Annotated in this window: 51 protein-coding genes and 1 other RNA gene (2 of these 52 cut by a window edge); 29 read left to right on the plus strand and 23 right to left on the minus strand. The window is 70.0% G+C overall.

All coding sequences use genetic code 11. From position 1 onward, the window contains the following. The 4 genes in view from BM252_RS13545 to BM252_RS13560 are tightly spaced (at most 38 nt apart) and all read left to right on the plus strand, a layout consistent with a single transcriptional unit that may run on beyond the window. On the plus strand, positions 1–86 hold the 3' end of the coding sequence (locus tag BM252_RS13545; RefSeq protein WP_093388182.1) for a sulfotransferase domain-containing protein. 1393 nt of this gene lie to the left of the window's left edge; only the last 86 of its 1479 coding nucleotides appear in the window; its start codon lies beyond the left edge, outside the window; the stop codon is at positions 84–86. Between the two features lie 12 nt (positions 87–98). Beyond that, positions 99–788 carry a D-glycero-alpha-D-manno-heptose-1,7-bisphosphate 7-phosphatase gene (locus BM252_RS13550; RefSeq protein ID WP_093388184.1) on the plus strand — a complete coding sequence of 230 codons (690 nt, stop codon included), beginning with the start codon at positions 99–101 and terminating at the stop codon, positions 786–788. A 38-nt stretch (positions 789–826) separates the two neighbouring features. Further along, complete coding sequence (locus BM252_RS13555; RefSeq protein ID WP_093388185.1) at positions 827–1765, plus strand: NAD-dependent epimerase/dehydratase family protein; 939 nt, start codon at positions 827–829, stop codon at positions 1763–1765. Beyond that, a complete protein-coding gene (locus tag BM252_RS13560; protein ID WP_093388187.1) occupies positions 1758–2489 on the plus strand; it encodes a sugar phosphate nucleotidyltransferase in 732 nt (243 codons plus the stop codon). Before BM252_RS13555 ends, BM252_RS13560 begins: the two co-directional genes overlap by 8 nt. Here the strand turns inward: BM252_RS13560 and BM252_RS13565 are convergent. The 7 genes from BM252_RS13565 to nhaR form a co-directional block, all read right to left on the minus strand. After that, positions 2486–3688: a glycosyltransferase gene (locus BM252_RS13565; protein ID WP_093388188.1), complete on the minus strand. Its 1203-nt coding sequence runs from the start codon at positions 3686–3688 to the stop codon at positions 2486–2488. The two genes, BM252_RS13560 and BM252_RS13565, sit on opposite strands and share 4 nt — an antisense overlap. Positions 3689–3692: 4 nt before the next feature. Then, a complete protein-coding gene (locus tag BM252_RS13570) occupies positions 3693–4337 on the minus strand; it encodes a class I SAM-dependent methyltransferase (RefSeq protein ID WP_093388190.1) in 645 nt (214 codons plus the stop codon). Continuing rightward, positions 4334–6790: a glycosyltransferase family 2 protein gene (locus BM252_RS13575; RefSeq protein ID WP_093388191.1), complete on the minus strand. Its 2457-nt coding sequence runs from the start codon at positions 6788–6790 to the stop codon at positions 4334–4336. The genes BM252_RS13570 and BM252_RS13575 overlap by 4 nt, the downstream gene beginning before the upstream one ends. After that, positions 6787–8805: a glycosyltransferase family 2 protein gene (locus BM252_RS13580; RefSeq protein ID WP_093388193.1), complete on the minus strand. Its 2019-nt coding sequence runs from the start codon at positions 8803–8805 to the stop codon at positions 6787–6789. Before BM252_RS13580 ends, BM252_RS13575 begins: the two co-directional genes overlap by 4 nt. 2 nt (positions 8806–8807) lie before the next feature. Further along, positions 8808–9845, minus strand: coding sequence for a DUF4214 domain-containing protein (locus BM252_RS13585; protein WP_093388194.1), 1038 nt, complete (start codon positions 9843–9845; stop codon positions 8808–8810). A 60-nt stretch (positions 9846–9905) separates the two neighbouring features. After that, positions 9906–10829, minus strand: coding sequence for a hypothetical protein (locus tag BM252_RS13590; RefSeq protein ID WP_093388196.1), 924 nt, complete (start codon positions 10827–10829; stop codon positions 9906–9908). A gap of 169 nt (positions 10830–10998) precedes the next feature. Next, positions 10999–11907 carry a transcriptional activator NhaR gene (nhaR, locus tag BM252_RS13595; RefSeq protein WP_093388197.1) on the minus strand — a complete coding sequence of 303 codons (909 nt, stop codon included), beginning with the start codon at positions 11905–11907 and terminating at the stop codon, positions 10999–11001. A 103-nt stretch (positions 11908–12010) separates the two neighbouring features. Here nhaR and BM252_RS13600 point away from each other — a divergent pair, with 103 nt between their 5' ends. The 4 genes from BM252_RS13600 to BM252_RS13615 all read left to right on the plus strand — a co-directional run bounded on the left by BM252_RS13600 (position 12011) and on the right by BM252_RS13615 (position 15212). Then, entirely contained in the window at positions 12011–13060 is a 1050-nt protein-coding gene (locus BM252_RS13600; RefSeq protein WP_093388198.1) for a DUF475 domain-containing protein, read from the plus strand. 119 nt (positions 13061–13179) lie between these two features. Continuing rightward, positions 13180–13755, plus strand: a complete 576-nt coding sequence (locus tag BM252_RS13605; RefSeq protein ID WP_093388200.1) for a TerD family protein — start codon at positions 13180–13182, stop codon at positions 13753–13755. A 91-nt stretch (positions 13756–13846) separates the two neighbouring features. Continuing rightward, positions 13847–14545 carry a TIGR00266 family protein gene (locus tag BM252_RS13610; protein ID WP_093388201.1) on the plus strand — a complete coding sequence of 233 codons (699 nt, stop codon included), beginning with the start codon at positions 13847–13849 and terminating at the stop codon, positions 14543–14545. A gap of 85 nt (positions 14546–14630) precedes the next feature. Continuing rightward, complete coding sequence (locus BM252_RS13615; RefSeq protein ID WP_093388203.1) at positions 14631–15212, plus strand: TerD family protein; 582 nt, start codon at positions 14631–14633, stop codon at positions 15210–15212. A gap of 106 nt (positions 15213–15318) precedes the next feature. Here BM252_RS13615 and BM252_RS13620 read toward each other — a convergent pair whose 3' ends face one another. Further along, complete coding sequence (locus tag BM252_RS13620; RefSeq protein ID WP_093388204.1) at positions 15319–16533, minus strand: MFS transporter; 1215 nt, start codon at positions 16531–16533, stop codon at positions 15319–15321. Positions 16534–16663: 130 nt separating this feature from the next. On the opposite strand from BM252_RS13620, the gene BM252_RS13625 reads away from it, so the two are divergent. Next, a complete protein-coding gene (locus tag BM252_RS13625) occupies positions 16664–17494 on the plus strand; it encodes an HDOD domain-containing protein (RefSeq protein ID WP_093388206.1) in 831 nt (276 codons plus the stop codon). 20 nt (positions 17495–17514) lie between these two features. Here the strand turns inward: BM252_RS13625 and BM252_RS13630 are convergent, their stop codons facing one another. The 4 genes from BM252_RS13630 to BM252_RS13645 all read right to left on the minus strand — a co-directional run bounded on the left by BM252_RS13630 (position 17515) and on the right by BM252_RS13645 (position 22481). Continuing rightward, positions 17515–19998, minus strand: a complete 2484-nt coding sequence (locus BM252_RS13630) for a type II CAAX endopeptidase family protein (protein WP_093388207.1) — start codon at positions 19996–19998, stop codon at positions 17515–17517. Then, positions 19995–20732: an ABC transporter ATP-binding protein gene (locus BM252_RS13635; RefSeq protein ID WP_093388209.1), complete on the minus strand. Its 738-nt coding sequence runs from the start codon at positions 20730–20732 to the stop codon at positions 19995–19997. The genes BM252_RS13630 and BM252_RS13635 overlap by 4 nt, the downstream gene beginning before the upstream one ends. Positions 20733–20925: 193 nt before the next feature. Then, positions 20926–21603 carry a signal peptidase I gene (lepB, locus tag BM252_RS13640; RefSeq protein WP_093388210.1) on the minus strand — a complete coding sequence of 226 codons (678 nt, stop codon included), beginning with the start codon at positions 21601–21603 and terminating at the stop codon, positions 20926–20928. A gap of 134 nt (positions 21604–21737) precedes the next feature. After that, positions 21738–22481 (minus strand): ArsR/SmtB family transcription factor, encoded by a 744-nt coding sequence (locus BM252_RS13645; protein ID WP_093388319.1) that lies wholly within the window; start codon positions 22479–22481, stop codon positions 21738–21740. A 76-nt stretch (positions 22482–22557) separates the two neighbouring features. Here BM252_RS13645 and BM252_RS13650 point away from each other — a divergent pair, with 76 nt between their 5' ends. Then, positions 22558–23721: a cytochrome P450 family protein gene (locus tag BM252_RS13650; protein WP_093388212.1), complete on the plus strand. Its 1164-nt coding sequence runs from the start codon at positions 22558–22560 to the stop codon at positions 23719–23721. Then, on the plus strand, positions 23718–24062 hold the full coding sequence (locus BM252_RS13655; protein WP_093388213.1) for an antibiotic biosynthesis monooxygenase family protein: 345 nt from the start codon (positions 23718–23720) through the stop codon (positions 24060–24062). Before BM252_RS13650 ends, BM252_RS13655 begins: the two co-directional genes overlap by 4 nt. A 24-nt stretch (positions 24063–24086) precedes the next feature. Here the strand turns inward: BM252_RS13655 and BM252_RS13660 are convergent, their stop codons facing one another. Further along, positions 24087–24548 carry a hypothetical protein gene (locus BM252_RS13660; RefSeq protein WP_093388215.1) on the minus strand — a complete coding sequence of 154 codons (462 nt, stop codon included), beginning with the start codon at positions 24546–24548 and terminating at the stop codon, positions 24087–24089. Between the two features lie 138 nt (positions 24549–24686). Here BM252_RS13660 and BM252_RS13665 point away from each other — a divergent pair, with 138 nt between their 5' ends. After that, entirely contained in the window at positions 24687–24953 is a 267-nt protein-coding gene (locus tag BM252_RS13665; protein ID WP_093388216.1) for a hypothetical protein, read from the plus strand. Positions 24954–25014: 61 nt separating this feature from the next. Here the strand turns inward: BM252_RS13665 and BM252_RS13670 are convergent, their stop codons facing one another. From BM252_RS13670 to BM252_RS13695, 6 genes are all read right to left on the minus strand, one after another. Beyond that, a complete protein-coding gene (locus BM252_RS13670; RefSeq protein ID WP_093388218.1) occupies positions 25015–25704 on the minus strand; it encodes a DUF6901 family protein in 690 nt (229 codons plus the stop codon). 227 nt (positions 25705–25931) lie between these two features. Continuing rightward, positions 25932–26831 carry an RNA polymerase sigma factor RpoH gene (gene rpoH / locus BM252_RS13675; protein ID WP_174900522.1) on the minus strand — a complete coding sequence of 300 codons (900 nt, stop codon included), beginning with the start codon at positions 26829–26831 and terminating at the stop codon, positions 25932–25934. Positions 26832–27322: 491 nt separating this feature from the next. Beyond that, complete coding sequence (gene ftsX / locus BM252_RS13680) at positions 27323–28243, minus strand: permease-like cell division protein FtsX (RefSeq protein WP_093388221.1); 921 nt, start codon at positions 28241–28243, stop codon at positions 27323–27325. Continuing rightward, the gene (locus tag BM252_RS13685) at positions 28240–28902 is read right to left on the minus strand and encodes a cell division ATP-binding protein FtsE (RefSeq protein WP_093388222.1); all 663 of its coding nucleotides are present in this window, start codon (positions 28900–28902) and stop codon (positions 28240–28242) included. The genes ftsX and BM252_RS13685 overlap by 4 nt, the downstream gene beginning before the upstream one ends. 7 nt (positions 28903–28909) lie before the next feature. Continuing rightward, the gene (gene ftsY, locus BM252_RS13690; RefSeq protein WP_093388224.1) at positions 28910–29935 is read right to left on the minus strand and encodes a signal recognition particle-docking protein FtsY; all 1026 of its coding nucleotides are present in this window, start codon (positions 29933–29935) and stop codon (positions 28910–28912) included. 135 nt (positions 29936–30070) lie between these two features. Continuing rightward, on the minus strand, positions 30071–31024 hold the full coding sequence (locus tag BM252_RS13695) for a MerR family transcriptional regulator (RefSeq protein ID WP_093388225.1): 954 nt from the start codon (positions 31022–31024) through the stop codon (positions 30071–30073). Between the two features lie 278 nt (positions 31025–31302). Between BM252_RS13695 and BM252_RS13700 the strand changes: the two genes are divergently transcribed. The 8 genes from BM252_RS13700 to BM252_RS13735 are packed head-to-tail and all read left to right on the plus strand — an operon-like array spanning position 31303 to position 38356. After that, entirely contained in the window at positions 31303–32583 is a 1281-nt protein-coding gene (locus tag BM252_RS13700) for an NAD(P)/FAD-dependent oxidoreductase (RefSeq protein ID WP_093388227.1), read from the plus strand. Continuing rightward, entirely contained in the window at positions 32573–33433 is an 861-nt protein-coding gene (locus tag BM252_RS13705) for a DUF1365 domain-containing protein (RefSeq protein WP_093388228.1), read from the plus strand. Before BM252_RS13700 ends, BM252_RS13705 begins: the two co-directional genes overlap by 11 nt. Continuing rightward, entirely contained in the window at positions 33430–34692 is a 1263-nt protein-coding gene (locus tag BM252_RS13710; protein WP_093388230.1) for an SAM-dependent methyltransferase, read from the plus strand. The genes BM252_RS13705 and BM252_RS13710 overlap by 4 nt, the downstream gene beginning before the upstream one ends. After that, complete coding sequence (locus BM252_RS13715) at positions 34689–35273, plus strand: chalcone isomerase family protein (protein WP_093388231.1); 585 nt, start codon at positions 34689–34691, stop codon at positions 35271–35273. The genes BM252_RS13710 and BM252_RS13715 overlap by 4 nt, the downstream gene beginning before the upstream one ends. Then, positions 35270–36511 carry an MFS transporter gene (locus BM252_RS13720; protein WP_093388232.1) on the plus strand — a complete coding sequence of 414 codons (1242 nt, stop codon included), beginning with the start codon at positions 35270–35272 and terminating at the stop codon, positions 36509–36511. The genes BM252_RS13715 and BM252_RS13720 overlap by 4 nt, the downstream gene beginning before the upstream one ends. A 50-nt stretch (positions 36512–36561) precedes the next feature. Further along, entirely contained in the window at positions 36562–37122 is a 561-nt protein-coding gene (locus BM252_RS13725; RefSeq protein ID WP_093388233.1) for a DUF3833 domain-containing protein, read from the plus strand. Beyond that, on the plus strand, positions 37119–37886 hold the full coding sequence (locus tag BM252_RS13730) for an SDR family NAD(P)-dependent oxidoreductase (protein WP_093388234.1): 768 nt from the start codon (positions 37119–37121) through the stop codon (positions 37884–37886). Before BM252_RS13725 ends, BM252_RS13730 begins: the two co-directional genes overlap by 4 nt. Continuing rightward, entirely contained in the window at positions 37883–38356 is a 474-nt protein-coding gene (locus tag BM252_RS13735) for a nuclear transport factor 2 family protein (protein ID WP_093388235.1), read from the plus strand. The genes BM252_RS13730 and BM252_RS13735 overlap by 4 nt, the downstream gene beginning before the upstream one ends. Before the next feature lie 15 nt (positions 38357–38371). Here the strand turns inward: BM252_RS13735 and BM252_RS13740 are convergent, their stop codons facing one another. Then, a complete protein-coding gene (locus BM252_RS13740; RefSeq protein WP_093388236.1) occupies positions 38372–39286 on the minus strand; it encodes an AEC family transporter in 915 nt (304 codons plus the stop codon). 6 nt (positions 39287–39292) lie between these two features. Then, on the minus strand, positions 39293–40282 hold the full coding sequence (locus BM252_RS13745; protein WP_093388237.1) for a TauD/TfdA family dioxygenase: 990 nt from the start codon (positions 40280–40282) through the stop codon (positions 39293–39295). 516 nt (positions 40283–40798) lie between these two features. Between BM252_RS13745 and BM252_RS13750 the strand changes: the two genes are divergently transcribed. The 3 genes from BM252_RS13750 (at position 40799) to BM252_RS13760 (ending at position 45046) form a co-directional block, all read left to right on the plus strand. After that, positions 40799–42457 (plus strand): methyl-accepting chemotaxis protein, encoded by a 1659-nt coding sequence (locus tag BM252_RS13750; RefSeq protein WP_093388238.1) that lies wholly within the window; start codon positions 40799–40801, stop codon positions 42455–42457. An 810-nt stretch (positions 42458–43267) separates the two neighbouring features. Then, positions 43268–44302 (plus strand): porin, encoded by a 1035-nt coding sequence (locus BM252_RS13755; protein WP_093388239.1) that lies wholly within the window; start codon positions 43268–43270, stop codon positions 44300–44302. Between the two features lie 144 nt (positions 44303–44446). Continuing rightward, on the plus strand, positions 44447–45046 hold the full coding sequence (locus BM252_RS13760) for a hypothetical protein (protein WP_245774243.1): 600 nt from the start codon (positions 44447–44449) through the stop codon (positions 45044–45046). Positions 45047–45199: 153 nt separating this feature from the next. On the opposite strand, the gene BM252_RS13765 is transcribed toward BM252_RS13760, so the two are convergent. Continuing rightward, the gene (locus BM252_RS13765) at positions 45200–46903 is read right to left on the minus strand and encodes a thiamine pyrophosphate-binding protein (protein WP_093388240.1); all 1704 of its coding nucleotides are present in this window, start codon (positions 46901–46903) and stop codon (positions 45200–45202) included. Positions 46904–47091: 188 nt separating this feature from the next. On the opposite strand from BM252_RS13765, the gene rnpB reads away from it, so the two are divergent. Together rnpB and glpK are read left to right on the plus strand one after the other, a co-directional pair. Then, positions 47092–47436, plus strand: an RNA gene (rnpB, locus tag BM252_RS13770) — RNase P RNA component class A. Positions 47437–47509: 73 nt separating this feature from the next. After that, entirely contained in the window at positions 47510–49015 is a 1506-nt protein-coding gene (glpK, locus tag BM252_RS13775) for a glycerol kinase GlpK (protein ID WP_093388241.1), read from the plus strand. Between the two features lie 33 nt (positions 49016–49048). On the opposite strand, the gene BM252_RS13780 is transcribed toward glpK, so the two are convergent. Continuing rightward, on the minus strand, positions 49049–51931 hold the full coding sequence (locus tag BM252_RS13780) for a bifunctional diguanylate cyclase/phosphodiesterase (RefSeq protein ID WP_093388242.1): 2883 nt from the start codon (positions 51929–51931) through the stop codon (positions 49049–49051). A 380-nt stretch (positions 51932–52311) separates the two neighbouring features. Here BM252_RS13780 and BM252_RS13785 point away from each other — a divergent pair, with 380 nt between their 5' ends. The 4 genes from BM252_RS13785 to mraZ all read left to right on the plus strand — a co-directional run. Then, positions 52312–53079: a PAS domain-containing protein gene (locus tag BM252_RS13785; protein WP_409567901.1), complete on the plus strand. Its 768-nt coding sequence runs from the start codon at positions 52312–52314 to the stop codon at positions 53077–53079. Between the two features lie 325 nt (positions 53080–53404). Further along, the gene (locus tag BM252_RS13790; protein ID WP_093388243.1) at positions 53405–55708 is read left to right on the plus strand and encodes a M9 family metallopeptidase; all 2304 of its coding nucleotides are present in this window, start codon (positions 53405–53407) and stop codon (positions 55706–55708) included. Positions 55709–55897: 189 nt separating this feature from the next. Next, positions 55898–56155, plus strand: coding sequence for a hypothetical protein (locus BM252_RS30115; protein ID WP_139236487.1), 258 nt, complete (start codon positions 55898–55900; stop codon positions 56153–56155). A gap of 265 nt (positions 56156–56420) precedes the next feature. Beyond that, positions 56421–56490: the 5' portion of a division/cell wall cluster transcriptional repressor MraZ gene (gene mraZ, locus BM252_RS13795; protein WP_093388244.1), read on the plus strand. The gene runs 359 nt beyond the window's last position; 70 of the gene's 429 nt are visible here — the first part of the coding sequence; it begins with the start codon at positions 56421–56423; its stop codon lies off the right edge, out of view.

Here is a 56490-nt window from a genome sequence, read left to right on the forward strand (position 1 = left end):
GGCTCGACCGCCCCGCCCAGGCCCGCCTGACGGTGGCCGGCCTGGCGCTCGAGCCGGGCTGGCCGGCCTTCCTGCCGGCCGACTGAGGGGACGGCCGCGTGCGCCCGCCAATCCCGTCGGCCCCGGCCGCCGCCGCGCCGCTTCGGCCGCGCGCCGACGGCATCTGGTTCGAGCTGTTCGGCGCCGCGCCGCGCGCCGGCCGGCCGGCCCTGTTCGTCGACCGCGACGGCGTGCTGGTCGAGGACTGCCACTACCTGCGGCGCGCCGAGGACGTGGCGCTGCTGGACGGCGCGGCGGCGGCGCTGGCCGAGGCCAACCGGCTCGACATGCCGGTCATCGTGGTCACCAACCAGGCCGGCGTCGGCCGCGGCTACTACGACTGGCCGGCCTTCGCGGCGGTCAACCGGCGCATGCTGGACGGGCTGGCGGCCGGCGGCGCGCGGGTCGACGCGGTGGTGGCCTGCCCGTTCCACGCCGACGGCGTCGGCCGCTACCGCCAGGCCGGGCACCCGATGCGCAAGCCGCGCCCGGGCATGCTGCTGCTGGCCGGGCGGGCGCTGGCGGTCGACTTCGCCGCCTCGCTGGTGGTCGGCGACCAGCTGTCGGACCTGCGGGCCGGCCAGGCCGCCGGCCTGCGCCGGGGCGTCCACGTGTTGAGCGGGCACGGCGCGCAGGGCAGGGCGGCGGCGGCGCGTTTCGCCAGCGCCGCCTTCGCGGTCGAACTGGTCGGCGGCATCGGCGACGCCGCCGTGCTGAGGGCCTTGCAACAACAGGGCGGCGCCGGGTGAGGGCCGCGATCCATCGCAGCGATCTTAGGGGGAACGACATGGGGCAGCATATTCTGGTCACCGGCGGCGCCGGCTATCTCGGTTCCATCATGGTGCCGGCCTTGTTGGAGGCCGGCCACCAGGTGACCGTGCTCGACAACTTCATGTACCGGCAGAACACGCTGGCGCAGTGCTGCATCGAGCCGCGCTTCAACGTGGTGCGCGGCGACATCCGCAACAGCGCCGTGCTCAAGCCGCTGCTGGCCCGGGCCGACATCGTGATCCCGCTGGCGGCGCTGGTCGGCGCGCCGCTGTGCGCCCAGGACCCGGTGGGCGCGAGCAGCGTCAACCACGACGCCATCAAGATGATGCTGGGCCTGCTCGGCCGCCAGCAGCACATCCTGATGCCGACCACCAACAGCGCCTACGGCAGCGGCGACCAGGACCACTACTGCGACGAGGAGTCGCCGCTGCGGCCGATCTCCCAGTACGCCATCGACAAGGTGGCGGTCGAGCGGCACCTGATGGAGCACCCGAACGCCATCAGCTTCCGCCTGGCGACGGTGTTCGGCATGGCGCCGCGCATGCGCTGCGACCTGCTGGTCAACGACTTCGCCTACCGCGCCGTCAACGACCGCTTCGTGGTGCTGTTCGAAAGCCATTTCAAGCGCAACTACCTGCATGTGCGCGATGTCGCCCGGGTCTTCCTGCACGGCATCGCCGAGCACGCGCGGATGCGCGGCCAGATCTACAACGTCGGCCTGGCCGACGCCAACGTCTCCAAGCGCGAGCTGTGCGAGATCATCCAGCGCCATGTGCCCGACTTCGTCTTCCTCGAGGCCGGCGTCGGCCGCGACCCGGACCAGCGCAACTACATCGTCTCGAACGCCAAGCTGGAGGGCACCGGCTTTTGCACCGCCTACCCGCTCGACGCCGGCATCGAGGAGCTGGTCAAGGGCTACCAGATGGTGCGCAACAACGCCTACAGCAATGTCTGACGGCGCGCTCGACGCCGTGGTCCTGTGCGGCGGCCGGGGCACGCGCCTGGCCGGGCTGCTGCCGCAGCTGCCCAAGCCGCTGGCGCCGGTGCTGGGGCGGCCCTTCCTCGACTATGTGCTCGAGCAGCTGCGCGCCAGCGGCGCGGTGGGCCGCGTGGTGCTGGCCACCGGCCACCTGGCCGAGGCGGTGGAGCGCCACTACGGCGCGGCCTACCGCGGCCTGCCGCTGCGCTACAGCCGCGAGCGCGAGGCGCTGGGCACCGGCGGCGCGCTGCTGCTGGCCATGCGCGAGACGGCGCCGGGCGCCCCCTTCCTGCTGCTGAACGGCGACTCCTTCGTCGACGTCGACCTGGCCGCGCTGCGGGCGCTGCACCGGCGCGCGTCGAGCGGGCTGACGCTGGCGCTGGCCGAGGTCGACGACGCCGCCCGCTACGGCACGGTGCGGGTGGCGCGGCAGCGGGTGCTGGCCTTTGTCGAGAAGAGCGGCCTGGCGCGGCCGGGCGTGATCAACGCCGGCGTCTACCTGGTCGAGCCGGCCGCGCTGGCGCCGTGGGCCGGCGCGGCGCCGCCGCTGTCGCTGGAGACGCAGATCATGCCGGCGCTGGTGGCGGCCGGCCGGGTCCACGCGCTGCACGGCGCCAGGCGCTTCATCGACATCGGCGTGCCGGACAGCTACGCCGGCGCCGCCGGATTCTTCGCGGCGGCGCCGGCGCCGCCGCGTTAGAGCCGCGCCAGCAGTTTGCTCTGCGCCCGCAGGCAGCGCGCCAGGTCGAGCTCGGGCGGCGCGGCGACGTCGGCGCGGCGCGGCGCGGCGCCGGCCAGCCGCTCGGCCAGCGCCTCGGCGAAGCGGTCCTGGGCGTGGTAGGGCAGCGTCGCCACGCCGAGCCGGTCGGCGAACTCGCGCACCGGCGGCGTGTCGGACGCCACCACCGGCAGGCCGCTGATGGCCGCCTCGAGGAAGGACCAGGACAGCACGAACGGCGTGGTCCAATAGGCGTGCACGCGGCTGATGCTGAGCAAGCGCAGGTAGTGTTGGTAGGACACCTGGCCGAGGAAGTGGACGCGGCTCAGGTCGAGACTGCCCTCCAGTTCGGCCAGCATGTGCTGCTTCCAGCTGCGCCCGTCGGGCGCCGCCTGGCCGTAGCCGGCCTCGTCGCCGCCGAGCAGCACGGCGCGCGCCCGCGGCCGGCGCCGCAGCAGTTCCGCCAGGGCGCGCATGAAGACCGGGTAGCCGCGCGCCGGCTCCAGGTTGCGCGCCACGTAGCTGAGCACCTCGTCGCCCGGCCGCAGCCGGACCCGGCCGGCCGCCGTGTCGAGCTCCAGCCGCGCCGCCGGATCGAAGCGCAGGCGGGCGGCGTCGATGCCGTCGTGGATGACGCTGATCTTGTCGCGGGCCCAGGCCGGATAGGTGTTGCGCTGCCAGTGGGTCGGCGACAGCGCCGCGTCGGCCAGCTCCATGCTCAGCAGATTGGTGCTGTTCTTCAGGCGCAGCCGGCAGCGCTGCTGGAAGGTCAGCGGCGGTTGCTGCGGATCGAAGCCGACGTCCTGGCCCTCCAGCGCGTAGTAGTACTCGCAATACAGCACCAGCCGGGCCCGCGGGAACACGTCCTTGATGAACAGCGCCTCGCCCCAGCCCGGATGGGCGACGACCAGGTCGGGCGTGAAGCCGTCGCGCTTGAGCTGCAGCGCGGCGGCGGCGCAGGCCTCGGCGCGCAGGACGTGGGCCTCCTGCTCGTGCAGCAGCGGGTGGCCGGCGGGGGCGGCGGCGCGCAGCAGGCCGTAGCGGCGCAGCTCGACGCCGGCCGGCGCCGCCTGCCCTTGCAGCGCCAGCGCCACCACGCGATGGCGCTTGCGGCCGGCCAGATGGGCCGACAGGTGCAGGAACTGGCCGGGGAAGTTCTGGTGGATGAACAGGATGTTCATGGCGCTATTGCGCGACCATGGCCAGCTGCTCGAACACCGCGCCGTCGGTGGCCGGCATGCTGGCCACCGCCCACAGGTCCCAGCGCCGGCCCTCGTGCACGCGCACCTCGTGGAAGCCGGCGGCCAGCAGGCTCTGGCCCAGCGTGTTGGCGGTGAAGCCGGTGCGGTGCGCCATGTGGCCGTTGCCGGCGGCCAGCGCGGCCTGGTGGCCGAACAGGATGTCGAGCGGCGCGATGGGGCCGGCGGCGGACTGGTACAGCGGCTGCGCCAGGCGCTCGTCGAGTATCTGCAGGGCGATGGCGCGCAGGTCCGGCAGGGTGATCAGGGCGTAGCCGTCGTCGCGCAGCACGCGGCGGAACTCGGCCAGCGCCAGCGGCACCTGGAAGCCCTCCAGGTGCTCCAGGTTGTGCGAGCACCAGATGGCGTCGATGCTGGCCGCCTCGATCATGCCGAGATCGACGATGCTGCCGACGATGTCGGGGGCCACCCGGCGGTCGATGTCGAGGCGGATCTCGTGCCACTGCGGGCCGCGGAAGCAGGCCGGCAGGCGCTGCGGATTGCGGCTGCCGCAGCCGACATGCAGCAGTCGGCGCGGCGTGTCCGGCGCGTTTTCCGCCGCCGGCGCGCTTGGCGCGTCGATCCGGTTCATGTGTCGGCCTCGGTGGCCGGCGCGAGCGCGCCGCCGCGCGGCCGGCGCGGCCGGGGCGGCAGCGCCAGGCCGCCGAAGGCCTGGCAGTGGGCGTCGAGGTTGAGGCTGGGGTGGTAGGCCGGATCGCTCAGCAGCAGCGCGCCCCAGCGTTGGCGCAGCAGGGCGATTTCGCGCTGCGCCCGGTGCTGCTTGCAGGGCGTGTCCTCGCGGCCCCGGCTGGCCGACTCGGCGTGCAGCAGGCGCGCGTGCGGCGTCCAGACGACGGCCATGCCGGCGCGGCGCAGCCGCAGGCACAGGTCGACATCGTTGAAGGCGACCGGGAAGGCCCGCGCGTCCATGCCGCCCAGCGCCAGGTAGTCGGCGCGCCGCATCAGCAGGCAGGCGGCGGTGACGGCGCTGAGCTGCTGCACCAGCTGGTTGCGGCCGTGGTCGCCCCAGTCGGCGTCGGCCAGGCGGTTGCCGAAGTGGCCGGCGAGATTGCCCATGCCGAGCAGCACGCCGCCGTGCTGCACCATGCCGTTCGGCCATAGCAGCTTGGCGCCGACGGCGCCAACCCCGGGCTGCCACAGCTGGGCCACCATCTCGTCCAGCCAGCCGGCGTGCAGCGCCTCGACGTCGTTGTTGAGCAGGCAGACCAGGCCGCCGCGCGCGGCGGCCACGGCGTCGTTGTTGAGCGCGGCGAAATTGAACGGCCCGGGGCGCTCCAGCACGCTCACGCCGCGCCGCCGCAGCGCCGCCAGGTAGCGCCGGGTGGCGGCCTGGGTCGAGCCGTTGTCGACCACCATGATCTCCAGCCGCGCCCAGTCGGTGTGCCGCTCGATGCTGTCGATGCAGCGCCGCAGCAGGTCGAGCCGGTCGCGGGTCGGAATGACCAGCGTGACGCCCTGCTCGCGCGCCGCCGGCGGCAGCCGGTACAGCACGCGGCGGGCGTCGGCGCCGTCCTCCGGCGCGGCCTGCTCCGGCGGCGCCGCCAGCGCCGCCAGCTCGGCGTCCGGCGCCAGCCCGGCCAGCGCCTCGGCGGCGGCGGCGCGCCGCTCCAGCCGCTCGGCGGCGTCGAGCGGCCGGTGGAAGGCGTACAGCACGCGCGGCACGTGGACGATGGCCGCCGCGCCACGCGGCCACAGCGCCGCCAGCGCCCGCCACGACAGGGCGGCGGCGCTGGCGGGCAGGTCGGCCGGGCCGGCGCACAGCGCGCGCAGCAGCGCGACGCGCACCAGCATCAGTTCCAGCGGGAAGTCGCTGGCCAGCGCGTAGGGCGGATTCCAGGCCGGCTTGAACCAGGGCCGGCCGTCGCATTCGCTGTCGGTGTAGACCAGTTCGGCGCCGGCCAGCGCGAAGCCCTCCAGGGCCAGCGCCAGCGCCTGCGGCGCCAGCGTGTCGCCGCCGCGCAGGCAGGCCAGCACGTCGCAGGACGAGGCCAGCGCGGCCGCCAGCGACTGCGCGAACGGCGCCCCGGCGAACAAGTCGCGCGCCGGCCAGCTTTGCGCCGCGGCGCTGGCGCCGCTGCGCGCCACGGCGGCGGCGTCGCCGCCGCTGACGATCAGCGCGACCCGCAGGGCCGCGCCGCCCTGCTGCCGCGCCGGCGGCTCGGCGGCCGCCGCGTCCTGCGCCTCGAACAGCGCCGACCATTGCCGGTAGCCGTCCAGCCCGAGGCTGCGCGGCAGGTGGCGTTCGTAGGCGTCGATCAGCCGCTCCAGCAGCGGGTTGTGGCCGCTGTCGAGCAGGGTCTTGCCGCCCGCCGCGAAGCAGCACACCGTGAGCGGGCTGCCGCCCAGGGCGGCGCCGTGCTGGTCGACCACGCGCACGCTGTGCGGCTGGCCGTCGGCGAGGGCGAGCGGCAGGTCGAGCTCGAAGCCCTGCGGCGCCGCCGCGTGCGTGGCGCCGGCGCCGGCCGGCCGGCGGCCGGCGAGGGTTTCGGCCACCAGCCGGGAACCGACGAAGGCGCGCACCGCGCCTTGCCCCGGCGGCTCGCGCCGCTCGGGCGCGGCGGCGCACCAGCCATGCAGGCGCAGCGCGCCGTCGCTGTAGACGGCGCCGCCGGCCGGCATGGCGGCGGCGTCGACGTCGACATCCATCTCCAGCCGGCCCTTCAAGGCGACGTCGGTGTTGGCGATGCGCGCCGACCAGACGCCGCAGGCGCCGCCGCGCCACGACGGCGTGTCGCCCAAGTCGGCCACGAAGCCGTGGCAGGGGTCGGCGCCGGCGCCGAGCGCGGCCTCGAAGCGCGCCGCCAGGTCGGCCCGCGCGACGTCGGCGATCACGCAGGCGACCGCCTCGCCGTCCAGGCAGAGCTCCAGCACCACCCTGGCCTGCGGCTGCGCGGTGTCGATCGCCCAGCCGTACAGCAGGCCGGCGCGTTCGCCCTCCAGGCGGCCCTGCCAGCGCGCGCGCCGGCGCGGCGCCCGCGGCGCTTGCGGCGGCGTGGCGGCCAGCGGCGGCGGTAGGCGCGTCATGGCGCCGTGGCCGGCTCGGCGCGCGGCGTGGGCGCGGGCGCGCGCTGGCGCGGCTGGCCGGCCAGCCAGGCGGCCAGCCAGCCGGCCGGGTCGAAATCGTCGTCGACCGGCACCTGGCGGATGCCGGCCGGCGCCGCCTCGTGGCCCGGATTGAGCAGCACGGCGCAGCCGGCCAGGCGCAGCAGGGCGCTGTCGTCCAGCAGCGCCGCCTCGCGCCGCGTGTCGCGCGGCAGCACGTCGACCACGCCGGTATGCCACAAGGCCTCGCTGGCCTCGCCAAAAACCAACAGGCGCGGCGCCGGCGCCGCGCCGCCGCGCGCGGCGAGCAGGCGCGCCAGGGCGAGGATCTTGCGCGCCGCCGTGCCGCCGGCGCGGTGCTGCCAGACGGCGATGCGCAGGGCGCCGGCCGCCGGGGCGGCCGCCGCCGGGGCGGCGGACGATTCGTCGCCCGGCGCGGCCGGCGCCGCCGGCGCGGCGCCGTTCCGCCGCAGCGCCAGGGCCAGCGCGCCGCGCGCGGCGGCCAGCGGGTCGTCGCGCAGGAAGCGCTGGTACTCGGCATAGCAATGCGGGTGGCGCGCCGCCACCACGGCCCGGTTCTGGCGCACCCGCAGCGGCTTCTCCAGACCGAAGGACAGGCCGCCGGCGTGCGCCACGAACACCCCGGTGGCGGCCAGGTGGCGGTAGCCGGCGGCGCGCGCGCGCTGGCACCAGTCGAGCTCCTCGCCATAGCCGCGGTGCAGGGCGGCGCCGTCCAGCACGCCGATCCGCTCGATGGCGCCGCGCCGCATCAGCATGGCGAAGCCGCAGCAGGCCGGCACCTCGACGTCGCCGAGGGCGCCGCTGCGGTGCAGTCCGGCGGCGGCCTCGTCGAGCCGGCGCAGCTGCCCGGCGTCCGGCATCGGCGCCGCCGCGCCGATGGCGGGAAAGCTGCTGATCTCGCCGTTGTTCGACCAGGGCGAGACGCTGGCCACGTCGGCGCCGCTGTAGAGCGAAGCCTGCAGCCGGTCCAGCCAGTCGCCCTGGACCAGGGTGTCGGCGTTGAGCAGCAGCGCGTCGTCGAGCGGGCGCTGGCGCAGGCCACGGTTGACGCTCTCGATGAAGCCGAGGTTGGCGCGGTTGCGCAACAGGGCGATGCGGCCCTGTCCCGCCAGTTGTTCAAGCCACGCGGACAGGGCCGGCTCCGGGCTGCAGTCGTCGACCACCAGCACGCCGGCGCGGGCGCGGTTGTGCGCCAGGCTGGCCAGCACGCTGGCGACGCAGGCCTGCGTCGCCGCCAGCCCGCGGTAGACCGGGATCAGCACCGTCAACGGCGCCGGGCCGGCGGCGGCCGGGGGAGCTCCCGGCGGCAGCGCGCGCGGCAGCTGTTCGGTGAACGACAGCGGCGCGCCGGCCAGCGCGCGCCGGCCCCGCGCGCCGGCCAGCGCCAGGCTCCAGACGCCGTCGGCGCGGGGCGGCGCCAGGCGGAAGCGGCCGCCTTGCGCCAGCCGGACCTCGTAGCGCGCCCCGCTGCGGCTGTCGTCGAGCAGCAGGCGTACCGCGCCGGCCGGCGCGAACAGCATGCCCTCGATGGCGCCGCCGACCTTCCAGCAGGCGCCGGCCGGGTCGGCCCCGGCGGCGCGCATTCGCCGCAACAGCGGGGCGTGGCTGCCGTCGCGGCAGCGCGCCGGCAGCAGCGCCGGGCCCAGCTCGGCCACCTTGGCGCCGGCGCCGCGCGCCAGCCAGGCCTGCATCAGCGCGTCCTGCAGGCGCGCGTCCTCGGGCGCGCGGCACCAGGCGCGGTACCACGCCTCGTCGGCCAGCGGCGAGCCGGCGGCCTGCAGGACGGCGGCGCGCAGCAGGGCGGGGACGGGGTCGGCGCGGTGGCGGCGGCAGGCCGCCTCGGCGGCCAGCAGGGCGTCGGCGTGGGCGCCCCGCTCGAAGGCCAGGGTGGCCTCCGCCAGCAGCGCGTCGTCGCGCCGCCGCGGCGCGCAGCACGCCGGCCAGCGGCGGTCGGCGGCCGCGCCGGAGTCAAGCACGGCTAGACGATGTTGTGGACGATGGTCACCTGCCCCACCACGGTCGCCTCGGTGTGGATGGCGCCGTCGAGGTTCTGCCCGGCCACGCTGACGAAGTTGGCGATCACCTCGGCGCGCGAGGCGCCGCTGGCCAGCGCGGCGGTCCAATACGCCAGGCCGCCGGCCTCGGCGGCGCGGGCGAAGGTGTGCAGGTAGAGGTCGCTGATGAAGTCCGTGTCGCTCTGCTCCGGCCGGGCCTTGTACTCGGCCGACTGGAGGAAGGATTCGGCGATCTGCGTCAGCGAGTAGCCGGCCTTGGCGCCGTCGAAGTAGTACTGCAGGCCGTGGGCGTCGCCGTCGCGGCCGAACGCCGCCGCGTACAGCGTGCTGACGGCGGCCTCCTTGCTGTCGTTGGCGAACACCAGGGCCTTGTTGTTGTCGAGCTGGACGTACTGGATGTTGCTGATGTCGGTGGTCTTGCCGCCGCCGGCGTGCGTGACCACGGCGTGGCCGTCCTGCACCGTCACCACGTAGTCGGTGGCCTTGCCGGCCAGCTTGACGATGCTGTGGCCGCTGCCGCCGGTGATGGTGCTGTTGCCCAGGCCGGCCTCGACGGTGTCGTCGCCGCTGCCGGTGACCACCGTGCTGTTGCCGCTGCCCAGCGTGACCTGGGTGTTCTTGGCGTCGGCCACGACGATCTTGTCGTTGCCGGCGGAGCCGACCACCACCCGCTCGGTCACGCCCGGCGGCGCCTGCGGCGCGACGCTGCCGTTGTCGAGCACGACGTTGACGCCGCCCTTGCCCTGGAACACCAGGACCGGGGCGTTGTTGGGCACCACCAGCGTGGTTTGCGCCGTGTCGGAGGAACCCACCAGCACCACCTCGGCGCCGGACGCCACCGTCACCACGCCGCTGGCGTTGGGCGTGACCGTGTCGATGCGCACCGTGCTGTTGTCGGCGGTGGTCAGCTCGAGGATCCGCGAGATGGTGGCGGCGCTGAAGACGACGGCCGAGCTGTTGGTCAACGCAGAAGTGACGGTACCGGGGTTCTCTTCATACATGATGTGCTCCTTGCATCGCTGAACATCGAATAGCACGCCGCCGGCGAAGGCAGGCCCGCCTCAGGTAGGGGTGCGTGGCGCGCGCCGCGCCGGTCCGTTGTGCGCCACGCCCTTGTCGGCGGCGCGGCTTGGCTTGTTCTTCGGCGCCGCAGCCGGCTTGGCCGCCGGCGCCGCCGGCTCGGCGCGGAACACCTTGGTGCGCGCCGACTCCTGCCATGGATTGTCGGCCGGCTCGCCGGCCCGCGCCGCCACCACGTTCAGGCCGAGCGCGGTCAGGTGCTCCAGCCCGGAGGGCCCGCTGAGCGCCTGGCCCGATTGCACCGGCAGCGCGTAGCCGCCGGAGAAGCAGGCCGTCCCTTCCAGCCGCCAGTCCGCCACGGCCGGACCGACCAGCACGAAACTGAGCTCGGTGATGCGGCGCGCCTCGCCCTTGGTGCCGCAGAACTTGCCGGTCTTGACGATCGGCGTCGACTCGCCGCCCTCGACGGCGATGCGGTAGGCCAGGTCGACGCCTTCCGGCCGGTCCGGCCACATCACCTGGAAGCCTTCGAGCCGCAGGCCGGAATCGGCCTCGCCCAGCAGCTGCCCCTGGCCGGCGACGACGTCGCCGGTGCGTTCGATATGGCCGATGATGGAAATGCCGCGGCCGCCGATGACGATGGGCGCGCCGCCGCCGGCGGCCGGAGCGGGGTCGAGACCGACCTGGTCGACCCGCAGGGCCGGCACGGTGTCGTCGGCGTGCGCCAGGAAGGCCGCCACCAGCAGCGTGACCGGGGCGCCGCATACTTGCATGACGATACAGTCGCTGCCGTCGCGCAGGATGCTGCCGCCGCTGCGTTCGCTGGAGATTTGTTGGATGGTCCCCTCGGCGGCGCCACCGCCGGCCGGCGCGCGCGACACGCTGAGGGGCGCCAGGCCGCCTTTGGGATGGCGCAGGATATACACGCCGGGCGCCAACGTCAGAATCGAACTTTTGACTTCCATTAACGTTCCAGTCAGGGCGGGAGGAAGGTGTCGGGCCGTGCGTGCGGGTGAGCGTCAATTATATACATTTGGGAAATTGACTTATATACCGGCGCGCGACATATTTACACAGTGTTGTACGGCGGCGATTGCAAGCTGCTTGCGACCCCTGCGGCCCGGCTCGGCCGGCCTAGTCGCCGGCGAAGGGGCCGCCGTGCACCGCCGACAGGATCGCCTCGACCGCCGGGTGGCGGATCTTGCGCTCGTTGGAGATGGCGTAGAAGTGCTCGCGCAGCTCGGGCGCGTCGCCCACCAGCTCGACGTTGAACTGCTCCTCGATGTCGCGGCGCAGCGCCGCCGAGGCGAAGAACAGGCCCATGCCGTTGCGGCCGAAGGTGTTGAGCATGGCGTTGTCCTCGAACTCGCCGACCACGTCGGGCCGCACGCCGTGCTGGACGAACCAGGCGTCGATGCGGCCGCGCAGCGCGTTGTTGCGGGTCGGCAGCAGTAGCGGCGCGCCGTCCAGGCTGGCCGGGAAGTTCTTGCGGTACCTGCGCGCCAGCCGCTGCACGCCGAACAGCTTCATGTCGCTTTCACCGAGCAAGTGGCTGAACACGCGCAGGCCGCCGCCGCCGCGCACGGCGCGGTCGGTCAGCACCACGTCCAGCTTGTTCAAGGCCAGGTCGGCCAGCAGCGATTCGAACTCGTCCTCCAGGCAGACCAGCTTGACCTGCTGGCCCAACTGCTGGGTCGCCTGCAGCAGGCGGAAGGCGATCAGCTTGGGCAGCGAGTCGGAGATGCCGACGGTGAGCCGCATCTTGCCAGTGTCGGTGCCGTCGAGGGCGTCCTGCAGCTGGTCGCCGAGCAGGAAGATCTGGTCGCAATAGGCCAGCGCGACGCGGCCCGCCTCGGTCGGCACCAGGCGCCGGCCCTGCGGCTCGAGCAGCGACTTGCCGACCTCCTGGTCGAGCTGGGCCAGCTGCATGCTGACCGTCTGCACGGCCAGGCCGAGCCGCTCGGCGGCGCGCGTGACGCTGCCCTCCTTGGCCACCATCCAGAAAAAATGCAGGTGGCGATAGTTCAATCCGGTTGTTTTCATCTTCTGCTTTTCCGAAGTAATGCTTCAATTATCTTCTATTTTTAAAAAGAAGGTTCTTGTCTACACTGCTTGACATCGAATTCAAACATAAAAGGAAAGACCAATGAAACACTTCAGGGTGTCATTCCTCGTCACCTTCATCTGCCTTGCAGGTGCTGGCTGGTGGGGCTACGAACATACGGGTTGGCCGGGCGCCTTGTCGGCCATCGGCATCGCCGCGATTCTGAGCGTGATGGAAGTCTCGCTGTCGTTCGACAACGCGGTGGTCAACGCCTCCGTCTTGAAGACCTGGGACAAGTTCTGGCAAGGGCTGTTCCTCGGCGTCGGCATCATCATCGCGGTGTTCGGCATGCGGCTGCTGTTCCCGCTGGTGATCGTGGCGCAGGCCGCCGATCTGGGACTGGTGGAGGTGTGGAACCTGGCGCTGAACGATCCCAACGCCTACTCCACGCACCTGACCAACCACCACGCTGAAGTGGCGGCATTCGGTGGCATCTTCCTGCTGCTGGTGTTCCTCAACTTCCTGCTCGACGACGAGAAGGAACTGCACTGGTTGGGCCATCTGGAGGAGAAGTTGGGCGCGTTGGGCAAGGTCTCGTCGATCGCGGTGATGATCGCCATCGGTACGCTGCTGGCCACGCTGACCATGGTCGAGGACGCGCAAAAGCTGGTGGTGCTGACCTCCGGTCTGTGGGGTGTGCTGACCTACGTCGGTGTCGATGTGGTGAGCAGCCTGCTGGAGAAGGAAGAGAGCGAAGGCAGCAATGTCGGCGACCTGGTCAAACGCGGTGGTATCGGCGGCTTCCTCTACCTGGAAGTGTTGGACGCCTCGTTCAGCTTCGACGGTGTGATCGGCGCCTTCGCCATCACCAAGGACGTCGTCATCATCATGCTGGGCCTGGCCATCGGCGCGATGTTCGTCCGTTCGATGACGGTGTTCCTGGTGAAGAAGGGCACGCTCGACGAGTTCGTCTACCTGGAGCACGGCGCGCACTACGCCATCGGTATTCTGGCGCTGATCATGTTGGCCAGTATGAAGTTCCACGTGCCGGAACTGTTCACCGGCCTGATTGGTGTGGCCTTCATCGTCGCCTCGCTGTGGTCGTCGATCCGCCACCGCCGCAAGCACGAAGCGCTGGCTGCGGCGGCATAGGAAACAAGGTAGTGGAATACGCGGCGGGTTCAGGACACCGGCCCGTCGCGGTGGTAGCAAGGCGCAATGGCCACAAGCCGCGCCTGGTGTTCATCTCAATCACATAGGAGTAACACATCATGGCAATCAGTCTGCAAAAAGGCGGCAACGTCAACCTGAGTAAAGAAGCCCCGGGCCTGTCGAAAATGACGGTCGGTCTGGGTTGGGATGCCCGCGCCACCGACGGCGCGCCCTTCGACATCGACGGCTCGGCCTTCCTGCTGAAGGCCGACGGCAAGGTGCGCGGCGACGCCGACTTCATCTTCTACAACAACCTGAAGTCGGTCGAGGGCGCGGTCGGCCACTCCGGCGACAACCGCACCGGCGCCGGCGACGGCGACGACGAAACCATCACCATCGACCTGAGCACCGTGCCGGCCGACGTCGAGCGCATCGCCATCTGCGTCACCATCCACGACGGCGAAGCGCGCAAGCAGAACTTCGGCATGGTGCAAAAGGCTTCCGTGCGCTGCGTGAACAGCAACGGCAACGTCGAACTGGCCCGCTACGACCTGTCGGAAGACGGTTCGGTGGAGTCGGCCCTGGTGTTCGGCGAAGTCTACCGCAACGGCGCCGATTGGAAGTTCAAGGCCGTCGGCCAGGGCTTCAAGGGCGGCCTCGGTCCGCTGGCCGCCTCGTTCGGCGTGAGCATGTAAGTTCGGTTTTTCAGGATAGGCCGGGGAGGGCGGGTCCTGCCCCGGCGCCACAGTCATACCGCCCGTTGGCGGGCACCAGCAAGGAGAGCACATGCCTACATTTTCCGTAACCGGGGACGTCGATCCCTTCCTGCACGTATCGCTGAAACAGGGCGAAAAGATCTACTGCGAGTCGGACGCGATGGTCATGATGGAGGCGACCCTCGACTTGAAGGGCAAGGTCACCGGCGGCATCGCCAGCGCGTTGATGCGCCGCTTCGCCAACGGCGAGTCGTTCTTCCAGCAGCATATCGAGGCGGTGCGCGGCGAGGGCGATTGCCTGCTGTCGCCCACCCTGCCCGGCGCGGTGCAGGTGATCGACGTCGGCGCGCGCCAGTACATGCTGAGCGACGGCGCCTTCGTCGCCGCCAGCTCCGGCGTCGAGCTGAAGGTGCGCACCCAGAGCCTGGGCAACGCCCTGTTCGCGCAGAGCGGCGGCTTCTTCATCACCGAGACGGCCGGCAGCGGCCAGGTGGCGGTGTCGGGCTTCGGTTCGATGTCGCAACTGGAGGTCGTGCCGGGCAAGGACGTGGTGATCGACAACTCGCACGTGGTCTGCTGGGACAGCTCGCTGCACTACGAGATCTCGGTCACCACCGGCGGCTCGGGCGGCGGCTTCCTCGGCAACCTGGTCAACAGCCAGACCAGCGGCGAGGGCATGGTGCTGCGCTTCTCGGGCACGGGCAAGGTGCTGGTCTGCTCGCGCAACCGCAACGCCTTCCTGAGCTGGACCCAGCGCCGCGCGTCGTAGCGCGGCAAGGCGGCAACAACACAATCAATCAGTAGCAAGCGCCGGCCCCGGCCGGCGCGCCCACCGAATACACAAGGAGTTTCACATGTCAGTCAATCTGCAAAAAGGCCAGAAAATCTCGCTGGAGAAGGAAAGCGGCGGCGCCCTCGGCAAGGTCACCATGGGCCTGGGTTGGGACGCTATCAAGACCAAGGGCTTCCTCGGCTTCGGTTCGAAGTCCGAGGCGGTCGACCTGGACGCCTCGTGCGTGATGTTCGACGAGTCCAACCGTCCGCTCGACGTGATCTGGTTCCGCCAGTTGAAGAGCCGCGACGGCAGCGTGGTCCACACCGGCGACAACCGCACCGGCGCCGGCGACGGCGACGACGAACAGATCAATGTCGATCTGAACGCGGTGCCGGCCGCCGCGCGCAGCCTGGTGTTCACCGTCAACAGCTTCACCGGGCAGAACTTCTCCCAGGTGGAGAACGCCTATTGCCGCCTGCTCGACGCGGCCAACGGCAAGGAAGTGGCGCGCTTCAACCTGTCGGTGCAGGGCAGCCACACGGCGCAGATCATGGCCAAGGTATACCGCCACAACGGCGAATGGAAGATGCACGCGATCGGCGAGAACGCCAGCGGCCGCACCTTCGACGATCTGCTGCCGCTGATCGTGCCGCACCTGTAATCCGAGTTAGCCGGCGCGGCAAGGCCTGGTACCGGCCTTGTCTTGCCACGCCGCTGCGGCGCCACCTTCCCGGTGGCGCCGTTTTTGTTTTCCTCGCCGATTTTCCTCAGACGGCTTCGGCCAGCGCCACGCGCTGCCGCGTCGCGGCCAGGTAGCTGGCCAGCGACACCAGCGCAAAGCCCAGCAGCACCGTCAACAGCACGGCCGGCGCCGGCGCGCGCGCGATGATGGCGGCCACCGCCAACGGCCCGGCGGCGCGCGCCACCAGCGCCGGCCCGGCCAGCGCGCCGGCGATGGCGCCGTAGTTCTCGCGGCCGAACAGCGCCGCCGGCAGGGTGCCCTTGACGATGGTCAGGATGCCGTTGCTCAGTCCATACAGGGTGCAATACAAGGCCAGCGCCCACTGGCGGGCGCCGAACAACAGCAGCACCAGCAGCGCCGCCGGCAGCGCGGCGAAGGTGAACTTGCCGATGGTCTGCGGCAGCGCGTGGCGGCCCAGCGTCATCTCGCCGACGCGGCCGGCCACCTGCATCGGGCCGACCAGCGCGGCCAGCGCCACCGCCAGCGCCGGGGCGTGGCCGAACTGGACGAACATGGGAATCAGCTGCACCGACATGGCCGAGAAGATGAAGCTGTTGGCGGCGAAGGCCAGCGCCAGTTTCCAAAACGCCGGATGGCGCAGCGCCTCGTGCAGCGTGTGGCTGCGCTCGGCCGCCGTGGTCACCGTGGCCGCCGTGGTGGGGCCGGCGGCCGGCGCGGCCGGGGGGCGGCCGGCCAGCAGCAGGTGCAGCGGCAGGCAGACGGCGATCTGCAGCGCGCCGTACAGGGCGTAGGTGTCGCGCCAGCCGAGCAGCTGGTCGAGTTGCTGGGTCAACGGCCAGAACACGGTGCTGGCGAAGCCGCCGAACAGGGTCAGCGTGGAGATGGCCTGGCGGCCCCGCGCGCCGAACTCGCGGTTGATGGTGGCGAAGGCCGCCTCGTACATGGTCAGCGCCATCGCCAGCCCGAGCACCGCCCAGGCGGCGAAGTAGAGCGGCAGGCTGTGGCTGCGGCTGAGCAGCAGCATGCCGGCGCCCGACACCAGCGAGCCGGCGCCCATCACCAGGCGGCCGCCGTGGCGGTCGAGCAGCACGCCGACCGGGGTGGCGACGAGGCCGGACACCAGCAGGCTGAGCGAGAAGGCGCCGAGCACCGCCTCGGCGCGCCAGCCGGTCTCCAGGCGGATCTGCGGCGCCAGTACGGCGATGGCGTAGTACAGCGAGCCCCACGAGAGGATTTGCGTGACGGCCAGGACGGCGATGGTTTTTCGGGCTGGGTGCATGGTGGCTAGCGGATGGCGAGTTGGTTCCGACCGGAAAGATCGTACACCAATCTTGCCGATTTGGCAGCACCGCCGCCTGTTTGGCGTCAACGCTCGGGCGCGCGCCCACCGGCACCGGTATAATGTTGCAATGGAAAAACTTAAGGACCTCTCGCTCATCGTCTCGCAGGCCGCCCGTGGCGAGCTGGTGTTCCCCACCAGCGTCAACGCCGCGCTGCGCCTGCAACTGGCGCTGAGCGATCCGGACTGCCACAGCGAGGATGTGATCCGCAAGGTGCTGGGCGAGCCGCTGCTGGCGGCGCGCACGGTGGCCTTGTCGAACGCGGCGGTGTTCAAGCGCAGCGGCGAGACCGTCACCAGCGTGCGCGGCGCCGTCATGCGGGTCGGCTACCGCAACCTGTACACCATGGCCGCCGCGATGGTGGTGCGCCAGTTCGGCAGCCGCATCCACGACGCCGCGCTGCGCCACAAGGCCGAGCGGTTGTGGCAGCACACCGCCCACGTGGCAGCGCTGGCCCACGTGGTGGCGCGCAAGATCACCGGCGTCGACGCCGACACCGCGCTGTTCGCCGGCATCGTCCACGAGGCGGGCGGCTTCTACCTGCTGTCGCGCGCCGACGACATGCCCGGCCTGCTCGAGCATCCCGAGGAGTGGCTGGGGCCGGCGCAAGAGATCATCAGCCGCGAGATGATGCGCAAGATGGCGATCCCCGAGGCGGTCGCCCAGGCCATCGTCACGCTGCCCGGCGCCGTGCTGACGCCGCCGCCGAGCGGCCTGCGCGACACCCTGTTGATCGCCAAGCGCTTGGCGCCGGTGCCCTCGCCGATGTATGTGCCGGCCGGCGAGGCGCGCCGCAACGCGGCGCTCGAGCACTTCGTCAACGACAACGAGGTGCTCGACCGCGTGCTGGTCGAGTCGGCCGACGAGGCCCGCTCGATGAGCGCGGCCCTGCTGGCCTGAGCCGGCGCGCCGGCCCGCCGTCAGCGCCAGAACTGGTAGCCGAGCACCAGCGCGTTGTAGATCGCGTGCACCAGCATCGGCGCCAGCAGCACCTTGGCGCGCTGGTAGGCCAGCGCGGTGCACAGGCCGAGCAGGAACACCGGCAGCATCGACAGCGGCGGGTGGACGATGGCGAACACCGCCGCGCTGACCAGGGCCGCCGGCAGCGGCGCCATCGAGCGGCGCAGGCCGCCGAAGATCAGGCCACGGAAGATGAACTCCTCGCATAGCGGCGCGGCCAGCACGCCGAGCAGCAGCATCCAGCCGCGCTGCTGCGCCGTTTGCTGGGCCATCTGCCGGACCGTCTGCGCCACCGCCGGCAGCGGGTCGTTCAGCAGCCAGTACAAATAGCCCAGCCCCGCGACGGCCGCCAGCAGGCCCAGGCCGACACCCCAGGCCAGCACTGCGGCCGGCCGCGCGCCGCGCAGCAGCGGCGGTTGGCCGGCGGTTTTGGCGCGCCAGTAGACCAGCCGCGTCAGCAGGTACACCGCCGCGCCGGCGATGGCGAAGGCCTGCACCAGCGTCGCCAGGTCGACGTGGCGGATGTCGTCGGCCAGCACGTAGCTGGCCACGCCCTGCAGCACGAAGAACAGGGTGGCGGCGATCAGGCCGTCGGCGGCGGCGACGCGGGCCGGCGGCGCGGCGGCCGGGTCGAGCAGGTAGGGCAGCTCGTCGCGCGCCTTCTGCCACAGCGCCAGCGCCAGCGCGCCGCTCAGCACGATGACCACCAGCTTCTGCGCCCACAGCTCGGTGTAGATGGCATAGAGGTAGAAGCTGGTCAGCAGCATGTATAGATAAACGTAGGTGGGGCGCACGCGGTGGCGCATCTCGGTGGCCTGCGGGTCGCAGGCGAACACGCCGAGCGAGACGGCGATCAGCGAGTAGATCGGCACGCCGGCGACGACGATGGCCAGCAGCACCAGCAACTGCCAGTCCAGCGTCGGTGCCAGCCAGGCGCCGAGGCCGAACAGCGCCAGCGGATACACCAGGGCCAGCGCGCCCCACAGCTGGGCTTTCTCCATCAACACGCTGTCGATCCGGCGCGGAAAGGTGTACAGCAGCCACAGTACCTGGCCCTCGTTGTTCAGCGTCTGGAAGGCCGACAGCATCAACACGTAGGCGCCGATGCCGAAGGCCATGGCGGCCAGCAGCGTGGGGTGCTTGCCGAGTTCGGGGATGCTGTCGAGGCCGCCGTTGAAGACCAGCTGGCTGCCGACGATCGCCACCGGCAGCAGCAGGCTTTGCGTCAGGAAGGCGGTGTCGCGGCTGAGCAGGCGCAGCTCGCGCCGCTTGACCGGCGACGCCAACATGCGCCGCAACGCGCCGAGCAGGCCGCCACCGCGCGGCGGGCTGGCCGCGCGCCCGGCCATGGAATCGGCCGCCGTGTGGGCTCCCGAGCCGGCCGCCGAATTGGCCGCCGGCCGGGTTGCCGCCTCGGCCGGCACGGCCACGCGCGCTCGCGCGGCGGCGCGCGGGCGCGCCCGCTCGCGCGAGCCGGCCGCCACCACGCCGTCGCGCAACTGCCAGCGCAGCAGCGCCACGCCGGCCCACAGCAGCGCGGCGGTGGCCGCCAGCAGCAGCGCCCAGCCCTGCGCCGCCAAGGCCGGCGTCGGCGCGGCCAGCGCGCGCAGCGCCAGGCCGGGCGGCGTCCAGCCGGGCCAGGCGGGGAAGGCGCGCGCCCAGTCCAGCGTGAAGCCGCTGGCCAGTGGCATGCTGAACGACATCGCCAGATACATGAACGGCAGGCCGGCCAGGCCGCACAGCGCCTGCAGGTTGCGCAGTTGGGCGGCCGGCAGCGCCATGCGCAGGCCGGTGTCGGCGATGGTGCGCAGCAGCGCCGCCAGCGACAGCAGCAGCGCGGTGGCCGCCAAGCTGAGCAGCGGCGCGCTCCAGCGGTAGCCGGCGAACCAGGCCAGCATGCCCAGCGCCGGCCACAGCGCCAGGATGCCGGCCGGGTTGGTCAAGCTGCGTTCCAGCACGCGGCCCCACAGCAGCGGGCCGCGGCGCAGCGGCAGCGTGACCAGCCACTCCAAGTCCCAGTCCGGCTGGGCCAGCTCGCGGCTGCCCAGCGGCAGCAAGATGCTGACCATGAACAGCAGGCTCAGATTCATCGTCAGCGCCCGCGTCATGGCCGGGCTGAGCGGCGCTTGCGTCACCGCGCGCTCGGCGGCGGCCATGTCGAACTGGGCGCCGCGCAGCTGGCAGGCGCTGGCCGCGTCGAGTTTGCAGTGCAGCGTGACGACGGTGGTGCGCGCCATCTGCAGGAAGCTGAACGACATCACCAGGGCGACGATCGCGGTCAGCAGCCATTGGCCGCGCCGCTTGGTGGGCGTGGCCTTGCGTGCGCCCGGCGCCGCCGCCTTGGCCTTGCCGGCGAAGGCGCCCGCCGCCTGGTTGAGCAGGCGGCGCAGGCGCAGCCGCGCCAGCAGCCACATGGCGCGGCCGCTCGACGGCGGCGCGGTCATGGCGCCGGCTCGCGGTTCTCCTCGGTGATTTTGAGGAAGACTTCCTCCAGCGAGGCGGCGGCCGAGGCGTCGCCGCGCAGCTCGTCGAGCGTGCCGGTGGCGATCAGCTCGCCGTGGTGGATGATGCCGACGCGGTCGCACAGCTTCTCGGCCATGTCGAGCAGGTGGGTGGAGACGAAGATGGTGCAGCCGGCGGCGGCGCAGGCGAGCAGGCGCTCCTGCACGTCGCGCGCGGCGCGCGGGTCGAGGCCGTTGATCGGCTCGTCGAGGATCAACACGGCCGGATCGTGGATCAAGGCGCAGGCCAGGCCGAGCTTTTTCTTCATGCCCATCGAGTAGTTGACGGCGAACTCCTCGCCGGCCTCGTCGAGGCCGAACTCGCCCAGCAGGCGGGCGGCCCGCCGTTCGGCCTCGGCGCGCGGGTAGCCGTGCATCTCGGCGACGAACTGGAGGATCTCGCGGCCGCGCAGGTAGTCGTAGAAGATCGGCGTGTCGGGCAGGTAGCCGACCTGGCTTTTGACGGCGGCGGCGTCGGCGTGGCAGTCGAGGCCGGCGATGCGCACCTGGCCGGCACTGGGCACCAGGATGCCCATCATCATGCGGATGGTGGTGGTCTTGCCGGCGCCGTTGGGGCCGAGGAAGCCGAACACCTCGCCGCGCCGCACCCGCAGCGAGAGCGGTTTGACGGCGGCGAAGGCGCCGTAGGTCTTGGACAAGCCTTGAAACTCGATCATGCGCGTCCCCGGTCGAGGCCGGCGAGGCCGTGTGGGCGGGCGCGCCGGACAATGTGATAGATAATTTTGTTTATCTTAACATTGCCGCGAACGCAAAAAAAAGTGCGCGGCGCGGCGTCACACTGTACTGCTGGAACGCGGCCGGCGGCTTGTTCCGGCGCAAGCGCCGGCCGTCGCCGGCCTTGCCGCTGGCCTAGTGCTGGCCGTACAGGCTCATGCCGAAGCGCTCGGTGCGCGGCAGCCAGTTGCCCTCGATGTCGGCCGAGGCCAGGATGCGCTCGGCGCGGCCGATCAGCAGGGCGCGCGGCACCAGGCCGATATAGCGCGAGTCCTGGCTGTTGTCGCGGTTGTCGCCCAACATCATGAACTGCTCGGGCGGGATGGTGATCGCGGCGAAGTCGCGCTTGGCGCGCACCTCGGGCAGCAGCTGGATGCGGTGCTGGCCGGCGCCGATGCTCTCGCGCAGCTGCACGCTGGCCAGCTTGCCGGCGCTGGCAATGGTCTCGCTGCCGCTGCCGAGCATGGCGTAGTCGGCCGGCTGGCCGTTGATGATCAGGTGCTCGTCGCGCATTTCGACGCGGTCGCCGGGCAGGGCGATGATGCGCTTGATCAACCGGGTGCCGCCCTGCGGCGAGGAGAAGGTGACGATGTCGCCGCGCTGCGGCTCGCCGGTCTTGCCCAGCACGATGTCGGTCAGCGGCACCTTGACGTTGTAGGCCAGGCGGTTGACGAAGACCACGTCGCCCTCGAGCAGGTTGGGGTGCATCGAGGCCGAGGGGATCGGGTTCCAGTCCGCCACGGCGGTGCGGAAGATGCCGAACAGCATCAGGAACAGCAGAAAGCCCTTGTTGGCGCGCGCCCAGTTTGTCATCTCATATCTCCTTGGTGGTGTGGTGCAGCGTTGCCATCATCATATCGGAAACTTAAGCGCGGCTTAGCCGGCGCCGCCAGCCGCGCGCGCCGTTGTCTTGCCGCCGCGCCGGCCTGCCCGGTCCGTCGGCGTGCCTAGTCCGCCGGCGCGAAGGCGGCCAGCAGTTGGCGCTGGCCCTTGGCCGCCACCGCCAGGGCGCGGCTGTCCAGCTCGCGCTCGACCCAGCCACGGCGCAGCGCCAGTTGCAGCAACGCCGCGCCGAGCGCGCCGCCGATGTGCGGCCGGCGCTCGCTCCAGTCCAGGCAGGGACAGGCGAAGCGGCGGCGCAGCTTGCGCAGCGCCGCCAGGTCGATGCCGGCGCGGGCGAAGCCGGCCTCGCCGGCCGCGCTCAGCGCATATTCGGCAGCGCCACCGATGCCGACATCGCCACCGCCGCCGCCGGTGCCGGCCTCGCTGGCGGCCGTGCCGGCCAGCCAACCCTGGGCGGCGATCTGGTCGTGCAGCGCCACCGCCACCGTGCCGGCCATGTGGTCGTAGCAGGTGCGGGCGTGGCGCAGCCGGTCCGGCGTGTTGGGCTGGAAGGCCGGGCGCGGCAGGCCGGCCACCACCAGCAGCGCCTCGAGGGCGGCGCCGACGTCGGCGCTGGCCAGCGTGTAGTAGCGGTGCTTGCCCTGGGCGACCATGTCGATCAGGCGCTCGTCGCGCAGGCGCGCCAGGTGGGCGCTGGCGGTCGACGGGCTGACCTCGCCGACCACCGACAGCTCGGTGCTGGTGCGGGCGTGGCCGTCGAGCAGGCAGCACAGCATGCGCGCCCGCGCCGGCTCGGCGATGGCGCCGGCGATGCGGGCCAGATGGTTGTCGGCGTTGTGTGCATCCATGATGTGGTCGCGGGCGAAGTGTGGGTGGCGGGGGCCCAGCATACTGCCACTTCCCACCACCCGCAACGGAAATTCCATGCAGCCTAGCGATCCCATCGCCGCCGTCGTCCACGCCGACCCCTATCCCTACTACGCCACGCTGGCCGCCCGGCCCGGCTTGCTGTTCGAGCCGCGCCTGAACCTGTGGCTGGCGGCCGGCGCGGCCAGCGCGCGCGCCGTGCTGGAGCACGCCGATTGCCTGGTGCGTCCGCTCGGCGAACCGGTGCCGGCGGCCATCGCCGGCGCGCCGGCCGGCCGCGTTTTCGCCGAGCTGGTGCGCATGAACGAGGGCGCGCGCCATAGCCAGCCCAAACTGGCGCTGCAGCGCGCGCTGGCCGGCGTGGATACGCAGGCGGCGCGGCGCCGTGCGCACCTGCTGGGACTAGCGTTGTGGCGCGACCGTGAGTGCGGCGGCGGTGGTGATCTGGCCGACTGGATGGCGGCGCTGCCGGTGTCGGTGGTGGCCAGTTTGATCGGCTTTGCCGACGCCGAGCTGCCGGCCGTGGCGGCCTGGATGGGCGAGTTCGTCGCCTGCCTGTCGCCGCTCAGCGACGCCGGGCAGCTGGCGCGCGCCCACCAGGCGGCGACCGCGCTGCTGGCCAGCTTTAGGGTTCTGCTGCGGCACGCCTCGGCCCGGCCGGAGACGCTGCTGGCGCAGGTGTTGGCCGAGGCCGAGACGGTCGGCTGGGACCAAGCCGACGGCCTGCTGGCCAATCTGGTCGGGCTGCTGTCGCAAACCTACGAGGCCACCGCCGGCTTGCTCGGCAACGCCCTGATCGCGCGCCAGCGCCAGACCGATGCGGCCGGCGCGAGCGTAGCGGGCGGCGCGCCGGCACGCGACGACGGTCCGCAATGGGCCGCCGCGCTGGTGGCGGCGGTCAGCCGCGACGACCCGCCGGTGCAGAACACGCGGCGCTTCGTCGCGCGCGACTGCGTGGTGGCCGGCACGCCGCTGCTGGCCGGCCAGACGGTGCTGGTGCTGCTGGCCGCCGCCAACCACGACCCGGCCGGCGCCGGCGCCGTCTTCGGCTTCGGCCATGGCGCCCACGCCTGCCCCGGCCACGCCCTGGCCTGCGCCGTCGCCGCCGGCGCGCTGCAGGCGGCGGCCGAGCTGCCGCTGCCGGCGCGGCTGGCGTGGCGCTACCGGCCGTCGCACAACGGCCGCATCCCGCTTTTCTCCAACCCGCAGCAGGCAGCATGATCGCGGTTATTTTCGAAGTCTGGCCGCAGGCCGAGCACAAGCAGCAGTACCTGGATCTGGCGGCCGCGTTGCGGCCCTTGCTGGCGCAGGTCGACGGCTTCATCTCGATCGAGCGTTTCCAGAGTCTGAGCGAACCGGAGAAGCTGCTGTCGCTGTCCTTCTTCCGCGACGAGGCGGCGGTGGCGCGCTGGCGCCAGCTGGAGGCGCACGGCGCGGCGCAGGAGCAGGGCCGCGCCGTGGTGTTCCGCGACTATCGCCTGCGGGTGGCCGAGGTGGCGCGCGACTACGGCTTGCACGAGCGCGCCCAAGCGCCGCAGGACGGCCGCGCGCGCCACGCTTGATGCCGGCGCGGCATTGGCCGGCGCCTACCTGGCCGGCGCCGCCAGGTCGACCTGCAGGCTGACCCGGTAGTCGGGCGGCGGCGCGCGCAGCGCAGCCGGTTCGGCCGGCTCGACGCCCATCAGGGTGACGCCGACGCCGTTCAGGCTCTGCGTCTTGGCGCCGCCGGGCATGTCCTCGGCCAGCACGAAGCTGCGCTCGCCGCCGGCGCCGCCCAGCGTCAGGCTGTAGCTGATGTAGCCGGCCCAGACGCAGACGGCGCCCTTGCGGCAGCGGCTGTCGTTGACACGGTCCAGCCGCAGCGTGGTGCCGGGCGCCACGGCGACGCTCTGGCCCGGGCCGAGCACGTAGACGGCGCTGGCGCGCGCGGCCGCCTGGGCGGCCGGTGCGCCGCCCTGGCTGGCGGCGTTGCCACAGGCGTACAGCGCGGCCAGGCCGGCCAGCAGCGCGGGCAGGGCGACCAGCTGACGCAGGATGCTGCTGTTCATGCGCTTCCTTTCGTAGGGGGAGGGGTGGATTGCGCATCCAGCATAGCAAATTTGCAATTCTCGCGGCGCACAAACAATCCCGATGGGGCGGCCGAACTTGCGTAGAATGTCTGCTTTGAATTAACCAGGACAACGACAATGAAAAAAACCGGCATGGCGAAGAGTGACGCCAAAAAACTGATGGGCAAGATGGCTGCCCCGGGAGCGACCGGTTTCGGCAAGGTGGCCGAGGTGGTCGACAAGCGCGAACAGCGCAAACGCGACCAGGCGCTGGGTCTGGTGCCCTTCGCCGTCAAACTCAACGACGCCCTGGTGGCGCAGTTGCACGCGCGCGCCAAGGACAGCGACACCGAGCTGAACCAACTGGTCGGCGAGCTGCTGGCCAAGGGCCTGGCCGCCGCCTGATAGCCATGCCGGCGGCATGTCGCGCCGGCTTGCGCGGCGGCGCTGGTGTGGCAACGCTACACTAAGGCGCCGCCGCCGCGTCGTCCAACTGGGCGGCGAACAATATCTTGATCTCCTCCAGCTGCTCGTCGATCGAATAGGGCAGCGCCTTGGCCAGCAGGTCGAGCAGCACCAGCGCGTTGATCGCGCCGTCCTTCTGCGCCGCCGCGCGTATCCGTTCCGCCATCGCCATGTTCACGCTTTGCATCGCCTGGCCGTTCCGTTTGAGTCCGGCCAGCGCCCAGTCCGCTGTCAAGCCGGCCTGCTGCCGCAGGTATTGCGCCAGCAGATAGCTCGACACCACCCGGTACAGATTCTCCTCCGCCGTCGCGAAGGGCAGGTGGAAGTGCGCCATCGGCTTGAGGAAGGCGACATGCGGACAGTCGCTGCCGGCCGCCAGCAGTCCCATCAACGCGCCGGCCGCGCGCTGCACCGTGGTGCGCTTGGCGACGCTGCGCTCGGCCGTTTCGACGCGCACCTCGACCTCCTCATAGGACGCCAGCGCGCCGACGGTCTGCACCAGCTCGACCAGCTCGACCGCCATCGGACAGTGCGGTGTGCTCGCCGGCGTCAGCGGACAGTTCGGGCATTGGTGGAAGTCGAGCCGGGTCCAGTCCGGCAGCGCCGCGGCGTCGGCCGCCGGGCGCCCGGTGTTGCCGAGCGCGGCGCTGCGGCCGTCGGCAAAATTGAAGTGGTAGGTCACGTTTTGCATGGCGCGTATCCGACTGACGGTTCTTTCCGATGGTACGCTTCCGGGCGGAAATAACAAGTGCCGCCGGCGCCGCCTGGCCAGGACAGGGGACCTCAAAAAAGGGTCAGACCCAAGGGTCTGACCCTGGCACGTTGACCGTGGCACGCTGCACCGGGCCTGCCCGCCGCGCGGAACAAAAAAATGCCGCCCGGCGCGAGCGGGGCGGCATATGACGGAACGGCGGTCGCTTAGATGTAGGCGGCCAGCGCGCCCTTCATTTTCTTCAGCGCGGCCGATTCGATCTGGCGGATGCGCTCGGCCGACACGCCGAACTCGGCGGCCAGCGTGTGCAGGGTGGCGCCGGAGCCGTCGTCGTTGGCCAGCCAGCGGGCCTCGACGATGCGGCGCGAGCGCGGATCGAGCTTGCCCAGCGCCGTCTCCAGTCCCTCGGACTGCAGACGGGTGACCTGCTCGGCCTCCAACACCTTGGTCGGCTCGTTCTGGTCCGACGACAGGTAGGCGATCGGGGCGAACTTGTCGTCGTCGTCGTCGGTCGACGATTCGAGGGCGATGTCGCGGCCGCTCAGACGGGTTTCCATCTCGATCACTTCCTCGCGCTTGACGTCGAGCAGCTTGGCCAGCGCGTCGATCTGCGGCGGCGTCATCGCGTCCAGGCCGGTCTTGTGGCTGCGCAGGTTGAAGAACAGCTTGCGCTGGGCCTTGGTGGTGGCCACCTTGACCAGACGCCAGTTCTTCAAGATGTACTCGTGCATCTCGGCCTTGATCCAATGCATCGCGTAGGACACCAGGCGCACGCCCTGGTCCGGGTCGAAGCGCTTGACCGCCTTCATCAGGCCGATGTTGCCTTCCTGGATCAGGTCGGCGTGCGGCAGGCCGTAGCCCAGGTAGCCACGGGCGATCGACACCACCAGGCGCAGGTGCGACAGCACCAGTTCTTGCGCGGCGGCCAGGTCGTTCTTTTCCTGCAGGCGGCGGGCCAGCGAGATTTCTTCGTCGTGCGAGAGCATCGGCAGGCGGTTGACGGCCGAAATATAGGCGTCCAGGTTGCCCAGGTTGCCGGTGAAGCCGAGTCCCAGGGCGCGGTTGGTTGCTGGAACCAAGGCGGTCGGTGCGGACATCATAGTCATATTCTTTCCTCGCTCGATAATGTTTCTTAGTCTCAATGTGCCACGCGGCATGCGGGTGGACACGGACTGTTACGGTTTGTTACCTGGAGCATCTTGCAGGCGACACAGGTGTTTCCGGCCTTACATCCGGCCCCGGTCGGGCACCGCATGTGTTGCTTTAAAAGAATGTCCTGTGGCGCAATTTTCCATATATTAGCACTCTCCTGTGTTGAGTGCCAATCGCCTCAAATAATCGGCTTGATAGTAAAAATACTATGGGGACGGAATAGTCTATGGTCTTTACCGAAGGAGCGTGTCTGCCGAGCATATGCCGTTCTTTCGCACAAATCCTTGAGCTAGATCAAGACAGGCATAGCTTGTGCTTCGCAGCTTAGGAGCGCCTTAAGATCGCTTAACTTTATCGTGGCGGCAGAGCACCGTCTGTGCGCGGACGCGCACAGGGAGGGGAGCGGCGGAGCACGGGGCGCTCCGCCGTCAGGTTCAACGCGGGCTCAGTTCAGCCGCGCCAGGTGGCGCTGCACCGACAGCACGGCGCCGACCAGGCCCAGGCCGGCCGACAGGGCCAGCAGGCCGGCCATCGGCAGCGGCGCCAGCGGCACCAGCTGGAACTCGGAGGCGTACAGGCGGGCGAACTCGGCGATGGCCGTGTTGAGCGGGCGCAGCGCCAGCGCCACCGCGCCCAGCGCCACGGCGCCGGCGCACAGGCCGAGCAGGGCGCCGGTGTAATAGAAGGGGCGGTGGATGAAGGTGTCGGTGGCGCCGATCAGCTTGGAGACGGAGATCTCCTCGCGCTGCGTCAGCACCTGCAGGCGGATGGTGTTGAACACCACCGCCACCACCACCATGCCCAGCGTGGCGGCCAGCAGCAGCAGGGCCAGGCGCAGCACGCCGAGCAGGGCGGCCAGGCGCTTGACCCAGGCCGAGTCGACCTGCACCGTGTCGACGCCGGGCAGGGCGCGCATCTGTTCGGCCAGCGCCTCGACGTCGCCGCCGGCCTGGGCGTTGCGGAAGGCGTCGAGTTTCAGCACGTAGCTGTCGGGCAGCGGGTTCTCGCCCAGGGTGGCCAGCACGTCGGACAGGCCGCTCTTGGTCTTCAGGCTGTCGAGCGCCTTCTCGCGCGGCGTGAAGACGATTTTGGCCTGTTGGTCCTTGACGATCTGGCGCAGCGAGACGGCCAGCGCCTCGGCCTGCTCGCGCGGCGCGTCCTGTTGCATGAACAGGCTGATCTCGGGATCGACCGACATCTGCTCGGACATCGGCCGCACATTGTCGAGCAGGGTCACGCCGGCGAAGGGCAGGGCCAGCGCGATGGCGACGACGACGATGTTGAAGAGGAAGCTGCCGGGGGCGCGGCGCACATGCACCAGCGCCGAGGCCAGCGCGAAGCCGTGTTGGCGCAACCAGTTGTTCATGCCGTCGCTCCTACGACCAGCTGGCCGTGGTTCAAATGGATCACCCGCGCGGCGGCGTCGAGCATCTGCTCGTCGTGGCTGGAGATCAGGCAGGTCACGCCGACCGAGTGGAAGGCCTTGAGGGCGTCGAGCACCTGGTTGGCGCTGGCGCGGTCGAGGTTGGCGGTGGGCTCGTCGGCCAGGATGATCTGCGGCCGGTTGACGATGGCGCGGGCGATGGCGACGCGCTGCTGCTCGCCGCCGGACAGGGCCAGCGGGGCCGCCTGGGCGCGCTCGAGCAGGCCGACCTTGTCGAGGGCGGCGCGGGCGCGCTGCTCGGCCTGGGCGCGCGGGGCGCCGGTGACCAGCAGCGGCAGCATGACGTTGGCCAAAATGCTGCGGTCGGTCAGCAGGCGTTGCTGCTGGAAGATCAGGCCGAGGTTGCGGCGCAGGAAGGGCAGGCCGGCGCGCTTGATCAGGCCGATGTCCTGGCCGTTGACGATGACCTTGCCTGCGCTGGGCCGTTCCATCGCCGCGATCATCTTCAGCAGGGTCGACTTGCCGGCGCCGGACGGCCCGGCCAGGAACACCAGCTCGCCCTTGGCCACCGTCAGGGAGACGTCGCGCAGGGCCATCGCGTCGGGGGAATAGGCTTTCGAGACGTTCTGGAACTCGATCATCGGGCGCTTATCCGAGCAGGGCGTCGACGAAGTCGACCGCGTTGAACGGTTGCAGGTCCTCGATCTTCTCGCCGATGCCGATGAAGTAGACCGGCACCGGGCGGACGCGGGCGATGGCGGCCAGCACGCCGCCCTTGGCGGTGCCGTCGAGCTTGGTGATGACCAGGCCGGTCAGTTGCAGCGCGTCGTCGAAGGCCTTGACCTGGGTCAGCGCGTTCTGTCCGGTGTTGCCGTCGATCACCAGCAGCGTCTCGTGCGGCGCGCCCTCGAGGCCCTTGCCGATGACCCGCTTGACCTTTTTCAGCTCCTCCATCAGGTGCAACTGGGTCGGCAGGCGGCCGGCCGTGTCGATCATCACGACGTTGATGCCGCGCGCCTTGGCCGACTGCACCGCGTCGAAGGAGACGGCGGCCGGGTCGCCCGACTCCTGCGAGATGACGGTGACGTTGTTGCGCTGGCCCCAGACCATCAGCTGCTCGCGGGCGGCGGCGCGGAAGGTGTCGCCGGCGGCCAGCAGCACCGACTGGCCGTTGGCCTGCATGTGCTTGGCCAGCTTGCCGATGGTGGTGGTCTTGCCGGCGCCGTTGACGCCGGAGATCATCATCACCATCGGCTGGTGGCGGCCCAGCTCGAACGGCCGTTGCAGCGGCGTCAGCAGCTCGATCAGCAGCGTCTTCAGGGCCGCCTTGACGGCGGCGGCGTCGAGCAGCTTGTCCTCCTTGACCCGCTTCTTGAGCGCGTCGAGCAGGTACTGGGTGGCGTCGATGCCGGCGTCGGACATCAGCAGCGCCGCCTCCAGCTCCTCGTACAGGTCGTCGTCGATCTTGGCGCCGACGAACAGCACCGACAGGTTGGCCGAGGTCTTCGACAGGCCGGCCTTGAGGCGGCTGATCCAGGATTGCTTGGCGGCCGGCTCCTCGATGGCCAGCGGCGCGGCGGCGGCGTCGCGCGGGGCGGGCTGCTCCGCTGGGGTGGCGGGCGCGGCGGGCGCGGCGTCCGGAGTGGCGGTTTTTTTCTTGAAGAAACTGAACATGGATGTGTGGTTTGGGGGCGCTTCAAGCTGATGTCCGGCAGCGCCGGACACGGGGAAATGGCGGTATTTTACCAGAGCGCGGCGGCGCTACCGGAATGACAACTTTGGCCGGCGCCGGGCGCCGCCCGCCCGCGTTCAGCCCGGCTGCCCGTCGCGGCCCGGCCGGCGCAGGCGCCAGCCGGCCACGGCGGCGGCGATGTCGGCCAGGCCGAACACGCGCACGAAGGGCGGCTGGCGCCGTTGCAGCGCGGCGCAGGCGCCGCCGGCCCACAGCTCGGCGCGGCCGTCGAGGCGGGCGTGCAGCTCGGCCAGGCCGTCGAGCGCCTGGCGCGGATTCATTGCCGCCGAGAACGACAGCGCGACGATGTCGATGCGCTGGGCGCGCACCGCCTCGACGATGTCGAGCAGCGGCGTCTGCACCCCCAGCGAGATGCAGTAGGCGCCCTCGACGACGAACATGGCCTCGGCCATCAGCAGGCCCAGGCCGTGGCGCTCCTGCGGCAGGGTGGTGAGCAGGATGCGCGGCGCGCCGGGCGCGTTGGCGTTGGGTTGCGGCACGGAGAAGATCGCGCCGCGCATCACCACCTTGAGCGACTCGGTATACAGGTGCTCCTCGAACACGGCCAGCTGGCCGCAGGCCCAGGCCTCGCCGATCAGCGCCGTCAGCGGCGCCACCAGGTCGGTGACGAAGCTGGTCAGCCCCATCACCAGCAGCGCCTGCGACAGCTTGCGCCGCAGCGCCTCGATCTGGTGGCTTTTGCACAGCGCCAGGCAGGCCTGCAGCTCGGGGTGGGGGGCGGCCTGGCCGGGCTTGCCGCCGGCGGCGCGCTCGGCCATGGTCTGCAGCTCGGCGGCGCTGAACTGGATCACCTTGCCGGGACGGAAGCCCAGGTCGATCAGGCGCTTGACCAGGCGCAGCTTGTGCACCTGCTCGACCGGATAGATCCGCTCGCCGTTGGGGTCGCGCAGCGGCTGCGGGAAGTCGTAGCGGCGCTCCCAGACGCGCAGGGTCTCCTTGGCCACGCCGGTGTCGCGCTCGACATCGCTGATGGTGCTGGCTACCGGCATGCTGAGGAGATTGGTTTTCATGGGGCTGGGGCGGCTGCGGCCTGGACGGCGGACGCGCGACTTGGCACATTGTTTGGGTGCATGGGAGGTCGGGGAAACCGGGATTTCGCCGACGCGAACTGCATTCTACATTCGTTTGCCGCGGCGCAGCGGGACGCCGCGGCGGGCCTGTCCCGCGATTGCCCGCCGGTAGCGGAAATTGTCCACGACACGCTGTTGACATCCGGAACCAATTAACTGATTATCGGTATTGTATCCGTTTTGTCCAGGACAAAAAACCTAACCGCCGGTGGAAAATAATGAAAATTGCTGTTGTTGGATCGGGGATTTCCGGTCTTGCCTGCGCGCATCGCCTGGTCCAAGCCGGCAACGAGGTGGTCTTGTTCGAGGCGGGCGACTATTTCGGCGGCCATAGCCACACCGTCGACGTCGAGCTCGACGGCGTGCGCCATGGCGTCGACACCGGCTTCCTGGTGTTCAACCAGCGCACCTACCCGACCCTGGTGGCGCTGTTCGAGCAGCTCGGCGTGGCCACGGCCGCCAGCGAGATGGGCTTCTCGGTCAAGCTGCCGCTGGCCGGGCGCACGCTGGAATGGGCCGGCGGCAACCTCGACCAGGTGTTCAGCCAGCGCCGCAACCTGGTCGACCCGGCCTTCCTGCGCATGCTGCGCGACATCCTGCGCTTCAACCGCGCCGCCAGCGCCATCGCCGTCGCCAGGCCGCCGGCGCCGGACTGCTCGCTCGGCGCCTGGCTCGACCGGCACGGCTACAGCGCCCAGTTCCGCCACTGGTATCTGTTGCCGATGGCGGCCTGCATCTGGTCCTGCCCGGCGCAGCAGATGCTGGCCTTCCCGCTCGCCACTTTCGTGCGCTTCTGCCACAACCACGGCCTGCTGCAGGTGAGCGGCCGGCCGCAGTGGCGCAGCGTGGCCGGCGGCGCGCGCCAGTACGTCGACAAGCTGCTGGCCGGCATACCGCAGCGCCGCCTGGCCTGTCCGGTGCACATGGTGGCGCGCCAGCACAACGGCGGGCGCGCCGTCACCCTGCACAGCGGCGCCGGCGTCGAGCAGTACGACGAGGTGGTGCTGGCCTGCCACAGCGACCAGGCGCTGGCGCTGCTGGCCGACTTCAGCGACGACGAGCGCGCCGTGCTCGGCGCCGTGCGCTACCAGTCCAACCGCGCCGTGCTGCACACCGACACCAGCTGCCTGCCGGCCGAGCGCAAGGCCTGGTCGGCCTGGAACTACCAGGGCAGCGGCGGCACCGACGGCCGGGTCTGCGTGCACTACCTGCTCAACCTGTTGCAGCCGCTGCCGTTCGCGCGGCCGCTGCTGGTCTCGCTCAATCCGATCGAGCCGCCCGACCCGGCGCTGGTGCTGGGCGAGTACGACTACGCCCACCCGGTGTTCGACGCCGCCGCCATCGCCGCCCAGGGCGGCTTGGCGGCGCTGCAGGGGCGCGGCCACACCTGGTTCGCCGGCGCCTGGACCGGCTACGGCTTCCACGAGGACGGCCTGAAGTCCGGGCTGCGCGTGGCCACCGCGCTGATCCAGTCGGCCCAGTTGCGCCATGCCGCCTGAGGCGGGCGCGCCGCCGGCCGCCCGCGCCGGCCACGACGCCGCCGCCGTTCCCGCCGCGCCGGCCGCCAGCGGCGCCCTGCTGTGCTTCGGCCAGCTGCGCCACCAGCGCCTGCTGCCGCGCCGCCACGCCTTCCACTACGGCGCCTACTACCTGCGCCTGCCGCTGCGCGCGCTGGCGCGGCAAGGCGGCCTCGGCGGCGGCCGCCTGTTCGGCCACAACCGCTTCAACCTGCTGTCCTTCCACGACCGCGACCACGGCGACGGCGGCGGCGAGCTGCTGGCCTGGATCGGCGCGCTGCTGGCCGCCGAGGGCGTGGCCGACGCCGACGGCGAGATCTGGCTGCAGACCATGCCGCGCGTGCTCGGCTACGTCTTCAACCCGGTCTCGTTCTGGTTCTGCCACCGCCGCGACGGCGCCCTGCGCGCCGTCTTGTGCGACGTGCGCAACACCTTCGGCGAACGCCACTACTATCTGCTCGACACCGGCGCGGCCATCCCCAACGGCGCCGAGCTGGGCGCGCGCAAGGTGTTCCACGTCTCGCCGTTCTGCGCCGTCGAGGGCGGCTACCGCTTCCGTTTCTTCCAGGGCGCGCCGGCCGGCGCGGCGGGCGAGCACAGCCTGGCGCGCATCGACCACCACGACGCGCACGGCGCCCTGCTGCTGCAAACCAGCCTGTCCGGCCGCGCCGTGCCGCTCGACGGGCGCGCCGTGGCGCGCGCCTTCCTGCGCTACCCCTTGATGAGTTTCGCCGTCGTGCTGCGCATCCACTGGCAGGCGCTGCGCCTGTGGCTGCGCCGTGTGCCCTTCCATTCCAAACCCGTTCCGCCCGCCGACAAGGTATCCCGATGAGCACTGAATCCCTGCCGACCCCGGCCGCCGCAGTACACCCGCGCCGGCCCGCCGCCGCCCCGCCGGCGCCGGCCGAGCAAGCCGGCGGCGTGCCGCCCGCCGCCCGCCTGATCCTGACGATGTTGGGCGGCCTGCGCCACGGCGCGCTGCTGTTGACCACGCCGGACGGCGTCTGTCGGCGCTACGGCGACGCCTCCTTCCCGGTCGCGCTGGAGCTGCGCAACTGGGCGCCCTGCGGCGCCGCGCTGCGCGCCGGCGACATCGGCTTCGCCGAGAGCTTCATCGCCGGCGACTGGCGCAGCGACAACCTGCCCGGCCTGATCGAACTGTTGGTCCGCAACCGCGCGCAAATCGAGGCGGCGGTCTACGGCAGCTGGTGGGGCAGCCTGCTGTACCGCCTCAAGCATCTGCTGCACCGCAATTCGCGCGCCGGCAGCCGCAAGAACATCCACGCCCACTACGACATCGGCAACGACTTCTATCGGCTGTGGCTGGACCGCGGCATGAGCTATTCGAGCGCGCTCTTCGTCGCCGGTAACGACGGCGACCTGGAACAGGCGCAGCTGGCCAAATACCGCCGCGTCGTCGCGCAACTGGCGCTGGCGAAGGGCGCCAGCGTGCTGGAGATCGGCTGCGGCTGGGGCGGCTTCGCCGAGACCGCCGCGCGCGAGGCGCGGGTCCACGTCACCGGCCTGACCCTGTCGGCCGAGCAGCTGGCCTACGCCCGCGCGCGGCTGGAGGCGGCCGGCCTGGCCCACGCCGCCGACCTGCGCCTGTGCGACTACCGCGACAGCGACGGCCGCTACGACGCCATCGCCTCGATCGAGATGTTCGAGGCGGTCGGCGAGCGCTACTGGCCGGACTATTTCGCCTGCCTGGCGCGCAACCTGAAGCCGGGCGGGCGCGCCTGCATCCAGACCATCGTCATCGACGACGCCCTGTTCGAGCGCTACCGCAAGGGCAGCGACTTCATCCAGCAGTACATCTTCCCCGGCGGCATGCTGCCGTCGCCGTCGGCCTTCCGCGCCCAGGCGGCGCGCCACGGCCTGCAGGTGGTCGACGAGTTCCGCTTCGGCCCGGACTACGCCGCCACGCTGCTGTTGTGGCGCGAGGCCTTCAAGCGCCAGCACGAGGCGATCGAGGCGCAAGGCTTCGACCAGCGCTTCATGCTGACCTGGGAGTTCTACCTGGCCTACTGCGAGGCGGCCTTCCGCGCCGGCAGCACCGACGTGGTGCAGTTCACGCTGCTCAAGCCGTGAGCCCGCGCCTGGCCCGGCCGCGCGCGGCGGCCTTGGCCGCGCTGCTGGCCGCCGCCGCGCTGGCGCAGCCGCTGCCGGCGGCGGCGCAGGGCGCCGTGGCGCCGGCCCACGTGGCGCGCGAGCTGGCGCGGCCGCGGCTGGCCGGCGCGGGCGGCTACAGCTGGTTCGGCCTGCCCATCTACACGGCCCGCCTGTGGGTCGGCGAGCAGGGCTACCGCGCCGACGCGCCCGAGGCGGCGCCCTTCGTGCTGGAGCTGCGCTACGCCCGCGCGCTGGCCGGCGCCCGGATCGCCGAGGCCAGCGTCGAGCAGATGGAACGGCTCGGCGCCGGCAGCGCGCCGCAGCGCGCCCGCTGGCTGCGCGAGATGAAGGCGATCTTCCCGGACGTGCAGGCGGGCAGCCAGCTGAGCGGCGTGTTCCTGCCCGCCGCCGGCACCCGCTTCTACCTCGACGGCCGGGCGCTGGCGACGCTGGCCGAGCCGGCCTTCGCCAAGGCCTTCTACGCCATCTGGCTCGACCCGGCCAGCAGCGCGCGAGGCTTGCGCGAGTCCCTGCTGCGCGACGCCGCGCCGGCGCCATGAGGCCGGCCGCGCTGCTGTGCTACGGCGCCTTCGGCCTGCCGCTGGCGATGGTGGCGCTGCCGATCTACGTCTACGTGCCGCAGTTCTACGCCGAGCGCAGCGGCCTCGGCCTGGCCGCCATCGGCGCCGCGCTGCTGCTGGCGCGGCTGGCGGCGGCCTGCGTCGACCCGGCCCTGGGCCGCTGGATGGCGCGCGGCGGCGACTACGCCGGCCACGTGCGCCTGGCGTTGGCGCCGCTGCTGCTCGGCTTTGTCGCCCTGTTCCATCCGCCGCCGCTGGGCGGCGCCGCCGCCATGGCCTGGTTCCTGGCGGCGCTGGCGCTGGCCTACCTCGGCTTCAGCCTGGCCACCATCGCCCACCAGAGCTGGGGCGCGGCGCTGAGCCAGGCGCCCGGCCCGCGCGCCCGCCTGACGGCCGCGCGCGAGGGCTGCGGCCTGCTCGGCGTGATGCTGGCGGCCGGCCTGGGCGCAGCCTACGGCTACACGGCGCTGTCGCTGGCCTTCGCCGCCGCGCTGCTGGGCGGCGCCGGCTGCCTGCTGCTGAAGGCGCCGCGGCCGCCGCGCGCCGCCGCCGGCATGGCCGGCGCCGGGCCGTGGTCGGGCCGGCGCCCGGCGCCCCTGCTGGCGCCCCTGCGCGGCCGCCGCTTCCGCGCCCTGTTCATCGTCGCCATGGTCAACGGCGTGGCGGCGGCGATCCCGGCCACGCTGTTCCTGTTCTTCGCCGACGACGTGCTCGGCCTGGGCGCCACGGCCGGCTGGTACCTGCTGCTGTACTTCTTGTGCGCGGCGGCCTCGCTGGCGCCGTGGGCGGCGCTGGCGCGGCGCGTCGGCGAGGCGCGCGCCTGGGTCGCCGGCATGCTGCTGGCGGCGCTGGTGTTCGTCTGGGCCTGGCGCCTGGGGGCCGGCGACAGCGCCGCCTTCGGCGCCATTTGCGCCGTCTCCGGACTGGCGCTGGGGGCCGACCTGGCGCTGCCGCCGGCGCTGCTGGCCGGCGTTATCGCCCGTGCCGGCCACAGCGGCGCAGGCGAGGGCGCCTACTTCGGCCTGTGGCACTGGGGCGTGCAAATGAACCTGGCGCTGGCCGCCGGCGTCGCCCTGCCGCTGCTGGCCTGGCTCGGCTACGTGCCCGGCGCGGCGCAGGGCACGGCGGCCCTCTCGTTCGCCTACGCGCTGCTGCCCTGCGCGCTCAAGCTGCTGGCCGCCGCGCTGCTGTGGCGCGCCCCGCTGCGCGACTGTTGAAGCGCCACTTCGATCCGCCCCATGCCCCCCCCACCAGACAGGAGTCCACCATGAGATTGCTCAACACCGCCACCGCCAGCGCGCTGCTGGCCGGCGCCGCCTGCGCCCTGCTGCTGGGCGGCTGCTCGGCGCCGGTGCCGCCCGGCCACTACGCCGCACAGTTGCCGGCGCTCGACATCGAGCGCTACTTCAACGGCACGCTCGACGTCCACGGCATGTACCAGGACCGCGCCGGCACGGTGCAAAAGCGCTTCACGGTGCTGATGCGCTGCCGCTGGGAGAACGGCGTCGGCACCCTCGACGAGCAGTTCCGCTACGCCGACGGCAGCAGCCAGCAGCGCGTCTGGACGCTGCGCAGGACCGGCCCCGGCGAGTATGTCGGCACGGCGCCCGACGTGGTCGGCCAGGCCGCCGTGACGGTGGCCGGCAACGCCATGCGGCTGCGCTACGTGCTGGCGCTGCCGGTCGACGGCACCGTCTACCACGTCGACTTCGACGACTGGATGTATTTGATCGACGACCAGGTGATGCTCAACCGCGCCGGCATGAGCAAGTTCGGCTTCGGCCTGGGCAGCCTGACGGTGGCCTTCCGCCGCCGCGGCGCGCCATGAACCCGCCGCTCGACGACTGGCGCGGCCGCCACGTCTGGATCATCGGCGCCTCCAGCGGCATCGGCGCGGCCACCGCGCGCCTGCTGCTCGAGCGCGGCGCCCACGTCGCCCTGTCGGCGCGGCGCCGCGACGCGCTCGAGCAGGTGGCCGCCGGCGCGCCGTTGGCGCTGCTCGCCCCGCTCGACGTCACCGACCACGCCAGCGTGCGTGGCGCGCGCGAGTTGCTGCTCACCGCCTGGCCGCGCCTCGACCTGGTGCTGCTGGTGGCCGGCGGCTACAACGAGATGCGCGCCGACAGCTTCGACCTGGCCGCCGCCAACGCCCTGATCGACCTGAACCTGCGCGGCGTCTACAACTGCCTCGACCTGGTGTTGCCCCTGCTGCTGCGCCAGGGCGGCGGCGGGCTCGGCATCGTCGCCTCGGTGGCCGGCTACGGCGGCCTGCCCAAGGCGCTGGTCTACGGCCCGACCAAGGCGGCCTTGATCAACCTGAGCGAGTCGCTCTACTTCGACCTGCGGCCGAAGGGTATCGCGGTGTACCAGATCAACCCCGGCTTCGTCGACACGCCGCTGACCGCCGCCAACGACTTCGCCATGCCGGCGCTGATGCAGCCCGACGCGGCGGCCCGCGCGCTGCTGCGCGGCATCGAGCGCGGCCAGTTCCACATCCACTTCCCGCGCCGCTTCAGCAACAGCCTGCGGCTGGCGCGCCTGCTGCCCTACCGGCTGTATTTTTGGCTGTTGAGAAAGGTGACCCGACTATGAGCACAAACCTGCCGACGCCGCGGCACGACGACCCGGCCGCACGCCACGCCGCCGCGCTCGAGCGCCTGGCGCTGTTCTACGAGACGCTGACGCCGCAGACGGTGTTCGAGGTGCGTACCTTGTACGCCGCCGGCGCCGTCTTCAAGGACCCGTTCAACGAGACGCGCGGCCACGCCGCCATCATCGCCATCTTCGAGCACATGTACGTGCAGTTGGAGACGCCGCGCTTCATCGTGGTCAGCCGGATGGTGCAGGGCGAGCAGGCCTTCCTGACCTGGGAGATGCGCTTCCGCTTCAAGCGCTGGCCGCAGCGCGAGCACACCGTGCGCGGCGCCAGCCATCTGCGCTTCGACGCCGAGTCGCGCGTCAGCCTGCACCGCGACTACTGGGACGCCGCCGAGGAGCTGTACGAGAAGATCCCGCTGCTGGGTGGCCTGATGCGCCTGCTCAAGCGCGCCGCCCGACGCTGAACCGGGGGCGCCGGCTCAGGCCAGCCAGGCCAGGAAGTTGCGGCTGAACGGCACGGTGAAGGCGGCCAGCAGCGTCTGCAGCGTGATCATCGAGGCCATCAGGCGGGCGTCGCCGCCCAGCTGGCGCGCCATGATGTAGGCGTTGGGCGCGGTCGGCAGCGCGCAGTAGAAGCAGGCCGCCAGCGCCACCGGGGTGGCGACGGCGAACAGCAGGCAGACCTTGGCCGCCACCAGCGGCAGCGCCAGCAGCTTGAGGGCGGCGGTCCAGCCCAGCACCTGCGGGCGCAGGCCCTGCAGCGAGAACACCAGGCCGCCGCCGACGCACAGCAGGCCCAGGCACAGGGCGGCGCGGCCGAGGATGTCGAGGGTGTTGGCCAGCGGCGCCGGCAGTGTCAGCCCGGCCAGGCTGAACAGCACGCCGCCCAGCGTCGACAGGATGATCGGGTTGCCGGCCAGCGTGCGGCCGACCTTGGCATAGTCGGTCTTGCTGCCGCTCCACCACGACAGCGCGATGATGGAGACGATGTTGACCACCGGCAGGCACAGCGCCAGCGCCAGCATCACCAGCGCGGCCGCCTCCGGCTCGAAGAACAGGGTCGAGACGGCGATGCCGAAATAGGTGTTGGGCCGCATCGCGCCCTGCACCACGGACGAGCGCGCCGCGTCGGGCAGGGTGCGCGCCGCCAGCAGGGCCAGCAGGGTCAGCGCCACCACCACGGCGGTCGGCAGCAGCGTCGCCAGCGCCAGCTCGCCGACCTGGCCGGAGCGGAAGCTGAGCTTGGCCGCGCCGCCGAACAGCAGCGCCGGGAAGGCGATGTTGTAGGAGAACTTCTCGACCGAGGGGAAGAAGTCCTGGGGCAGCCAGCGGAAGTGGCGGATCGCCACGCCCAGCAGGATGACGAGGAAGACGGGAACGATGGAGGCGAGCATGCTCAGTCAGCCGAAATGCCCGACGGGCCGATGCGGCGCGCGTTGGGCGTGTTGGAAATACGGATGCGGATCAGGTGGCGCGCGGGGTCGCTGTACCTGGCGCGGCCGTGCAGGGCGCGGTGGTTGTCGGTCCACAACAGGGTGTCGTCGGGCAGGCGGCGGCAAAAGCGGCGCGCGCGTCTCGACCACCTCGTTGACCAGCGCCAGCGCCGCGCGCAGCGCCGGCCCGTCCAGGTCGGGCCGCGCCGCCAGCCCCTTGAGCAGGGCGTCGTAGCGCCAGCGCATCGCCAGGGCGCCGCGCAGCTGCGCCGGCCGTTCGAACACCGAGGCCAGATGATACTCGACACCTTGCTCCCGCGCGGCATAGACCGAGGGCACGCGGAACGGCAGCGGCGTCTCTTCGAGCAGCGCGCAGGCGGCGCGGCCGGCGGCGCTGCGGCGCAGCTCGCGCTCGATGTCGTCGACGTCGAGCAGCAGCGACTCGCCGCCCTGGCAGCGCGCCGCCGCCACCACGTACAGCAGGAACTGCTCCTCGGGCATCGGGTAGAACGAGGAGTCGGTGTGCATGTCGGCGCCGCCGACCCGCTCCGAGAAGGTGACGAACTCGGCTTGCGCCTGGCCGGCCGGGCGGGCCCGCACGTCCCAGGCGACGCGGCCGGTGCGCTGGTCGGTCGAGGTGGGGAAGCCGCCGCTGAGGGCGATGGCGTACAGCACGGCGTTGCGCTCGCGCTCGTCGAGTTGGCCCAGGCCCAGGCCGGTGATGGCCAGCGCCCGCGCCGGGCGGGCGGCGATCGCCTCGGCCAGCCGGGCCAGGCCGGGCACGCCGAGCAGCTCGGCCTGCAGCGCCTGCTCGTCCGGGTGCGGGTAGAAGCCGTTGCCGTTGAAGTCGCTGAAATGGTTGCCGACGATGGCGACGATGTGGGCGAGGTCGCGGCCCCAGTCGGCGCTGCGGCGGGCGACGCTGACGGCGGCGGATTGTTCGGTGATGGCAAGCATGGACGGCCTCCGTTGGAAAATTGCCACATGGCAATGACTTGCGGAATATGAGCCACGGCGGCGCCGTTGGCAAGCCGTCATGCTGCACTGCAACATCGCCATTTCTTGTCGTTTACTATTCATAAATGAATATTTTGTCTATATAAAGTACGTATACGTACTTGTTTTTTGCGCAAAACTGGGTCAAATACATAGTTTTGCCATATGCGCTTATAACTATTCAATCGTTACGGAAACTACGTATTTTTTGTGGATAGATTGCTAAAACATGCAATTCGCGGCGGCGTGGCGGGGCCGTCGGGCACCCGCCCGCAGCCCGCATGGCGCCGCGATTGCGCTATGGGGCGGCGGTCCGGACGGCGGCGCGGCGGTGGCGCGCGGCGGCTGCGGCGGCGCGCGCGGGCGGCGGGCGGCGCATGTTGCTGCGATGCGGTAGAATATTTCCATGTGGAAATTACAGCGCTTGTGGTGACTGTGACAACACGGTTCGCAGACGTCCCAACTCAAGGAAAAAACATGAAATCACTCGTTAAGCTCAAGCTCGCCACCAAGCTCGGCCTGGCCTTCGCCGCCGTGCTGGCGCTGACCCTGGCCGTCGGCGTGTTCGCCATCGTCAAACTGGCCCAGGTCAACGCCAGCGCCGCCGCGCTGTCGCAGCGCTGGATGCCCAGCATGCGCGTGGTGCAGGACATGAAGTCGCAGGTGGCGCGGGTGCGCACCCGCGAGTTCCAGTACATCATCTCGAGCGACCCGGCCGAGATGGACAAGTACGACAAGGTCATCGCCGCCGACCTGGTCGACCTGGGCAAGATGCAGGCCGACTACGTCAAGCTGATCGCCTCGCCCGAGGAGCAGGCGCTGTACGACGGCTTCCTGGCGCAGTGGCAGCGCTACATGGCCGAGGACGGCAAGATCCGCGCCGCCGTGCGCGCCGGCGACGACGCCGCCGCCAAGGCCTTGATCCGCGGCGAGTCGAACAAATTGATCGTCGCCCTGCGCGGCCAGATCGACAAGCTGGTCAAGCTGTACGGCGACGGCGGCAGCGCCGCCGCCGCCGAGGGCGCCAGCCTGTACGCCTCGGCGCGCCAATGGATCGTCGGCCTGCTGGCCGGCAGCGCCGCGCTCGGCGCGCTGGGCGCCGGCCTGATCACCCGCTGGCTGGTGCGCCGCCTCGGCGGCGAGCCGGACTACGCGGTGGAGATCGCCGGCCGCATCGCCGCCGGCGATCTCGGCGTCGAGGTGCGCACCCGTCCCGGCGACCGCGACAGCCTGCTGTTCGCCATGCGCAGCATGCGCGACAGCCTGGCCGACATCGTCGGCCAGGTGCGCGCCGCCACCGACACCATCGCCACCGGCTCCGACCAGATCGCCTCGGGCAACCTCGACCTGTCGGCCCGCACCGAGCAGCAGGCCAGCTCGCTCGAGCAGACCGCCGCCTCGATGGAGGAGCTGACCTCGACCGTCAAACAGAACTCCGACGGCGCCCGCCAGGCCAACCAGATGGCGCTGAGCGCCTCGGCCGTGGCCCAGCAGGGCGGCATGGTGGTGTCGCAGGTGGTCGACACGATGGGCGCGATCAACGCCTCGGCGCGCAAGATCGGCGACATCATCGGCGTCATCGACGGCATCGCCTTCCAGACGAACATCCTGGCGCTCAACGCGGCGGTGGAGGCGGCCCGCGCCGGCGAGCAGGGCCGCGGCTTCGCCGTCGTCGCCACCGAGGTGCGCAGCCTGGCGCACCGCTCGGCGGCGGCGGCCAAGGAGATCAAGACCCTGATCGGCGACTCGGTCGAGCAGGTCGAGGCCGGCAGCCGGCTGGTCGAGCAGGCCGGCGCCACCATGCAGCAGGTGGTGGTCAGCGTGCGCCGCGTCACCGACATCATGGGCGAGATCACCGCCGCCGGCCAGGAGCAGAGCGCCGGCATCGAGCAGGTCAACCGCGCCATCGCCGAGATGGACGCCGTCACCCAGCAGAACGCCGCGCTGGTCGAGGAGGCCACGGCGGCCTCGCAGAGCATGCAGGAGCAGGCCGGCGCGCTGGCCGAGCTGGTCAGCGTGTTCCAGCTGGCCGGCGGCGGCCGTGGCGGCGCCGCCCTGAGCCTGGTGGCCGGCGCGCCGGCCAAGGCCTCCGGCGGCGCCTTGGTGCTGCGCCGGGCGGCCGGCAAACGGGCCTGAGGCGGACAAAAAAGAACACGAATGGACAGAAGCGCGGACGGAAACGCCGTTATTTCCGCGCGTTCGTGCTTGTCAATGGGTAATTTGTGGTTTGTGCGCAACAAGTAGCAAATTCTTACAAATTTTGTGCTGCGACGCAGCACGGCCGGAACGGGGCCATCTTAATTCACTAATAAACCAGTCGCACTATGAACAATGTTAAGTTTTTGCCGCTTTTTGCGGCGTAAGCTGCCAAACAATGTGCGGGTGGCATGAGCACAATAGCAACTTCCGCGTGCAAAGCGCGATACGCTTCGGTATAAAATAGCGGCGAAGATAGCAAGATGTCTATTTTCACTCTGTCCTGCACCGGTGCTGTTTGTTTGCAATCACACCAAAGCGACCCCAAAAAGGCCGCCGGAATTGGACCACTTGTGCGGATTTATGAAGGCTAGTTGATGGGCTCGTTGGTGGCGTCGGCAGGAAATATTGCGATGCGGTAAAATATTACTCTTTGTCATTTGCGAAATGTCAAAACGTGCCGGAAAACGCCTCGCGGCGTTCTTTACGGCCCAGCTTGACTTGATCGAATGTCCAACGGTGAGTATAGTGCCGCACTCCGGTGCCTCAGGCACCGCGATGAAGCCGGCATCGATTAAATCGGCCGCAACTTAAAGTGAACGCGTCCGGCAACCAGGACAGCACAGTGGCAGCTGGGGAGTTGCCCTCACGCATAAACGGCGCCCTCCGTCTCGGCGTCGATAAGCACCGAATTTAGCCGTAACACTAGCTTTACCTTTTTACCAGCAACACAACTGAAGGAAACACGTAATGAAAAAATCTATCATCTCCATCGCCATCCTGGGCGCCATGAGCAATGTTGCTTTCGCACAATCGAACGTCACGATCTACGGCATCGTTGATGCCGGTATCGTTTCCGAGCGCGGCGGCAAAGCCGGCTCCGTCACCAAAGTGACGAGCGGTGTAGGTTCGGCTTCGCGTCTGGGTTTCAAGGGCACCGAAGATCTGGGCGGCGGTCTGAATGCAGTGTTCGTTCTGGAATCGGGCATCAAAGCTGACACCGGCGAATCCGACGTTGCTGGTTCGATCGCCAACCGTCAATCCTACGTTGGTCTGAAATCGGCAACCGCCGGTTCGCTGACCCTGGGTCGTCAGTACACCCCTTACTACAACACCCTGTCGCAAGTTGCTGACCCGTTCGCAGCTGGCCTGGCTGGTTCGGCTAAAAACCTGTTCCCAGTCGCTGGCAACAACACCCGCACCAGCAACGCTGTTGTGTACGCAACCCCGTCGCTGAACGGTTTCAGCGGCGAAGCTTCCTACGCTCTGGGCGAACAGTCGGGCGACAACTCGGCATCGCGTCAAATGGGTCTGTCGGTTGGCTACGCTAACGGTCCTCTGACCGCCCGCGCCGCTTACAACAGCCGCAACAACGACACCACCGTGCCAGCCGTCAACACCGGCATGGGCCACAACACCCTGCTGGCCGTGAACTACGATTTCAAAGTCGCCAAGGCATTCTTCGCCTACGGCCGCGACAAGGGCCAGTTCGGTTCGCCGAAACAAATCGATTCGAACGAAATCCTGGTTGGCGCAACCGCGCCAGTCGGCGCCGCTGGCACCCTGATGGCTTCGTTCATCCGCAAAAACGACAAACTGGTGTCGAACCAAGATGCTGACCAGTGGGCAGTCGGCTACTCGCACGCTCTGTCGAAGCGCACCAGCACCTACGTTGCTTACGCTAAGATCAAGAACAAAAACGGCGCGACCTACACTGTTGGTAACAACAGCGAAGTCGGTACCGGCGACAAAGCCTTCAACGTCGGCGTAAAACACTCCTTCTAATTTCCGCCTAGTTCGGATTTAGATGGCAAGAGGGCCGCGTTCGCGCGGCCCTCTTCTGTTTACAGGTGGGGCCGGCGTCGTCGGCCCCATTTTCTTTTGGCAACACGCTAGAATGGCTGACTTTTCGCCCATGGACACCTCCCGATGACCGCATCCCGCCCCACCGGCCGCGCCGCGCTGGCCTTCCTGATCCTGCTCGCCTCCTGCGCCGCGATCGCCGCGCCGAAGGCGGCTCGGCGGCCGGCCGCCGCCTTGCCGCGCCACGGCGTGGTGGTGTTCTCCGACCTGTGCGTCAGCGCCGACAGCGGCGAGTTCGGCGGCCAGCGCATCACCTTGCAGCGCTACGCCGAGGTCGACACGGTGGTCTACGAGTACACCGCCGGCGGCCTGAGCTGGCCGCTGGTGGCCGGCGAGGTCACCGTCGACCCGCGCGGCCGCCAGTTCTACTTCACCGTCCAGCTGCCCGAGGGCGAGGAGCGCACCGTCAACGGCCGCCTCAGCGCCGACGGCCGCGCCTTGGTGCTCGACGGCGGCTACTGCGCCGACCAGTCGGTGCCGATGCGCCTGGCGCGGGTGGCGGACTTCGGCCGCAAGGCCGGCCCCTGCCACCGCTGCCCGCCCGGCAAGGCGGGCAAGGGCGAGGGGCAGGGCGAGGGGCAGGGCGAGGGCGGCGGCGAGCCGGCCGCCGCGCCGGCGCCGGCCCATCCGCTCGACGCCGGCTCGCTGCCGACGCCGCAGGGGTGATGGAATAGGGGATGTTCAGAGGGGGGGCGTAACGCCGGCATAACCCCGCGGGCGAAGGGGTCTGACCCTGTACAGGGTCAGACCCCGGCTTCTGCGTCCTTTGGGGGGGGGGCGGCGCCGCCGGCGCCTCGACAGGAGGATGTTGCGGCTGGCCTACCTGGCCGCGCGCGCCTTCTCGGCGTTGCCGCGGATGGTCTCGAGCGTCGCGCCCGGGGTGATCAGGTTGCCGTCGTAGCGCAGCTCGATCAGCGCCGGCAGCTGCTTGCCGTTGGCGTGCGCCAGCGCGCGTTCGAGCGCCGGGCCGAACTCGGCGGTGGTGTTGACCACCTCGCCGTGCGCGCCGTAGGCGACGGCCAGCGCGGCGAAGTCCGGGTTGTGCAGCTCGGTGCCGGAGACGCGGCCCGGGTAGTGCAGCTCCTGGTGCATGCGGATGGTGCCGAACATGCCGTTGTTGAAGACGATGATGACCACGCCCGCCCTGTATTGCACCGCCGTGGCCAGCTCCTGGCCGTTCATCATGTACTCGCCGTCGCCGGCGAAGGTGATCACGGTGCGCCCGGGCGCGATGATCTTGGCGGCCACCCCGGCCGGCACGCCGTAGCCCATGGCGCCGCTGGTCGGCGCCAGCTGGGTGCGCATGCCGCCGTAGCGGTAGAAGCGGTGCGCCCAGGTGGCGTAGTTGCCGGCGCCGTTGGTGACGATGGTGTCGGCCGGCACGGCGGCGCGGATCTGCTGCACCACCTGCCACAGGTCGAGCGGCGCCTTGCCGTCCTGGAAGATCGGCGGACACTGCTGGTAGGCCAGCAGCTCGGCCTTGGCCTCGGCCACGCTGCCGCGCCAGGCCGACGAGTCGACCGGCGCCATCGCCGCCAGCATCGCCGCGACCTGCGGCATGCCGCTGTTGATCATCAGCTCGGCCTGGTAGACGCTGCCCAGCTCCTCGGCGTCGGCGTGGACGTGCACCAGGCGCTGCTTGGGCAGCGGCGCGCTGATCAGGGCGTAGCCGCCGGTGGTCATCTCGCCCAGGCGCGGGCCGATGGCCAGCACCACGTCGGCCTCGCGCACGCGCGCCGCCAGCTTGGGGTTGATGCCGATGCCGACGTCGCCGACGTAGTTGGGGTGGGCGTTGTCGAGCAGGTCCTGGAAGCGGAAGGCGCAGGCCACCGGCAGCGCGTTGGCCTCGGCGAAGGCCTGCAGGTCGGCGCAGGCCTGCGGGTTCCAGCCGCCGCCGCCGAGCAGCAGCAGCGGCCGCTTGGCGTCGGCCAGCATGGCGCGCACCTGGTCGATCTGGGCGGCGGCCGGCGAGGCCTGCACCGGCGTGTAGCGGCCGGTGTCGGCCACCTCGGCCAGCGCGGTAAGCATGTCCTCCGGCAGCGCCAGCACCACCGGACCGGGCCGGCCGCTGCTGGCGATCTGGAAGGCGCGCGCCAGGTATTCGGGAATGCGCTCGGCGCGGTCGATCTGCGCCACCCACTTGGCCATCTGGCCGAACATGCGGCGGTAGTCGATCTCCTGGAAGGCCTCGCGGTCGACGAAGTCGTTGCCGACCTGGCCGATGAACAAGATCATCGGCGTCGAATCCTGCTGCGCGGTGTGCACGCCGATCGAGGCGTTGGTGGCGCCCGGGCCACGGGTGACGAAGCAGATGCCCGGCTTGCCGGTCATTTTGCCGTAGGCCTCGGCCATGAAGGCGGCGCCGCCCTCCTGCCGGTTGATGATGAAGCGGATGCTTGAGTCGTGCAGGGCGTCGAGCACGTCCAGGTAGCTTTCGCCGGGGACGCCGAAAGCGGTGTCGACGCCGTGGATTTTCAGTGCGTCGACCAGGATCTGGCCGCCGGTGCGGGATGGTTGCGTCATGGTCTAACCTTCAGGGATCGGAGGCGCGCGGGATCGTCGCCAGCATGCGCCATTCTATGTGGCGGCGCTGGCGCCGGCTTTTCAAATGGCGACACCAAATTACAGATTTGACAGCGCCGGCGCCGCCTTCCATGCGGTGGGCGCGGTTTTTGCGTCGGCCATGGCCGCGGTGCGGTACAATACGCCTCGAAGCAAGCCAGACAGCCGCTGGCTGGCGCGTAATGCGTCGGCGGGAGGAAGGTCCGGACTCCATAGAGCGGGGTGACGGTTAACGGCCGTCCGCTGAAAGCCGCAAGCGCAAGCCCAAGGTATAAGGCGAGGAATAGGGCCACAGAGACGAGCGTATTAAGTTACGGTGAAACGCGGTAACCTCCACCTGGTGCAATTCCAAATAGGCACGCGATGATGCTGCTCGCGGAGCGTGCGGGTAGGAAGCTTGAGCGCCGGAGTAATCCGGCGCCTAGAGGAATGGCTGTCATAGCGCGGGCTTGCCCGTGCCGTAACAAAATCCGGCCTATCGGCTTGCTTCAACTAATTTCTTGATTTTTCGCGGCCGCCGCCGGGAGCGCAGCACATCTTCATGTGGCGTCGCCTGGGGATTCGCCGATGAAAAAGTATATTCTCGCCCTCGACCAGGGCACCACCAGCTCGCGCGCCATTCTGTTCGACCATGCCGGCCAGATCTGCGGCAGCGCGGCGCAGGAATTCCCCCAACACTATCCGCAGCCCGGCTGGGTCGAACACGACCCCAACGAGATCTGGAACAGCCAGCTCAGCGTGGCCCGCAAGGTGCTGCGCGACAACCATATCGACAGCCAGCAGGTGCTGGCCATCGGCATCGCCAACCAGCGCGAGACCACCGTGGTGTGGGACCGCAAGACCGGCGAGCCGATCGCCCCGGCCATCGTCTGGCAGGACCGCCGTGGCGCCGAACTGTGCGAACAACTGCGCGGCGCCGGCAAGGCCAAGCTGATCGCCGACTGCACCGGGCTGGAACTGGACGCCTACTTCTCCGCCGCCAAGCTGGCCTGGCTGCTCGACCATGTGCCCGGCGCGCGCGAGCGGGCCCGCCACGGCGCGCTGGCCTTCGGCACCGTCGACAGCTGGCTGGTCTTCAAGCTGTGCGGCAGCCACGTCACCGACGTCAGCAACGCCGCCCGCACCATGCTGTTCAACATCCACCTGATGCGCTGGGACCAGGACCTGCTCGAGCTGTTCGACATCCCCGCGGCCATGCTGCCGCAGGTGGTCTCGTCGAGCGAGGAGGTGGGCCACACGCGCGAGGCGCTGTTCGGCGGCGCCATCGCGGTGGCCGGCATCGCCGGCGACCAGCAGGCCGCCACCTTCGGCCAGGCCTGCCACCGGCCCGGCATGGTGAAGAACACCTACGGCACCGGCTGCTTCATGCTGATGCATGCCGGCCGCCACGCCCCGGTGTCGCACAACCGCCTGCTCAGCACGGTCGGCTGGCGCCTCGACGGCAAGACCGACTACCTGCTCGAGGGCAGCGTCTTCATGGGCGGCGCCACCGTGCAGTGGTTGCGCGACGGCCTCGGCCTGATCAAGCAGTCGAGCGAGGTCGAGGCGCTGGCCGCCAGCGTGCCCGACAACGGCGGCGTGTTCCTGGTGCCGGCCTTCGCCGGCCTGGGCGCGCCGCACTGGGACCCGCACGCGCGCGGCACCCTGGTCGGCCTGAGCCGGGGCAGCAACCGCGCCCACATCGCCCGCGCCGCGCTCGAGGCGATCGCCTTCCAGAGCGCCGAGCTGATGATCGCCATGCAGAAGGACGCCAACACGCCGCTGCACGCCGTCGAGCTGAGCGAGGTGCGCGCCGACGGCGGCGCCGCCGGCAACGACCTGCTGCTGCAGTTCCAGGCCGACGTGCTCGGCGTGCCGGTGCTGCGCCCCAAGGTCACCGAGACGACGGCGCTGGGCGCCGCCTACCTGGCCGGCCTGGCGGTCGGCTTCTGGGACTCGGTCGAGGAGATCGCCGCGCAGTGGCAGTGCGAGCGCCGCTTCGAGCCGCACATGGCGGCCGAGCGCCGCGCCGAGCTGATGGCGCAATGGGCGCGCGCCGTGGCGCGCTCGCGCGACTGGGCGCAGCCGGCTTGAGCCGGGGTGGCGGTGCTGGACGGCGGCGTTCGGCTAGTGCGCCGGGAAATAGCTTCGAATGGCGCCGTACAAGTCCATGAACGCCTCCGCCGGCACCGCCTTGCTGTAGTAAAAGCCCTGGGCGTCGTGGCAGCCGTGCGCCATCAGGAACTGGACCTGTTGCAGCGTTTCCACGCCTTCGGCGATCACCCCCAGTTGCAGGCTGGCGGCCATGGCGATGATGGCCGTGACCAGCGCCGTGTCGTTCGGGTCCTTGCCGATGTCGCGCACGAACGACTGGTCGATCTTGAGCGCATGCACCGGAAAGCGCTGCAGGTAGGCCAGGCTGGAATAGCCGGTGCCGAAGTCGTCCACCGACAGCTGGATGCCCATCTCGCTCAGCCGGGTCAGCGTGGCAAGATTGTATTCGCTGCGCCGCAAAAGGATGCTTTCGGTAATCTCCAGTTCGAGGGCGTTGGCGTGTATCCCCGTCTCGTCGAGGATTTGCCCGACCAGGGCGCAGAAGTCGGCTTGTTCGAGTTGCCGGGGCGACAGGTTGACGGCCATTTTCAACTCCGGGTGGCCCGCGTCGTGCCAGATTTTCAGTTGCCGGCAAGCCTGGCGCAAGGCCCATTCGCCGATCGGCACGATCAGGCCGGACTCTTCCGCGTTGGCGATGAAGTCGCCGCAGGAAATCGGCGGTTTTCCCGGCGGCTGCCAGCGCAGCAGCGCCTCGGCGGAAAACGTGATGCCGCTTTCCATGTCCACCTGCGGCTGGTAGTGCAGGATGAATTCATCCTGCGCCAAGGCCTGGCGCAAGCGTTTGCCGACGTCAAGACGGCGCTGCGCCACCAGGTTGAGCGCGGCCGTGAAGAATTGGAAGTTGCCGCGCCCCATTTCCTTGGCGTGGTACATCGCGGTATCGGCGGTGCGCATCAGGGAGTCGACATCCAGGCCGTCGTCGGGAAAGACGCTGATGCCGATGCTGCCGCTCAGATGCAACTGGTGCTCGTCGACGCTGAAAGGCTGCGCCAGGGTGGCGAGCGCCTTGCGCGCCACCCAGGCGGCATCGCTGCTGTCGCCCGGCAACGGCAGGATCAGGACGAATTCGTCGCCGCCCAGCCGGGCCACGCTGTCGCCTTCGCGCAGGCATTGCTGCAAGCGCACCGCCGCCATTTTCAACACTTGATCGCCGATGTGGTGGCCGAGCGAGTCGTTGATGTTCTTGAAATAATCGAGGTCGATGAACAAAATCGCCACCTGGCGCCGGTAGCGATGTGCGAAGGCGATCGCCTGACGCATGCGGTCCTGCAACAGGGCGCGGTTGGGCAGTCCGGTCAAGGCGTCATGGTCGGCCATATGGCGGATGCGCTCTTCGGCCTGCTTGCGCTCGGTCAGGTCGAGCACGAAGCAGACCCCCTCGTCGGACGATCCTTCGAACAAGGCGCTGGCCAACAGCACCGGAATGCGGCTGCCGTCCTTGCGGATGTAGTCCTTCTCATAAGGCGTGCAACGCCCGGTCTTCCTGAGCTCTTCAAGGGCATGCCTGTCCTTCGCCGCGTATTGTCGCGGCGTCATGTCGGTCCAGCGGAATCCTTGCGCCAACACCTCGGCCCTTGAGTAGCCGGAGATTTTCAGGAAGGCGTCGTTGGCTTCGCTGATGCGGCCGCTCGAATCGCCGATATAGATGCCGATGATATTGGCGTCCACCAGGCGCCGGATGCGCGCCTCCCGTTCACGCAAGGCTTGCTCGGCGCGCTTGCGCTCGCTGATGTCGCGCGCGATCGCCGAAGCGCCGGTCATCACGCCCGCCGCGTCGCGGATCGGGGAGACGGTGAGCGACACGTCGATGCGCCGACCATCCTTGCGCAGCTGCACCGCTTCCAGGTGTTCGACCCGCTCGCCGCGTTGCAGGCGCTGCAGAATGGCCGGGGTCGCGTCGGCCAACTCGGGCGGGGCCAGGATCGAAATAGGCCGGCCGAGCATCTCGCCGGCACTGTAGCCGTACATGCGCTCGGCGCCGGCGTTCCAGCTGGCGATGGTGCCGTCGAGCGTCTTGCTGATGATGGCGTCGTCGGAAGAGGTGACGATGGCTGCCAACTGGAGCGCGGCCTGCTCGGCCTGGTGCGTGCGCTCCAGATCCGCCGTGCGTTGGGCCACCAATTGCTCGAACAAGGTGGCATGGCCGCTGGTCACCAGCAGGAAGGCGCCGAGCAGGCCCGTGAACGCCATGCCGCCGGCCAGCACGGACCAGGCAAGCAAAGCATGCGGGGCGGCGAAAATCGGTTCCTTGCCACCGGTAAAAACACCGAGGATCACCGCCAACGCCAGGCAGATAGGCAGCGCCACCGTTTTGCGCCGGCGCCGCCAGACAGCGCGCGGCTGCCCGAGCCACGCCAGCCCCAGCGGCGTGGCGACCAGCACGCCAACGGTGTCGCCGATCCACCAGATCCACCAGCTGAAGGCGTAACTATGTGCCGGCAACACGCCGGCAAGTAGCAGCATGGTCACGCCCGCGCTGGCACTGATCACGCAGCTGGCCGGTCCGCCCAGGCCGAGAAATTTGATCACATCCTGTGCCCGCGCCAGCGGCGTCGGGAAGCCCACGAAGCGGCGAATCAGGATCGCGCCGGCGACGGCCTGGAGGGTGGCGCCGGCGCCCAGCCCGGCTGGCAAGAGCAGCGATTTCACCAGCATGGCGGTGCTGCTGGCATCGAATGAGACGGCGACATTGGCCAGAAACGAGCCCAGCCAGATGCCGGGTGCCACCCCATTGCCGAAGATGAGGACGGCAACCAGCGCAATTCCCGCCGCGGGCCAGATGGGTGCGGCATATCCGGGCGCGAGGGCCAGCAGCAGGCCGAACCGGGCGGCGGTGTAATAGATCAGGGTGAGGACGAGGATCTGGTCACCCCGGCGGATCATCTGAGCCTGCATGTTTCATCCACCGAATGAGGCCTCCGAAAGCACGGAGGTGGAAGACGGTCTAAAAGCGAAAGGAACGTTGCCGACAAGAGTGTCCGCATCGCCCGTGCGTGGAAACCTCGGGTCTACAGTAAGACCCGTTTTTGAGGCGGAAAGTTCTTCAAAGGTGGGGCCCGCTCTGGCTAGCCTGGTGTTCGTGCCGTCGTCCGTTGACAACAGGGCCATCAATCTCCGTCGGCAAATGTAAAAAATTTAACAATTGCTGTGCAGCCTGTAAAGTGAGGTAATATTTGCCATCTTATGCATGTGGCAAGGTGTGATCCACGCGGCGGTGGCGCGCGACCTTGCCAACCGTGAAGGAGGGCGAAGTGGACGTTGCACAGCAAACCGCATTGGCATTGCCGCATCGCGGCGCCGTTTCGCCCTTGTTGGCGCAGTTCCACCAAGTCGAGCTGGCCGCCATCGAGACCCTGTTCGACGCCCTCAGCGACGTCGCCTTCTTCGTCAAGGATAGGGGCGGGCGCTACCTCACCGTCAACCACACGCTGGTGCGCCGTTGCGGCCTGCGCAGCAAACAGGAGCTGCTCGGCCGCACCGTGCTCGAGGTGCATCCGCGCCAATTGGCGCAAGCCTATCTGGCGCAGGACCGCCAGGTGATCGAGGCCGGCAGCACCATCATGAAGCACCTCGAACTGCACCTCTACCCGAACCGGCGCAACGGCTGGTGCCTGACCCACAAGACCCCGCTGCGCGACGAGCACGGCGCCATCGTCGGCCTGGTCGGCACCTCGCACGACCTCGGCCTGGCCGACGAGCGCCACCCGGTCTACGGCAAAATCGCCAGCATCGCCCAGCAGATCCGTGACAACTACCACCGCCCGCTGTGCCTGAACCAGCTGGCGCAGGAGGCCGGCCTGCCGCTGGCGCGCGTCGAGCGGTTGTTCCAGCGCGTGTTCCACTACAGCCCGCGCCAACTGCTGCTGCAGTCGCGCCTGGACGGCGCGCTGGCGCTGATCGAGGCCGACCCGGCGCGCGGCATCGCCGACATCGCCGCCGTCTGCGGCTACACCGACCACAGCGCCTTCAGCCGCCAGTTCAAGGCGCTCACCGGCATGACGCCGGTGCAGTACCGCCTGCGCCACCACGGCGAACGCGGCTGAACCGCCGCACCCGCACCCGCACCCGCACCCGCACCCGCACCCGCACCCGCATGGCGTGCTCGGGCCACCCGACGGCCCGGCTTGCCGGCTGTCGCATTTCCACCCCGCCGACTGTGCCGATCCCGCCAGCGCGCCTGCCTAAATGTAGCGAACCGCCCGCCGCCCCGGCCGTGCCGGTTTTTTGGGCAAGCTTATCAGGATAGTATTTCCTTGCCCGGAAGCCATTTCCGTCCGCCCGGCGCGCGACCGGCGCGGCAGCGGCACTCCGCCAGCGCACCCACACAAGAGTCATCACCCGACCTCACCAATTGAAGGAGTGGAAGATATGTCATTGCCAAGCACCCCCGCACGCCTGCCCAAACTGCTGCTGGCCAGCCTGATCGGCGCCGCCCTCGCCGCCACCGCCGCCGCCCCGGCCCACGCCGGCGGAGGGCGCTCCGCCGCGCCCACCGCCGCCGCGCCGGCCGATGACCACAACGGCCGCCTGAAGCAGGCGCCGATGCCGCACCAGCGGCAGAACCTGCCGCCGTCCGAGGAGCAAAGTCGCTACCGCCTGTCGCCCACCAACAAACCGCGCTACGACCTGCTGCCGCGCCAGCAACGCAACAGCGTCCAGCCGCTGTCGGCCACGCCGGCCTGCAAGGACATGGCCGTGCTGGCCGGCCACAGCGGCGCCGCCCTGGCCGACTACCTGGTCGGCCTGCCCGACTTCGAATGCACCTATCCGCTGTTCTCGTTGAGCGCCGAACAGGCCGCCGTGGTCTACTCGGCCGCCAACTACAACGCCGTCGCCAGCCGGCTGGCGCAGGAGGGTGCCGCCTACAACGCCAGCAGCATGGCGCTGGTCAACCTGGTGCTATACCTGCGCGCCGGCTACTACCTGGCCTACAGCGAGCTCGGCCCGATGCCGCCGTCGGCCCTCACCACCACGCTGCGCGGCCCGATCAAGCAACTGGCCGAGGGCGCGGCGCTGTTCCGCGAGAACCCGCTCGCCGTCACCACCGCCAACGAGACGCTCAAGCTGATCACCAATATGCAGGACGAGGCCTACTACCTGCCCACCCTGCGCGGCGTGGTGCAGCGCTACACCAACCGGCCCGACGCGCCCAACGCCGTCGAGCCGCTCAAGCAGCCCACCGCCGCCTACGGCTTCACCGAGCTGTTGACGGTGTTCTTCTACGCCAGCGGCCGGCCCGCCGCCCAGCCGGCGCTGGAAAACGACCTGTCCTACGCCACCGCGCTGAACCAGTTCGTCCGCGCCAACAAGGCCGCCCTGTTGAACAGCAACGCCGCCTACCAGCTGACCGACGCCAGCAACGAGGCCTTCCGCTTCATGCGCTACCCGGCGCTCAAGGCCGGCATCAAGCCGATGGTGGTCGACCTGCTGGCCAGCACCTCGCTCAACGGCGCCGACCGCGACCTGTGGCTGACCGGCGCCATGGCCGTCAAATACTACGACAACGACAACTGTGCCCAATACGGCACCTGCGGCTTCGAGACGGCGCTGGCCAACGCCGTGCTCAAGTTCAGCAAAACCTGCAGCCCGACCCTGCGCATCCGCGCCCAGGAGATGAGCGAGGCGCAGCTGCAGGACTCCTGCCAGCGCCTGCAGACGGAGGAGGGCTACGCCCACAGCATGCTGCTGACCAAGAACACGCCCGTCGCCGACGACGGCAACGCCTCGCTCGAGCTGGTGGTGTTCGACGACTACAGCAACTACAGCAAATACGCCTCGGTGATCTACGACATCCTCACCGACAACGGTGGCATGTACCTGGAGGGCGAGCCGTCCGCCGCCGGCAACCAGGCCCGCTTCATCGCCCACGAGGCCTCCTGGCTGCGGCCGGCCTTCCAAGTGTGGAACCTGGAGCACGAGTACGTCCACTACCTCGACGGCCGCTTCGACATGTACGGCGACTTCGGCCTGTCGACCGCCAAGCCGACCGTCTGGTGGATCGAGGGCATCGCCGAATACCTGTCGCTGAAGAATAACAACCAGGCGGCGATCGACATGGCGCGCAGCGGCACCTACCGCCTGAGCGAAATCTTCGGCAACAACTACCAGATGAGCGACTACAGCAACCGCGCCTACCGCTGGGGCTACATGGCGACCCGCTTCATGGTCGAGCGCCACCGCGCCGACGTCGACGCCGTGCTCGGCAAGTTCCGCCTGGGCGACTACGACGGCTACCAGGGCTATATGAACCAGATCGGCAGCCGTTACGACAGCGAATTCGCCAGTTGGGCGGCGACGGCCAGCACCGCCGGCGAACCGCCGCTGCCGCAACCGGGCGACCGCGAGTGGCCGACCTGCCCGGCCTCGCCCTACCTGGGCAAGAACTGCGCGGTCAAAAACCTCGCCTCGTCGACCCAGGCCTACGCCTACATCATGCTGCCGGCCGGCGCAAGAAACGTTAAATTGACCACCGTCGGCGGCAGCGGCGACGTCGACATGTACGTCGCGTTGGAGCGCTACCCCAGCGCGACGTCCTACGACCTGTCCTCGGTCCACGCCGGCAACGCGGAAAGCGTGGCGATCGCCGCGCCGGCCATCGGCCGCTGGTACTACATCACGCTGCAAGCCAAGCAGCCGTTCAGCGGCGTGAGCGTGCGCGCCAGCTACGACTGAGTCCGCGCGGTAGCGGCCGGCGCGGCGGATGGTCGCCGCCGCCGGCCCATTTTCGCCGTGTTTTTGCCCGTTTTTCGAGCATCGCCGGCCGTCCATTCGGTATAATGTGCGGCAGGCGAGGGCGTTTTTTTGCTGAAATTTGTATATACAACTGTCGTCCTGTTAAGATGTTTTTTCTGGCAAGTATGCGTGGCGGACCGCATCGTCCCGGGCGTTTTTTTGCCCGTCCGGCGCGCCGTGCAACAGCGCGCTAAGCGCGACATAGCGACAATTCTCTCCAAAAACCACGCCTCCCTCCCTTCCCGCCGGCCGAGCTTGCGCCGCGTCAACATCGTTGCTCTTTCCGTCCATGCACTGTTGGTTTCTGGCAACTATATGTTTTTATTTCATTATTTTTACGATGAAATTTCCCGCCTGATACGGCAGGAAACACATGTGCACAAGTGAGGTAGCACATTCACTATGTTCTATAAGTATCTAATTTATCGATATATTTTTCTGCGACCATTCTTCAAGGAAGTTCGCTAAGTCCTTCATTTCATTAATAAAATCGCTGTTTTGCCGGGCGGAAAGCGCTTGACCACTATCTTGGCATCCTCTAAAGTGGGCAACTGTGTGAAAAAGTGTGTTTTTGTGGGAAATTCCCCCAGGTTCCAGCGTCGCGCAACTCCGTCCGCAACTCCGTCCATTTCTGAGGTCTAAAGGTAATCCCGTGTTTCAAGGCGCGTCCGCAATCAGTCTCGATGCCAAAGGCAGGATGTCTATCCCCGCCAAGCACCGTG

It is taken from the genome of Rugamonas rubra (assembly GCF_900114705.1).
Taxonomy (GTDB): Bacteria; Pseudomonadota; Gammaproteobacteria; order Burkholderiales; family Burkholderiaceae_D; genus Rugamonas; species Rugamonas rubra.

Bases quoted from the DNA above. Each gene is read 5' to 3' on its own strand.
- BM252_RS13610 (WP_093388201.1), top strand. From the start codon at position 13,847: ATGCCTACATTTTCCGTAACCGGGGACGTCGATCCCTTCCTGCACGTA.
- BM252_RS13790 (WP_093388243.1), top strand. From the start codon at position 53,405: ATGTCATTGCCAAGCACCCCCGCACGCCTGCCCAAACTGCTGCTGGCC.
- BM252_RS13720 (WP_093388232.1), top strand. From the start codon at position 35,270: ATGAGGCCGGCCGCGCTGCTGTGCTACGGCGCCTTCGGCCTGCCGCTG.
- BM252_RS13585 (WP_093388194.1), bottom strand. From the start codon at position 9,845: ATGTATGAAGAGAACCCCGGTACCGTCACTTCTGCGTTGACCAACAGC.
- rpoH (WP_174900522.1), bottom strand. From the start codon at position 26,831: ATGACTATGATGTCCGCACCGACCGCCTTGGTTCCAGCAACCAACCGC.
- BM252_RS13600 (WP_093388198.1), top strand. From the start codon at position 12,011: ATGAAACACTTCAGGGTGTCATTCCTCGTCACCTTCATCTGCCTTGCA.
- BM252_RS13685 (WP_093388222.1), bottom strand. From the start codon at position 28,902: ATGATCGAGTTCCAGAACGTCTCGAAAGCCTATTCCCCCGACGCGATG.
- lepB (WP_093388210.1), bottom strand. From the start codon at position 21,603: ATGACAAACTGGGCGCGCGCCAACAAGGGCTTTCTGCTGTTCCTGATG.
- BM252_RS13665 (WP_093388216.1), top strand. From the start codon at position 24,687: ATGAAAAAAACCGGCATGGCGAAGAGTGACGCCAAAAAACTGATGGGC.
- ftsX (WP_093388221.1), bottom strand. From the start codon at position 28,243: ATGAACAACTGGTTGCGCCAACACGGCTTCGCGCTGGCCTCGGCGCTG.
- BM252_RS13695 (WP_093388225.1), bottom strand. From the start codon at position 31,024: ATGAAAACCAATCTCCTCAGCATGCCGGTAGCCAGCACCATCAGCGAT.
- BM252_RS13650 (WP_093388212.1), top strand. From the start codon at position 22,558: ATGCAGCCTAGCGATCCCATCGCCGCCGTCGTCCACGCCGACCCCTAT.
- BM252_RS13620 (WP_093388204.1), bottom strand. From the start codon at position 16,533: ATGCACCCAGCCCGAAAAACCATCGCCGTCCTGGCCGTCACGCAAATC.
- BM252_RS13645 (WP_093388319.1), bottom strand. From the start codon at position 22,481: ATGGATGCACACAACGCCGACAACCATCTGGCCCGCATCGCCGGCGCC.
- BM252_RS13660 (WP_093388215.1), bottom strand. From the start codon at position 24,548: ATGAACAGCAGCATCCTGCGTCAGCTGGTCGCCCTGCCCGCGCTGCTG.
- BM252_RS13750 (WP_093388238.1), top strand. From the start codon at position 40,799: ATGAAATCACTCGTTAAGCTCAAGCTCGCCACCAAGCTCGGCCTGGCC.
- BM252_RS13605 (WP_093388200.1), top strand. From the start codon at position 13,180: ATGGCAATCAGTCTGCAAAAAGGCGGCAACGTCAACCTGAGTAAAGAA.
- ftsY (WP_093388224.1), bottom strand. From the start codon at position 29,935: ATGTTCAGTTTCTTCAAGAAAAAAACCGCCACTCCGGACGCCGCGCCC.
- BM252_RS13705 (WP_093388228.1), top strand. From the start codon at position 32,573: ATGCCGCCTGAGGCGGGCGCGCCGCCGGCCGCCCGCGCCGGCCACGAC.
- BM252_RS13570 (WP_093388190.1), bottom strand. From the start codon at position 4,337: ATGAACCGGATCGACGCGCCAAGCGCGCCGGCGGCGGAAAACGCGCCG.
- BM252_RS13740 (WP_093388236.1), bottom strand. From the start codon at position 39,286: ATGCTCGCCTCCATCGTTCCCGTCTTCCTCGTCATCCTGCTGGGCGTG.
- BM252_RS13625 (WP_093388206.1), top strand. From the start codon at position 16,664: ATGGAAAAACTTAAGGACCTCTCGCTCATCGTCTCGCAGGCCGCCCGT.
- BM252_RS13555 (WP_093388185.1), top strand. From the start codon at position 827: ATGGGGCAGCATATTCTGGTCACCGGCGGCGCCGGCTATCTCGGTTCC.
- BM252_RS13635 (WP_093388209.1), bottom strand. From the start codon at position 20,732: ATGATCGAGTTTCAAGGCTTGTCCAAGACCTACGGCGCCTTCGCCGCC.
- BM252_RS13730 (WP_093388234.1), top strand. From the start codon at position 37,119: ATGAACCCGCCGCTCGACGACTGGCGCGGCCGCCACGTCTGGATCATC.
- BM252_RS13700 (WP_093388227.1), top strand. From the start codon at position 31,303: ATGAAAATTGCTGTTGTTGGATCGGGGATTTCCGGTCTTGCCTGCGCG.
- BM252_RS13755 (WP_093388239.1), top strand. From the start codon at position 43,268: ATGAAAAAATCTATCATCTCCATCGCCATCCTGGGCGCCATGAGCAAT.
- BM252_RS13745 (WP_093388237.1), bottom strand. From the start codon at position 40,282: ATGCTTGCCATCACCGAACAATCCGCCGCCGTCAGCGTCGCCCGCCGC.
- BM252_RS13590 (WP_093388196.1), bottom strand. From the start codon at position 10,829: ATGGAAGTCAAAAGTTCGATTCTGACGTTGGCGCCCGGCGTGTATATC.
- BM252_RS13735 (WP_093388235.1), top strand. From the start codon at position 37,883: ATGAGCACAAACCTGCCGACGCCGCGGCACGACGACCCGGCCGCACGC.
- BM252_RS13670 (WP_093388218.1), bottom strand. From the start codon at position 25,704: ATGCAAAACGTGACCTACCACTTCAATTTTGCCGACGGCCGCAGCGCC.
- BM252_RS13630 (WP_093388207.1), bottom strand. From the start codon at position 19,998: ATGACCGCGCCGCCGTCGAGCGGCCGCGCCATGTGGCTGCTGGCGCGG.
- BM252_RS13615 (WP_093388203.1), top strand. From the start codon at position 14,631: ATGTCAGTCAATCTGCAAAAAGGCCAGAAAATCTCGCTGGAGAAGGAA.
- BM252_RS13765 (WP_093388240.1), bottom strand. From the start codon at position 46,903: ATGACGCAACCATCCCGCACCGGCGGCCAGATCCTGGTCGACGCACTG.
- BM252_RS13710 (WP_093388230.1), top strand. From the start codon at position 33,430: ATGAGCACTGAATCCCTGCCGACCCCGGCCGCCGCAGTACACCCGCGC.
- BM252_RS13565 (WP_093388188.1), bottom strand. From the start codon at position 3,688: ATGAACATCCTGTTCATCCACCAGAACTTCCCCGGCCAGTTCCTGCAC.
- BM252_RS13780 (WP_093388242.1), bottom strand. From the start codon at position 51,931: ATGCAGGCTCAGATGATCCGCCGGGGTGACCAGATCCTCGTCCTCACC.
- BM252_RS13725 (WP_093388233.1), top strand. From the start codon at position 36,562: ATGAGATTGCTCAACACCGCCACCGCCAGCGCGCTGCTGGCCGGCGCC.
- glpK (WP_093388241.1), top strand. From the start codon at position 47,510: ATGAAAAAGTATATTCTCGCCCTCGACCAGGGCACCACCAGCTCGCGC.
- BM252_RS13760 (WP_245774243.1), top strand. From the start codon at position 44,447: ATGACCGCATCCCGCCCCACCGGCCGCGCCGCGCTGGCCTTCCTGATC.
- BM252_RS13560 (WP_093388187.1), top strand. From the start codon at position 1,758: ATGTCTGACGGCGCGCTCGACGCCGTGGTCCTGTGCGGCGGCCGGGGC.
- BM252_RS13575 (WP_093388191.1), bottom strand. From the start codon at position 6,790: ATGACGCGCCTACCGCCGCCGCTGGCCGCCACGCCGCCGCAAGCGCCG.
- BM252_RS13655 (WP_093388213.1), top strand. From the start codon at position 23,718: ATGATCGCGGTTATTTTCGAAGTCTGGCCGCAGGCCGAGCACAAGCAG.
- nhaR (WP_093388197.1), bottom strand. From the start codon at position 11,907: ATGAAAACAACCGGATTGAACTATCGCCACCTGCATTTTTTCTGGATG.